The sequence below is a fragment of the Bacillus cereus group sp. BfR-BA-01349 genome (assembly GCF_022663795.1).
Taxonomy (GTDB): domain Bacteria; phylum Bacillota; class Bacilli; order Bacillales; family Bacillaceae_G; genus Bacillus_A; species Bacillus_A cereus.
In genome coordinates, this window is the sequence record NZ_JAKUGE010000052.1 from 1 (window position 1) to 40,384 (window position 40,384).

Here is a 40,384-nt window from a genome sequence, read left to right on the forward strand (position 1 = left end):
GAACAGAGAAGCCAGGTGAAGGAACAGAGAAGCCAGGTGAAGGAACAGAAAAGCCAGGTGAAGGAACAGAAAAGCCAGGTGAAGGAACAGAGAAGCCAGGTGAAGGAACAGAAAAGCCAGGTGAAGGAACAGAGAAGCCGGGTGAAGGAACAGAAAAACCAGGTGAGGGAGTAGAAAAACCTAATTTACCAGAAAAAGGACAAGGTTCTTCTAATAATCAACAACTTCCAGCTACAGGACACAATACGAATTACGTTCCATTCATCGGTTTTATGCTTCTGTTATTAGGAATACGTTTAAGATTCATGGCTAAAAATAGTTAAAAGATGTATAAAAGGCATCAGAGATATATAATCTCTGATGCCTTTTAAGTGAATACAGATAAAATGAAAATATCTATATGGAATGATAAATATGTTAAGCTTCAATTACGCTAAGCATTCTGTTTATAAATGCAGCTGCGTGTGCACGTTGTGATGGTCCTTTTGGTACGAATTGATTAAATTCATTACCTTTTACAATTCCATATCCATACACTCTTTGTACTTCTTCTTTAGCGTAAATTAAGTTTTGGTCTACGAATGGTAGTTCAACTTGTTTTGCAAAAATACCAGCGTGTTTTAGAGAACGATCGATCATAATAACAGCTTCTTCGCGTGTAATTGTAGTATTTGGATCAAATGTATTATCACCACGTCCGCGGATTATGCCTGCGCTTGCTGCACGATTAATACCGTCTCTTAACGATGGGTGTACTTGTTCTAAGTCTGTGAAATTAGCATTTCCACTTGGTAATTGTAAAGCACGAGTAATTAGTGTAGCAAATTCAGCACGCGTTACAAGACGTTCTGGGAAGTACTTGCCGTTCCCTTCTCCTTGCATAATGCCTCTAGCTGCTAATTGACGAATGTCTTGTTCATACCATCCACCTGTAATGTCATCAGTTACGGGATTTTTTTGGTTTTCCTTATAGTATGTTTCAGTTCCTTTTAAGAAAGCATCCCATTGTCCGCGTTGAATCATAAACGCAGGGCAGTTTTTTCCTGACCAAAATTGATGTTTTTGGACCTTATCTAGAGAAATATTTAAGTCGTTCATTAAATAAGCTGCCAATTTACGGGCATTTTCTACCGCTTTTTCATAGTTTCCATCTTGATTAACGGCAATTTCAATTCCGATAGATTCATAGTTTCCAGTTTTATTTCCAGCATGCCATCCAACTTCATTTACTGGAAGATGTTGATAAATTTCTTTATCATCTACTGTGAAATGCCAAGATGCGGCACGATCAGCTGTTCCGCGTGCTTGATTATCTAAGAATTTTGCATGATTTAGAGCATTGGCACCTTTCGCTGTATTAGCCGTTTCGTGAATCGTAATATATTTAGGCACCATCGGGTAGCCAGGGCGAATATCGTCATTTCCTTTTGGGACAATCATTTCTTTAAATGTAACGCCATAAATATTGTTTGTTTGTAGAGCTTCTGGCGATCTCAATAAACTATTTTTAGCAGTACGACTGTTTTTTAATAATGAAGCTTTTGTACCTTCAAATGTAGCAGAAGGTGCATAAATCCATTTTGTTGTTTCATTTATTTGGACTTTAAACCAATTTCCAGCTTGTTCAGTAGGAGTTATGACTTGTGGCTGTAGTTTCCCTTCTTCTTTAAATGATTGGAACGGAAGGGCATGTATGGAAGCTTCTTCTTTTACGATTAATTTTTGATTAGATAGTTTATGAATCTCTTGAACTTCTAAGCTATTATCATTGTTATCTATCCATCCAGCGCCAGTTGGCGTCGTTATGTAATAAGCATTTCCTTTTTTCTTTGTCGCCGTTACGACTTGTTCTGTAATCTCGATATTCGATTTGTTTTTTAAATCATTCGCGTTATATAATGAATGTTTTTTTGAAGTGTATAGTAGGAATTGACCAGTAACCTCGATATCTTCTTCATGAGTACTATGCTCATTAACATGCTCTTTAATACTTTTAAAAACTTGATCTTCCGTATATACTTCAGCGGATTTTTCAGCCCTCTCTGCAAATGAATAAGTAGGTGCAAGAACAGTTTGTAATGCAAGAGAGAGAGTTAAAACACTATAAAATTTCTTTTTCATATTTTTTTTAACACATTAGATTATGGAATCTAGTGTTAACATTCCTCCTTTTTATATTGTATTTTCACTATGTATCGATTTTAGTACTAATAAATTTTAACAAGAGAAAATGATGATGTCTATATACATGAGCGATATTCATAAAAAGAATTATTTGAAAAAATGTAAGAGAAACAGGTAAAACCTTCTGTATTGACCTGTAAACGCCCTTCAAGTAAACTAAAGAGAGTTTGCAAATGAAAAGGTGATAATGTTGTTAATTTCAATTAAAACGTTACAAGATGATCGTTTTTTACGTCCGCTACAAAATATTGGCGGCTTATTTTTTGAAGATAGTACGATTGGATTTGAACAAGAGGAAGCGAATCTTATCGTTGATATACACATTGAGGATAATGTGAAAGCATCCGCTCGATTAACGGATGTTAGCACAGGAAATGTGTATGAAGAAACATTCTCGAAAGATTTATCTGCTTTCACAGATGAAAAAGAGCGTATGAAGCAAGTGAAGCACGTTGTTTCTTATGTATATCTTTCTGTTCTTCAGCAGTTAACTGGTATTGAACAAAGCTGGGGTATTTTAACGGGAGTACGTCCGACGAAACTTCTTCATAAAATGCTTCAAAATGGTATGTCAAAAGAAGAAGCGCATCAAGAGCTTCGTGAAAGTTATTTAATTCATGAAGAGAAAATTGAACTTCTTCAGCGCATTGTTGATTGCCAATTAGCAGTTGTTCCGGATTTATACCGTTTGAAAGAAGAAGTAAGTATTTATATCGGTATTCCGTTCTGCCCAACGAAATGTGCATATTGTACATTCCCGGCTTATGCGATTAATGGACGCCAAGGCTCTGTTGATTCGTTCTTGGGTGGTTTACATTATGAAGTTCGTGAAATTGGTAAGTTTTTAAAAGAAAAAGGTGTAAAAGTTACGACGATTTATTACGGCGGCGGTACACCTACAAGTATTACAGCAGAAGAGATGGATATGCTGTATGAAGAAATGTATGAAGCATTCCCAGATGTGAAAAATGTGCGTGAAGTAACAGTTGAGGCAGGTCGCCCAGATACGATCACGCCAGCAAAGCTAGAAGTGTTAAATAAATGGAATATTGACCGTATTAGTATTAATCCGCAGTCATACCATCAAGAGACACTAAAAGCAATTGGACGTCATCATACTGTAGAAGAAACAATTGAGAAATACCATTTAGCTCGTGAAATGGGAATGAACAATATTAATATGGACTTAATTATTGGTCTTCCTGGTGAAGGGTTAGATATCTTCAAACATACGTTAGATGAAACAGAAAAGTTAATGCCAGAATCATTAACAGTTCATACGTTATCATTTAAACGTGCTTCTGAAATGACGCAAAACAAACGTAAATATAAAGTAGCAGGTCGCGAAGAAATTACAGCGATGATGCACGAAGCAGAAGAGTGGACGCAAAAGCATAATTACGTACCATATTACCTATATCGTCAAAAGAATATTTTAGGTAACTTAGAGAACGTTGGTTATGCAATGCCGACGCAAGAAAGTATTTACAACATTGTCATTATGGAAGAAGTACAATCAATTATCGGACTTGGTTGTGGTGCATCAAGTAAATTTGTTCATCCGAAGACAGGAGCAATTACGCACTTCGCAAATCCGAAAGATCCAAAATCATATAACGATGGCTTCGTAAAATATACAGAAGATAAACTGAAAATTTTAGAAGAGCTATTTGCATAAGAAGAAAGAGGTTGTTCCGAGTTGGAACAACCTCTTTTTATCCTGCAGTAACGGGCGGTCCGATTATATCTTGTCAGTTTTTGTCGGTAAGTCGATATATTCGAAAAATCGCTGATATAATTCGAGTTGCGCTGATATATTTTGAAAAACGCTGATATATTTCAAGTTACGGTCGATATATCTGGAAAAACGCTGATATAATTTCATTTACCGTTTAGTGGCACCGTATGTAAAACTATGTCGATAATAATCAGAAAAATTAGTCAAATCATTAAAGGACAATGTCTACTTATGGACGAAATGATAGATTTATGAAAGAGAAAAGGGGGAAATTGTTGGCATGTACATGACGATAGGGAGAATTTTTGATTTATCAGTTGGTAAGTATCCGAATAAAGAGGCGTTAGTGGAACCTGAAAAGAATATTCGCTGGACGTATAAACAGTGGGATGAACAAATAAATAAAACGGCGCATGCTCTATTAGAAGAAGGGGTAAGAAAGGGAGATACTGTATCTGTTTACTTATATAATTGCCGTGAATTTGTAAACGTTTACTTAGCCTGTGCGAAAATTGGAGCGATCTTTAACCCGATTAATTTCCGCTTAAAAGCAAAAGAAGTATCTTATATTCTTCAGGACGCATCCTCGAAAGTCGTTGTCTTTGAAAAAGCAGTTGAGTCAACTGTTGCTATAATTGAAAGAGATTTTCCAAATACATCTTTTTGGTCTATAGAAAACGATAAACCTTCCTATGCAAGTTCCTACCATGAAAAAGTGAATGAAGCATCTTCTGAGAAAGTAAATATCGAAATTGATGAAATGGATTATTGTTCAATGCTTTATACGAGCGGTACGACAGGTCATCCGAAAGGCGTATTACATCGTCATCGTGAAATGACTGAGCATAGTATGATTTGTACGTATTTCCTTAAATATAATAGAGATAGTGTAGGGCTTGTTGTGGCGCCTTTATATCACTGTGGTGAATTAAATGCCGGAATCATACCACGCATTCAAGTTGGTGGAAAGAATGTTATTTTGCATCATTTTGATACAGAAACAGTATTACATACGATTCAAGAAGAAAAGATTACGACGTTCTTTGCAGCGCCGACGATGTGGAATATGTTGTTGCAAAAAGATTTAGCTCAGTATGATTTAACTTCGATGAAGATTGGTATATACGGCGGAGCAGCAATGGCACCGGCGTTAGTGAAGGAATGTAAAGAACGCCTTTATATTGATCTTGTTCAAATATACGGAATGACAGAAATGGGACCAGTTGTTGCGTTTCTCGTAGAGGAGGATCAAATTACGAAAGCTGGTTCAGCAGGCACGCCATGCTTTAGCCATGAAGTTCGTATTGTGAAACCGAACGAGGATGAACCGGCAGAACCAGAGGATGTATTACCTCCTTATGAAGTGGGAGAAATTATTTTGCGCGGCCCAACTATGATGGCTGGCTATCATAATCGTGAAGAAGCGAATAAAAAATCGATGTATAAAGGATGGTATCATTCTGGTGATCTAGGCTATTTTGATAAAGACGGTTATTTATTCGTTGCTGATCGCGTTGATGATATGGTAATTAGCGGTGGCGTAAATATTTATCCTCGTGAAATTGAAGATTTCCTTCATAGTCATCCTGGTATATTAGATGTGGCGGTACTTGGTGAGCCAGACGAATTATGGGGAGAGCGTGTTGTGGCAGTTATTGTGAAGAAAGATGAAACAATAACAGAAGCTGATTTAGAAACGTATTGCAAAGAAAGTGATGAACTAGCAGATTATAAACGTCCGCGTCATTATTTATTTGTAGATGAACTCCCTCGTAATGCGAGCGGGAAGTTGCAGAAGTTTGTACTGAGGGAGTCGTTGAAAGGTGCGAAAAAATAGAAAATGAAGGATGCCCCATATCTATGGGGTATCCTTCATTTTTCTATATTAAACAGAAGAAACAATATCTTTGTTAATTCTCATTTCTTCTTGGTGAAGGTTAATTAGCGCATTTGAAATAAGGTGGAAAAACAAAGTGGATGTAATACAAAAAGAAAAGGCACCCTAAGGTGCCTCTCTTCGACTTGAACCATTTCATTTCATACGAATCTATCCGTATTACCATTACCCCTTTGTTATGAGTGTAAACACATACTATAAAGCAGAATCGTCTATATACACTAGATTGTTAGTTCACAAAAGACAAGAGATTTGAGATCAATATTGAAGTGACGCCACATCCCCTATAATAATTGATATGTTACGCCTTTTAAAAGAATCTGCTTTATAGAACGTGCCCACAAGTTATATTTTACTACATGTAATATTCATTTAGTGTATTTTTGATGAATATGTATAATTACATAAACTGTATGAAAAAAAGAGAGTATACTCTGATATTGTGTGATAAAGATAAAGCCCGCCTACGGAATAGGGGGCTTTTCTTACTTTTTATAAATATTTATTCCAATTATATTATCAGATGAGTCTAAACGAATATAAACGAATATAAACGTCATCTGATAAAAGGTGTGCATTATATATTCTTTGTTTATATGTTGATATCTCGAAGCGTTTTCCATTTAATTCACATTCTAGAATAATCATATCGCCATGTTCTTTCCAATTTATTAATTTAGCAGTTGTATTCATATAAACCTCCTCTGAATCATTTTATGAAAATTAGTAGAGATAGTGTGAGAAAGGAGTTTATATAACAAAAAAAGACACCTTAAGTGTCTTCTTTGATTACTATAAAAGTCGTTGAATGAAATAGGTTTCTATTTTTATTTGCGTGAAAAGCCTTCTTCATCAAGGTATTCCGCAGCTTCTGGATAAGAGTTGAATGTACCGTCTAAGTTTACACCAGCGTACACGTTCCACATGTCATCCTCTGAAATAAGAGTAAGAATATGACCATCTTCGTTCTGCCATTCTTCTTCTTTCGCAGGTTCTACAGGTGCTACTACCTCTTCTTGTGATAGAAGGTCAATTGATTTCTCAATTACTGAACGTAACTCCTCTGCTGAAAACTCACGGATGTTAACCATACCTTTATCATCTGTTTTATAACCTTTAATACCGCTTGCATATACAAATCCATTTCCATTTGGGTGTAAATGAAATACAACGTTCTTTTTATCTAAACGACTTTCTTCAAAGTGGAAGTTTACACGTTTTAATGATACGTTCTTTCTTTCTAGTTCTGGGAAAGATTCAATAATCGATAATTTTTCTTCAAAAGTTAGCATAGTGCCTCCAAGTATATAGTAAAAGATTTAATTTGTTCATTATAGCATAGTTGCAATTGTTTCCAAAGATAAGGGGAAAACTTTTCGTTGAATACGTTTACGTCACGAGAATGTAAAAAGTGAGCTAACGAATGTATCTTTTTAGGTGTACAATGGAACATGGACTTTATACAAAGGTGGTTTTTTTATGTTTCAAAAAATAGCAAAGGAATGTTTAGCAGGATTTACTGTTGCGATTGTTGCGTTACCACTTGCGATTGCGTTTGGTATTGCTGCGACAGGAACGTCTGAGGGAGCGCTTGTTGGATTGTATGGTGCAATTTTTGCAGGTTTATTCGCAGCGTTATTTGGCGGGACACCTGGGCAAGTAACAGGGCCAACTGGACCGATTACCGTTATTGCAACAGGAGTTATTGCGACGCACGGGTTAGAGGCAAGTTTTATTGCCTTTATGATGGCAGGATTATTTCAAATTTTATTCGGTGTATGTAAGTTTGGTTCTTACGTTCGATATATTCCGTATCCTGTCGTTTCAGGATTTATGAATGGTATTGCATTAATCATTATTTTAGGCGAAATAAAACACGTACAAAATAGTTTTCTACTTGTTGTGTTAACGATTATTGTAATGATTGTTTCTGGCAAATGGATTAAGGCGATTCCGTCTAGTTTAGTAGCGCTAGTCGGTGTGACAGCTTTGCTTCCTTTATTTTCTTCTCTACTCGAAGGACTTACAGTAAAGTTACCGATTATCGGAAATCTTTCACTAAATAAAGTAATTGAAAAGATTGGAACTATTCCAGAAGCGATACCTACGCTTCATATTCCATCTTTAAGTGGAACAGGAATAGCAGCACTTATTTTACCAGCGCTTAGTATTGCTTTGTTAGGGTCGATTGACTCGTTGTTAACATCGGTCGTAATGGATAATGTGACAGGTACACGTCATAAAAGTAATAAAGAGCTCGTTGGACAAGGTATCGGTAATATGATGAGCGGATTGTTTGGCGGATTAGCAGGTGCAGGTGCGACTGTAAGGTCTATCGTGAATATAAGAAGTGGCGGTAAAACGGCACTTTCGGCATGTATGCATAGTGTTATCTTATTTATTTTTATTATGGGTCTTGGTTCGGTCGTACAATATATTCCACTTGCTGTATTATCAGGGATTTTAATTTTAACTGGTATTGGAATGTTCGATTGGGGAAGCATGAAAAAGATGCATGTCGCTCCTAAAGGTGATGTCGTTGTTATGCTCGTAACGATGATTGTAACGGTGAAGTTCGATTTAATGATTGCTGTTGCCTTTGGTATTATTCTTTCGTTCATCATATATATGGTGAAATGTAAAGAACGTAAAACTTCTATCGTAAAAGAAAAAGAAGAAACGTACACAATTCAAGGGCCGCTCTCTTTCCTATCAGTAGATCGTATTTTCTCTACTTTACAAGATGTGAAGTCACCGGTTGTTTTACGTATGAAAGATGTGCGTTATATGGATGTATCAGGAGCTATGGCATTATTAAATTTTGTTGAGCAATCAAATAAAGTAGGAGCAAGTGTAAAGCTTGAGCAAGTACATCCGAGTATTGAAAAAACAATCACAGTAATGGCAAGCGATGAACAGAAAGAGCAATTGAAAATCTTAAGTGTTTAGATAGTAATTAGAATATCTCACAATTTTACATAAATTATAATGTAGAGTTGTGGGATGTTTTTATAATGTTTTTAGTAATATGTATCGCAGTGACAGTGAGGAAGGGCTCTTTTGGCGTAACAGAAACGCTTATAGTGTGTACATATATAATGGAAGGAATTAGAAAAATATTGTGAAGAGACAGGCTTAAATGGGTTCGCTTTTCTATTTTGAAAAAAAAACCAAGTATTCAACCTATAATAAATTTGTTATGATAACCAATGGGATAAAATGAATCCCTATCGCTTAAAACAATATGTTTGAGAGTATATGTATAAAAGAAAAGAGAAAAAATATGAATAAAACATTTGTAAAAGGAGCAGCAATTTTAACCATTACAACTTTTTTGTCAAAATTGCTTGGTAGTTTTTTTCAAATTCCATTACAAAATATTGCAGGAGATGAAGTGCTCGGTATTTTTCGCCTTGTTTTTCCTGTATATATGATTGCTCTTACATTATCGGTAGCCGGAGTTCCACTTGCAATTTCGAAACTAATTGCAGAGTTGAACGAAAAAAATAAGCAAAAGGAAATTGCGAAATTATTTAAATCAGCGTCAATTATTGGGATAGCATTTGGCGTTTTCGGCTGTTTAGTCATTGTATTATTTTCTATTGAAATTGCGAATATGCTCGGTGGACAAGAAACTAGAATGCCGTTGCTTATTACTTCATTAGCATTACTCATTGCGCCATACATGGCGGTGTATAGAGGGTATTTTCAAGGTTTCGGTGATATGAAACCAACAGGGGTATCACAGGTCATTGAGCAATTTGTACGTGTGTTTTTTATGTTAATAATTGCTTACATACTAGTATCATGGGATAAGAGTAATACTGTTATTACTAGTGGTGCGATGGTTGGCTCTTTTCTTGGAGTCATTAGTTCGCTTATATATTTGCGTATAAAATATAATAGAAGTCCATACTACAATAAAAGCAATTCCTATTCGCTCCGAGATTTAAGAGAAAACGGCAAAAAGATATTGCGGGTATCGATCCCAATCGCTATCGGAGCTTTATCAATGCCACTTTTAAATTTAGTAGACTCGCTTACAATACCGCATGTATTACAAGGATCATCAACAGAAATTCAAGAACAATTTGGAATATACAGTCGCGGTTTTGCATTCACGCAAATAATTGTTATTTTTGCAAGTGCAATTGTATTTCCGTTAATACCACTCTTAACTTCCGCATTGGCCAAAAGAGATATAAATTTGGCGAAAATAACAATTCAAAATACAAATCGACTAGCGCATGTTTTGACAGCACCGTTAACAATATGGTTGATGGCATTAACAGTACCGTTAAATGTCGGATTGTTCACAGATGTAAAAGGCAGTAGTATGTTAACAGTTATGATTGGCAGTTCGTATTTTACTGCGGTTATGGTATTATCGATAGGTATTTTACAGGGCATTAACCGTTCTGCACAAGCTGCATGGATTGTTATTGGTGCGAGTTGTGTGAAAGTCATGTTAAACATTATGTTCGTGCAGAAGTTTGGCATAGATGGAGCGGCGTATAGTACACGTAATTACTTACGTATTGATTTGTATTGTAAATCATTTGTATATTCGAAGCTATATTGCCTATTCTATTCATTTAAAAAGCTTTTTCGGTGTGCTAGCAATAGCATGTATTTTGGGACTAGGATTGTATGAATTATGTAATGTGATAGATGTTACAACTTCAAGAATTATGACGTTATTATTCAGTGGTATAGCATTAAGTATTACAACCATTTTGTATGGTGTATGTGCTTTGAAATTAAAATGGATATCAATAAACAAAATACCATTTTTGAAAAGATAAATATAGAAATTTAATTTTTTATTATAATTCATATGAACTGATAAAGAGGAAACTATGTAGGGTATCAAGTGTTTAGGTAAGGAATGGGTACTAGTTTATGTTAGATGAAATAAACGGTTACCTAGTTTTGGAGGAGATTTAGGGTGCGTTTAGTCTTATCAGGATATTATGGTTTTTATAATGTTGGAGACGAGGCGATTCTACAATCAATTATTGAATCGTTAAGTAAAGAGAACCCGGATATAGAACTAGTAGTACTATCAAATGATTCTAAATATACAAAGGAAATGTATGGTGTAGAATCGGTAGATCGCTGGGATATAAAAGCTGTTTATCATGCGATAAAAAACAGTGATGGAGTTATTAGCGGTGGCGGGAGCCTTCTTCAAGATCAGACAAGTACGAAGAGTATTCTATATTATACGGGTATTATGGGACTCGCTCGATTATTAAAAAAGCCGTATTATATTTATTCACAAGGAATAGGTCCAATTACAAAAGGATATAATCGTCTATTAGTAAAATGGAACTTGTCAAAAGCTTCCTATGTATCAGTTCGAGATGAGGATTCGTTTTTATATTTAAAAGAACTTGGCATAAAAAACGATATTGAAATTGTTCCAGACCCTGTTTTAACATGGAAACGGACAAAACAATCGGATTGGTTGCAAAAGCATTCGATACATGGAAAAGTAATTGCGGTTAGTGTGTGTTATTGGAATGCAAAAGAAGATTATATAAAAAAATTAGCTGCGGCACTAAAAAAATTAAAGCAAGAAGGATACCAAATTCTATTTGTTCCAATGCATGAGCCATTTGATCAAAAAGCTTCGCGTGAAGTAGTAGACTTAATGGGAGAAGAGACGTATATGCTTCCGTATAAAATGGATATCGACGAGAAAATATTCATTTTATCACAATGTTCATTACTAATTGGTATGCGTCTTCATGCACTTGTTTTTTCTGCCGTAGCCAAAACTCCAATGGTCGGGATTTCATACGATCCGAAAATTGATTCGTTTTTAAGTCAAGTGAATCAGCCAGTTATAGGGAGTGTGGATGGTGAATGGAGTGCTGAGTATTTATATGAAATTGCGAAAAAGCAATTAATGCAACAAGGAACTGTGCAGCAAGAGTTACAATTGACAATAGATGAGCTTCGGTTGCAAGGCAAACAGGCAACAAAGAAACTCATTGATCATATGGAAAAAGGCACTTTATTAAAAAAGTAAAGTGTCTTTTATTTTTGTTTTGAATTTAATGAAAATTCTAATTACAAAAACGTTTTATTTTAATTCCTATTTATTATGCTAAAATGATTGCGATTATTATATAATCAAATTTGTGATAATAAATTCGTAGATTACGAGGAGGGTAAACTTGAAGACTTTTTCAAAAGGTATAACAGCAGTGGCATTAACGGGATCATTACTTTTAACTCCTATTTCAAGTTATGCGGCAAATGATGATATTACAGGACATATGTTTGAGACGAATATGCGCTCACTTATTACTAAAGGAGTTTTAATGGGGTATGGAGACAATGTATATGCGCCTGATAAATTAGTAACAAGAGCAGAGTTTGCTACATTCATAGCAAGGGCTTTAAATTTACCGAAAGCTGATTCGAATTTCGAGGATGTGCCGAAGACTTACGGTTTATATGATGGTGTAAGTAGAGCATATGGAGCGAAAATTATTAATGGTCGTACGAACGAGACATTCTCACCAAATGATGTGATTACACGTGAAGAAATGTCGATAATGGTAAAGCGAGCGTTAGACTATAAAAATATTAAAGTAGCTGTAAGTCCGCTTACCTTTACTGATAAAGATAGTATTAACTATAAAGAGCATGTACAAGTTATGGTGGCCACTCAAATTATTAAAGGGTATCCAGAAGATAATACATTTAGACCACATTTATCAGCTACAAGAGGGATGGCTTCAGCTATGTTGGATCGTATGCTTCAGACGATTGAAAAAAACGGAAATAGCAATCCTGTAGAAACTAAGAAATATGTTGTGACAAATGTAAGAGAAAACGGAACAGAGCAAGAAGTAGAGCGCTATAATACGTATAAAGAAGCGGTTACGGCTGCTCAAAATAAAGGTATGAATGCGGTAAAATACGAGAACGAATTTTTATGGATTAAAGATGGTTTTGCAAGTGCGAAAAGAATAACTGGGCAAAACATCATTAATATTTATGATGAGAATTTGTCAACAGTATATACGTATATTCAGTATGGAACAGAATTGAAAGTGTTAGAAGTTGGCGAAGATCGTGTGAAAGTTCAACTTTCTGGTTTAACAGGTTATGTGAAGAAGAATGAAATCACTTTAATTCCTACAAATGAAATGAAACAGTCGTCTTATTATGTGAAATCAGATGGATATTTATACCATAAATATTATACATATAATACAAGTTCACCTGGATATACAGAATTTAGATATGGTGTGGCACCTTCTTTCATGAAGCAAGGACAGCAAATGTATAGTGTAGATGGAAAGACATTTGGAGACGAAACTTTCTATCAATATTTCAATTATTTATCATTACGTTCGAAAACAGATTATACAGCTGAACAACTAGATAGTTATGTGAAATCGATTAAGCCAGACTCTCCATTAATTGGTTTAGGAAAGAAATTTAAAGAAGTAGAAAGCAAGTATAATGTAAATGCACTATTCTTATATTCATTAGCAATTCATGAAAGTTATTATGGAACAAGCGCTCTTGCAAAAGACAAAAATAATTTATTTGGTTTAAAAGCAACAGACGATAGTCCGTATGGTAACGGAGAAGCATTCAATTCAAAAGAAGATTGTATTGAACATGCAGCAAAATTATACATGAATGAAGGATATTTAAATCCAGGACATTGGCGTTATACAGCAACATATACAGGTGATAAAGCTGCTGGTTTAAATGCGAAATATGCATCTGATGCGAACTGGGGTAAAAAAGTAGCGGGGCATATGAACCGTTTTGATTCTTATTTAGGTAAAAAAGAATACAACAAGTACAAACTTGCACGTGTGATGAATAACGTGGAAGTGAAAAAGAATCCTAGTATATCAAATGAGCGACTGTATCGTTTAAATACAAATGTAGTTGTCACAGTTACTGGTGAAGAGATAATAAATGGAAAAGCGTGGGTTAAAGTTATTTCAGATAATCCTACTGTAACAGAAGCGTATATTGCAAAAGAAAGTTTAGAATACGTAAAACATTAATTAAATAAAAAAGAAGGTGCTACTAATATTTCGTAGCACCTTCTTTTTATTCAATTTCAAAATCAACAATGATATAAGCGAGTATAACAACGAAGAAAATACTAACGGATGGCGCTGTTAATACGTGGCCAGACATAAAGCCAATGCCAAGTGATAGAACGAGTGTGCTTGCTAATAGCATATACTTTACGCTCATGATTTTCTTAAAGTTTGTGATCATGCGGATAAATAATTTAATACCAAAGTATAGAAGAGGTATTAAGTAAATAAGGAAACCGACAATTCCAAAGGCGAAAAATAGGTCATGGAAGTCCATTTCAATTAATTTAATTTTATCTGTGTAGTTACCAGCGTAACCCATTCCGAATAGTTTTTGTGAAAGCGGTGCGTCTTTATAGTATTGTTTGTATGTTTTTAAGAATTTGTCGCGATCACTGTAAATTAAACTTTTTACTTCAGAATCTGTAAGTTCACCTTTTGCATGTTTTTTTGCATCTTCTGGATCTGCTTTAATTACTTTTCCTTCTTTTCGATCTTTCTCTTCTTGCACTGATTTTTTGTATTCGTATATTTGCATGTGAATGCCCATATTTTTTGCGATAGGAGTATGCGGTGTAAGAGCGATTAAACCTCCTAGTATAACTGCGACAACAACGGTATTTACAATATGTGTGAATCCTTTTCCTTCTTTTTTACGATTTATCATATATTCAATGAATGAGAAGAAAAGTGCTACGCCTAATGTAATAACAATTGCGCCATATCCGACTTTCGTTCCGACCATAATACTTGCATACATCGCAAGTATTGTTGGAATCCAGTAATATATTTTCGAGAAAGAAGTTGTTTTATGAATCGAATATAAGACAATGATTGGGAACATAATGGCGAAAAGAGAACTTAAATCATTTCCAGCGAAGAACCAACCTCTTGAACCGATTTTTGAGTGAGGATAGCTTGGGAAATCCGTTCCAGTTTGCATTGCGACAATCATTGTAATGCTTAAAATTAAAGTTGCATATAAGAAATATGTAATGATTTTATGAAATACATACTCTTTATTTTTTAGCTCTTTAAAGGCGATAATATATCCAAACAGTAGCACAATTGGATATACGCTCTTTAAGATGAATTTAACTTCTTCTCCAAATGAAACTGGAGATTTAACCATCATATTATTTACAAGACCAATTGCGAGTGCGATTCCGAGTAAGCATAAATAGAGGATGTACTTTTTCGCATCTTGTTGTTTGTGATGAAGAAGTAGGTACCCTAATGCAAGAAGCATAAAGGCGAAACGGACTACAACTCCAACTGTTGCGCTCATGTGTAGTATATAGATTGAAAAAGATGTTAATAAATCTAAAATTGGTTGAAACACAATGAATAGCAATAGGAAATGTGGGAAGTAGTTATCCGTTTGTTTCAACTTATTAACCATATGTTCCTCCAGTTCTTCATTCCTTTATTACAACACCCAAAAGATGGGTATAAAGCCTTTTTTACATAGTAAGGCGAATGAATTTCAATATTTGTTTTTTATCAAACTTAAGAATACACCATTTCATTGTAATGGTAAATAGATGAAAAGCATGGATAAACCGACTTTAATTTCTATATTTTTCAACGGAATTGTATGTTTTATACGGTAAATGTACAAATTGCGAGATTATTAGACAGAAAATTGAGAAAAAAGAAGGATTTTTCAGTGGTTTTCTATAATTATATAAGTATAATCTTTATGGAGAAAAGAGGGGTATATATAATGGAAATAACAAGTAAAACAGAATCTGTCGTTGTGAAATATGAAGGCCACGTTGCAACGGTTATGGTCAATCGCCCAGAGGTGTTAAATGCGTTGGATGAGCCGACCTTAAAAGAGTTATTACAAAAGTTGAAAGAAGTAGCGGAAAGTTCTGCGCATATCGTTGTGTTATGCGGGAACGGCCGTGGTTTTTCTGCGGGTGGGGATATTAAATCGATGCTTTCAAGTAATGATGAAAGTAAGTTTGATGGCATTATGAATACCATTTCTGAAGTTGTCGTGACATTATATACGATGCCAAAGCTTGTTATTAGTGCAATTCATGGACCGACTGCAGGTCTTGGGTTAAGTATTGCGTTAACAGCTGATTATGTAATGGCGGATATATCATCTGTTATTGCAATGAACTTTATTGGAATCGCTTTAATTCCAGATGGAGGCGGTCATTTCTTCCTTCAAAAGCGTGTCGGTGAAAATATGACGAAGCAAATTATTTGGGAAGGTAAGAAGTTATCAGCGACAGAAGCGCTTGATATCGGCTTAATTGATGAAGTAATCGGCGAAGATTTCCAAACGGCTGTGAAACAAAAAATTAATGAATGGTCACAAAAACCGATTAAAGCAATGATTCAAACGAAGCAAATTTTATGTGAAGTAAATCGCTCTAATTTAGAGCAAACATTGCAATTAGAAAAGCGTGGTCAATATGCAATGAGACAAACAGCGGATCATAAAGAAGGAGTTGCTGCGTTTTTAGAGAAACGTTTACCAGCATTTAAAGGGGAATAAAGTTTGTCCATTCCTCACTAATTATTAGCTCGTTAATTCGGGATAAAGGGGAGAAAGTGCTAACACATTTTAGTATAATTGTGTTAGCACTTTTTTTTAGGAGTAATACATGAAGAAAATAATTGGTGTTATCACTATTATTCTGCTTACATATTCTGTTTTGCATAGTACACCATCTTTGGCAGTTCGGACTGCGTTATTTTTTGAGGGACATCCAAGTGTTGCATTTTCTGACGGGGTGACGAAAGAAAAAGATGTGAAAAAAGAAGCGATTCCAGATGAGTACCAAACTCTATATGGTAAGGAAGAAAACTTAGAGCACTATTTCTTTCCGCATGTAAGAGCACATGGATCAGGAATTGATATGTTAAGTGCGTGCGTGAAGAAAAAATGGTTTTTCTATAAAGCAGAGCTCGGATGTTATTAAATATAGGAGGATGAATGATGTCAGCATATAACAAGTTAGTAAGAGATCGTGTTCCAGAGAAGATTTTAATGTCTGGAAAAACATATACAGCACAAAAATTAACAGGTCAAGCATACATACAAGCTTTAGCGAAAATTGGAACGGAAGAAATTCGTGAATTTGCTTCTATGAAAGAACGAGAACATGCGCTAGATTCTCTTGCGGATGCGCTAGAAGTTATCATCTCATTAGCACGTGCAGAAGGTGCATCGATTGAAGATGTAGAACGCCTTCGTAAGCAAAAAGAGATAGAGCGCGGTGGATTTGAAAGAGGGATTTATTTATTAGACGTTTCAGAAGAATAGTTTTATAGGAAAAGCATAGCGTTACTGAGTAACGCTATGCTTTCTTGTTGCAATGAAGCTAATAATGAAGAAGATAGCTGTTAATATCCAGCCGATTGTAATAGAAGTAGTAGTATGAATGGCATAAGAGATTTGTAAACAAAATAATGATGCTAAAAACCAAATGAGTGCAATGTGTATATATTTTTTTGATATATTCATATTTCAAGGCTCCTTTTGTATACTAAAAAGAATTTTACTACAATTTAGAAAATTAGGCCATATAAGTAGAGGTTTTCTGGCGAATTTTGTCTACTGAATAGTAGAGAAAATGAGGAGGAAACGACAATGGCACACCATACGAAAGAAACGATGGAACTGATTAAGGAGCTTGTCTCTATTCCAAGTCCATCTGGAAATACAGCAAAAATTATTAATTTCATTGAAAACTATGTCAGTGAGTGGAACGTAGAAACGAAACGTAATAATAAGGGAGCTCTTATTTTAACGGTAAAAGGGAAGAATGATGCGCAGCACCGCTTATTAACGGCACACGTTGATACGTTAGGTGCGATGGTGAAAGAAATTAAGCCTGATGGTCGCCTGAGTCTTTCTATGATTGGTGGATTTCGCTGGAACTCTGTAGAAGGGGAATATTGCGAAATTGAAACATCAAGTGGCAAGACATATACAGGAACGATTTTAATGCATCAAACATCTGTACATGTATATAAAGATGCAGGTGAAGCAAAACGCAATGAGAAAAATATTGAAGTTCGTATTGATGAGCGCGTATTTTCAACTGATGAAGTACGCGAATTAGGAATTGAAGTAGGAGACTTCGTTTCATTTGATCCGCGCGTTCAAATTACAGAGAGTGGATACATAAAATCACGTCATTTAGATGACAAAGTAAGTGTTGCAATTTTATTAAAATTAATTAAAAGATTACAAGATGAAAACGTAACATTACCATATACGACGCATTTCTTAATTTCTAATAATGAAGAGATTGGATACGGTGGTAACTCTAACATTCCAGAAGAAACTGTTGAATACTTAGCAGTTGATATGGGAGCGTTAGGTGATGGACAAGCATCTGATGAATATACAGTATCTATTTGTGCAAAAGACTCTAGCGGCCCGTATCATTATGCACTGCGCAAACATTTAGTAGAGCTTGCGAAAACGAATCATATTGAATATAAAGTAGATATTTATCCGTACTACGGATCTGATGCATCAGCTGCGATTCGCGCGGGATTTGATGTGAAACATGCGTTAATTGGAGCGGGTATTGATTCTTCCCACGCATTTGAACGTACGCATGAAAGTTCTATTGCGCATACAGAAGCATTAGTGTATGCATATGTAATGTCTAATTTAATTGAAGAATAATTTCATAGATAATAGAGAGCTGATTAAAGATATTATTTTTAATCAGCTTTTTATTTGGCAAAGCGATTAGGAGACATGTCCTAATCGCTTTTTTATCCCGCTATTTGCCGGGCAGTAAGACTCCTACCTCAAAATTCAGCGAAAGCAAAAAAGTTAGATGGGGGCGGGCTGCCCGTAAAAGCCCGATTGGTGAGGGCTGATTAAAGTTTTTTATATACATTCATTATAAGTTATATATATGCGATTTTTGTTATACGGCCGGAAACGTATTTACTATAGATATATAATGCTATACACTATGAAAGGAATTAATTAATAGTTAATATTTTTTAGTTAGCTTGATTAAAAAAATGAATGAATATGAAGTTTTGAGAGGAGATTTATTTTTCATGAAGTACAAAGCAATAGCCGCAGGTTTATTAGCAGCAAATTTACTAGCACATCCAATTAGTAGTTTAGCAGAAACGAAGAAATTTCCTGATGTTTCAGATAGTGCGTGGTCAAAAGACGCAATTTATTATTTAGTAGAGAGAAATGTAATTAACGGTATGCCAGATGGTAACTTTATGCCATACGGAAATTTAACACGCGCTCAGGCAGCAAAGATTATCGCAACAGCAATTGGTGCTAAAATAGATCCAAATGCAAAGCCGTCTTATAATGATGCAAAAAATAGTTGGGCAGCTTCATTTATTGCAGCCATGGAAAAAGAGAATATTATTAAAGGGCGAGAACCAGGAGTATTTGATCCTGAAGGAAAAGTAACTCGTGCTGAAATGGCAGCTATGCTTGTAAGAGCATATAATCTGAAAAGCAAAGTAACAGGACCAGTTCCTACAAAATTTGCTGATTTAGAGAATCATTGGGGTAAAGAAGAAGTTAATATTTTAGTAGAATTAAAACTTTCTTTAGGTACAGAGGATGGCTGGAAACCGAATGATTCTATTACGCGTGAACAAGCAGCTCAACTTACTGCGCAAACAGATAAATTTAGCAAGAATAGTGATCGTCCAGTAGAAACAAAGAAAATGTACATAGATAGAAAATTCATTACATATCACGCACCATCATTAAGTTCTGGGATTAGTGCAAATCAGCATAATCCACAAATGGTTGAAATTAAAGAAGAGCGAGATGGATGGATCAAAATTGCAACAAGTAAAGGTGATAAATGGACACCTTTAGTAGAGAAAACAGAAGTTATTAATGAAGGATTCACTACTTATGCAGAAGCTTCTTCTTCTTCAAAAGTAATGGGAACACATAACGCACAGCAAGTAACTGTTATTGAAGAGAACGGCAGCTGGATTCGTATCCGCATGGGCGCTGGTTTCCAATGGGTTAATAAAAATCAATTAAATCCAGTGAAGCAAGGTAACTTCTTAGAGGGCAAAGCGATTATCATTGATCCAGGTCATGGTGGAGTTGATTCAGGTAATCCAGGTTATTATGAGAAAGAAAGTGAAACTGTATTAGATGTATCACTACGATTACAGAAGATATTTGAGAAAAAGACACCATTTACTGTGTTATTCACTCGTACAGATGATACACGTCCAGGAACAAGTGCTTCTGATTCTTTAAAGAAACGTGTAGAATTTGCTCAAAAAAATAATGGGGATATTTTTGTAAGTATCCATGGTAATGGTACGGAAAGTAAAAATGGGCAAGGTACAGAAACGTTTTACTATGAATCAGCGACAGCAAGAGGAACAAATCCTAACGTATCAGAAAGTCGTTTACTAGCAGAAAAAATTCAAGAGCGTCTTGTAGATGCACTGGGAACAAAAGATCGTGGTGTGAAAAAAGGCGATTTATACGTAATTAGAGAAAATACAATGCCAGCTGTATTAGCAGAATTAGCATTTGTAGATAATAAAAGTGATGCAGATAAAATAGCTACACCAGCGCAGAGACAAAGTGCAGCGGAAGCAATTTATCAAGGTATTTTAGATTACTATGAAGAAATGGGTAACAACGTGTCTTCTTTCCGTTAATAAATAATAAGAGATTGCCATTGGCAGTCTCTTTTATTTATTAACGTTTCTCTTTATTTCCGGCATATGATATCATTTAATTTTATATACAAAAGAAAAGTATTTGAGTAATTGTAATCAGAACAATTTTAAACGATAGAGGATGATAATAGATTGAATAATCATAGTAAAACACCTGCCTGTATATATACGTATGCATTTCGTGAGGAGGAGCGTGCTTTATGTTACTTGGAAATGCGCTCGTTCTTTGGAATGGAGTCCCACGTTAATATTTTAAAAAGTGATGTCAAAATTGACCCGAGTAGAAGTGCGTTTATAAAAGAGCGCGTTGAGGTTATGTATGAAGGGGACGACTTAGAAAGTATCTTAAAACAAGTGGAACAAATTGATTTGGCGGGAGCGACATTTAAAGTTATCTTCGTTAAAATCAATGACCTCGTTGGAGAGAATAAAATTGAATATGGAGAAAGACGTCTTATTGAACGAGACCTCGGCATGCATATTGAAGGAGAAGCGGATGTTCGTAATCCAGAGCGTGTATTCGGGATTGTTCCTCTTGGAGGACGCTGGTACTTCGGGCACTATGTAGAAAGCGAACCCGTTTGGTATCATCACATAAAAAAACCGCATAGTTATTCGACATCTCTTAGCACACGTGTTGCGAGATCAGTTGCAAATATCGCTGTGCCAAATCCAGAGGGAGTACGAGCAATTGACCCGTGCTGCGGTATTGGAACAGTAGTAGTAGAAGCACTTTCTATGGGGATTAACATCGTTGGTAGAGATATAAATCCACTTGTAGTTCTTGGAACGAGAAAAAATATCGCGCATTTCGGATTTGAAGGAACAGTAACAAAAGGTCCAATCGAGGAAATTACTGAGAACTACGACGTTGCCATTATCGATATGCCGTACGACCTATTTACGCACGCCACACCAGAAGATCAACTATCAATTCTCTCAAGTGCACGCCGCATCGCGAAAAAAGTAGTCGTTGTCACGATGGAAACAATGGACGACATGATCCATGAAGCAGGATTTGAAATTACAGATCGCTGTATTACAAGAAAAGGGTCATTTACTAGACAGATTCTTGTTTGTGAATAAGAAAGAAAGGTCACCCGTTTGGATGACCTTTTTTGTTTGTATTGATGTGTAATTGGTTGGTGGTTTAGGTAGATGAATTAGCGAAATTTGTCGGTAAGTCGATATTGCATGTCGAATCGCCGATAAATTTAAAAAATCGCTGATATATTGTGTTGAATCGCTGATAAATTTAAAAAATCGCTGATATATTCCGAGAATCGCCGATATCGTTACATTAGAATGTTACTGTTCTTTTAATTTCTCTTGTTGTGCAAGTAGTAAATTGCGCAAGATGTGTCCGCGGTAACTTTCTAGTTTTCGTCCTTCATGATAGCGTACGCCTAATTTTTTTAGTTCAGCTACGTACCAGCCCTTTGTTCCGTAATACATGGGATCACTTCCTTTTTGCTTTTGAACAGTATATGTTGGGGGTGGAAGTAACTTTCCAGTGAAAATAATAAGAATGGTTGTATCAAGGGGCTCCATAACATAGCCTCTGGACAGTGTATAAAAAAATAGACAGTAATGTATACTTTTTTAAACAATGTATACAAATTTATACCCTATGCGTTGGCATGATATTTGCAATGAAAAGAGTATCAACATATAGGGGAGAGATAGAAATGAAGGTTAGTAAAGTGTACACGACAATTGATGCTCACGTAGCTGGGGAACTGCTTCGAATTATTACGGGCGGAGTGCCAGAAATAAAAGGAGAAACGCAGCTGGAAAGACGCGTCTACTGCATGGAACATTTGGACCACCTTCGTGAGGTTCTTATGTATGAACCGAGGGGGCATCACGGGATGTATGGTTGTATTATTACCCCGCCTGCAAGTGCTCACGCTGATTTTGGCGTATTATTTATGCACAATGAAGGCTGGAGTACGATGTGTGGGCACGGTATTATCGCTGTTATTACAGTTGGAATTGAAACGGGTATGTTTGAAGTAAAGGGGGAAAAACAAAAGTTTATTATTGATAGCCCGGCTGGGGAAGTCATTGCGTATGCAAAATATAACGGGAGCGAAGTAGAGTCCGTATCATTTGAAAATGTTCCTTCATTTGTATACAAAAAAGACGTTCCTATTAAAATAGATAACTATGAATTTCAAGTAGATATCGCGTTTGGCGGAGCTTTTTATGCGGTAGTAGACTGTAAAGAATTTGGCTTGAAAGTCGATTTCAAAGACTTATCTGCTATTCAAGCGTGGGGCGGTAAAATTAAGCACTACATCGAGAGCAAAATGGAAGTGAAGCATCCACTTGAAGAAGGATTAAAAGGGATATACGGCGTTATTTTTTCAGATGAACCGAAAGGGGAAGACGCAACTTTACGAAATGTAACAATCTTTGCTGATGGGCAAGTAGACCGTTCTCCTTGCGGTACAGGAACTTCTGCGAGAATCGCAACTCTTTTTGAAAAAGATGCTTTACAAAAGGGAGAAATTTTCGTCCATGAATGCATTACTGACGGGAAATTCGAGGGGGAAGTATTGTCGGTAACCGCAGTAGATACATATGAAGCTGTCGTTCCAAAAGTAACGGGGCATGCCTTTATTACAGGATTTCATCAGTTCGTTGTAGACCCGAGAGATGATTTGAACCGTGGATTTTTGTTAGGATAGAAGGAGGGGGTGGAAAGATATGCTAGTCATAAGTGCGAACGAACAAAGAAACTTAGTAAATATGAATGAAGTTATTGAATACGCGGCGCTTGCTTTAAAAGAATTTTCCGCAGAAAGAACAATCACGCCAATTCGAGGTTCATTACCATTTGCGAACGAGAAAAATACGGCATTAATTATGCCTTCAGTAGCGGAAGGGCTTGAGGCACTTGGCTTAAAAGTAGTAACAGTAGTCCCCGAGAACAAAAAGGTAGGAAAGAAAACGATCAACGGGATTGTGATGCTATCAGACTTTCAAACGGGAGAACCGCTCGCACTTTTAGAAGGATCGTACTTAACGATGATTCGAACAGGCGCCTTATCAGGAGTAGCGACAAAATATTTAGCTCGTCATAACGCAAAAACTTTATGTATCATCGGGACGGGTGAACAGGCGAAGGGAATTGCTGAAGCTGTATTTGCGGTAAGAGCTATCGAAAAAGTCATTTTATACAATCGAACAGAAGAAAAGGCGTATGTATTTGCGGAGTATATACAAGAGAGATTCAACAAACCTGCATATGTTCACACAAATGCAAATGAAGCAATAAGCGAAGCAGACATCATCGTCACAACTACGAACGCATCCACACCAGTCTTCTCAGAAAAACTACAAAAAGGCGTCCACGTAAACGCCGTCGGCTCATTCAAACCGGGCATGCAAGAACTACCCTCACATGCCATAGCTAAAGCAAACAAAGTAGTAGTCGAATCAAAAGAAGCAGCACTAGACGAAACAGGAGACCTTCAAGTTCCAATAAAAGAAGGGCTATTCAAAGCAAACGCCATTCACGCTGAACTTGGTCAAATCATAAGCGGAGAAAAAGCCGGACGCGAAAATGATGAAGAGATTACTGTTTTTAAATCGGTTGGTTTGGCAGTAGTAGATATTATTGTTGCGAAGTATTTGTATGAGAGAGCGGTGGAGCAAGGAGTAGGGAATAAGATTGAGTTTTGAGGGACTGCCTTTTGGTGGTCTTTTTTGTCAGGATGGGTGTGCTAGTATTTATAATTAAATACTTTTAATATTATGTTTAAATATATGAATTCTGCGCGGACATCACATCATTCATTCAATTGGTGTATGAAAAAAGCTGTACCTCTAATAATTAGAGGTACAGCTTTTTACCATTCACGCCATTCTTCTGTTATATCTTCTTCAGATTCTAGACCAGCTATTCGTGCTGCTGTATCGATAAATTCATAGAGATCTTCTCTTTCCATTGTTTCGATAAAATGGTCATGTTCGATATTTAATTCATTTAATTTAATAACTACCTCTTTAACAACTTGCATTACTTCGACTTCGGTTGGATTCTCTCCTAATCGCTGTAAGTTGTTAATGTAAGTGTCAAGAACTGTATTTGTTGCACTTATATTTTCTTCAGTAAAAAATTCCCCATCTTCATCATACTCAACCCATGAGGTTGTTGGTTTATTTTTTTTCAATTCATCAAATGTCATGATAACCTCCTAAATGTGTTTTTTGTCTTTAATCCCATTCTACATTTTCGATCATATAAAACAATCATTTTAGAGGGGTTTTCTGTAAGTTGATAGTTTTTTAACTCATTTTATGAGGCTACTTATTCGTGGTCTTTTTATTTTCTCCTCCGCATAAATATAGTTTATCCCGCATTAACGGGCAGTAAGACTCCCACCTCAAAACTCGGCGAATGCGGAGGAGTTAGGTGGGAGTCGGGCTGCCCGTAAAAGCCCGATTGGTTCAACTAATAATCAGTGGGGGATGGACAAACCCCCCACTGATTAAAGTTTCACTTTATCGCAAGAATGCATGAATAGATTAAAAACTTTCTATCTTTGGGAAAAAGTTTGACAATACATACGGGTAGTGGTAATTTAAAACCTATAAGAAAACTCGGTATTAATTCCAAGTTTTCTTATAGGTGTAAATAGTCGAGAGGGGTCGAAATATGAAGAAGAGGTTGTTTGTATTACCATTTGTCCTACTATTATTTATTGCATTAGCTGCTTGTTCAGGGGAAAAAGATTCGAAGCAAGCGAGCACTAGTAAATCAGGGACTCCGAAAGACGGAGGGGCGTTAACGATTGGTGTTAGCGATAATCCAGATACGATGAATCCGCTTTATGCGAATGATCGTGTGTCATTAACTGTGCAGCAGGCTTTATATGCGCCGCTATATCATATGGAAGACGGTAAGAAAAAGTTTGTTCTTGCTGAGAGCTTTACGCCTTCAGAAGATCAATTAACGTGGACACTGAAGTTAAAAGATAATTTGAAATGGCATGATGGTAAGAAAATTACATCAGACGATATAGCATTTACATTCCAATCTATTTTAGATGAGAAGCAAAATAGCTCAAGTCGTGAAAACTTTATTTTTAAAGGAAAGCCGCTTGAGGTGAAAAAGGTAGATGAGTTAACAACTCAATTCGTTTTACCACAAGTAAGCGCATCTTTCGAAGGTGTGATGAATGATTTCTTCCCGATTCCGAAACATGTATTTGAAGGGGAAGCAGATTTAGCGAAGAGTAAGAAAAACTTACAACCTGTAGGGTCAGGTCCGTTTAAGTTTAAAGAATATAAATCAGATGAGTACGTTGCATTAGATCGATTCGATGGTTATGTAGGTGGGAAAGCTAAATTAGACTCTATCGTATACCGAGTTGTAAAAGACCGTAATACAGCAAATGTTTCACTGCAAAATGGTCAAATCAACATGAAGATGATTGAGCCGCAAGACTTTAAGAAATTAGATAGCACTGGGAACTTCTCAATGGTGACATTCCCTGAAGGTAGATTATTCTACTTATCTTATAACATGAATACTGATCTTATGAAGAAAAAAGAAGTGCGTCAAGCAATTGCGCATGTGTTAGATAAAAAAGAAATGATTAACTCAGCATTCGTTTCAGGTGAATTTGCAGAACCAGCAAATTCAATCTTAACGCCAGACGCTATGTATTATGCGAAAGATATTAAAGACTATAAGTATGATAAAAAAGAAGCGAAAGATTTATTAGCAAAAGCTGGCGTGAAAGATAAAGAAAAAGTACGTGTGATGTATGTAACGAATAATAAAATCATGGAAAGCTTAGCGCTTTATACACAACAAAAATTAAAAGAAGTTGGCTTAGAAGTTGAACTAAATGCATTAGATGCTAGTGCGGCAAGTGAAAAAGGCTTAGATAAAGAGAATAAAGAATATGACATTACATTTGGTGGTTACATAATGGGACCTGAGCCAGATTCATATAAGAGCTTATTCTTAAGCAATGCTGAATACAACTATGCACGTTATAAAAACGCTGATTTCGATAAGTTATGGGAAGAAGCTGCAGTTGAAACAGATAAAACAAAACGTGCAGAGCTATACCATAAAATTCAAGAAACAGCTAGAGAAGATGTACCTTATCTACCAATCGCATATCCGAAAGCAGTTATTGCAGTAGATAAAAAGTTTGATGGATTAAAAGAAGCAAAAGCAATTCCTGTCACAATGTTTGAAGATCTATCTAAGATTTATGAAGTGAAATAAGAAACAATAAAGAAGCTGGTGGAAATCAGCTTCTTTAGCTTGAGGGGGGAAGTTTGTGTATAAAGTAATTGCGAAGAGGCTTTTAAATGCAATTCCGCTTTTATTTGTTATTTCTATTATTTCTTTTCTATTAATAAAGCTAGCGCCGGGGGATCCTGTTCGAAACTTTGTAACGCCAAATATGAGTCCAATTGATGTGGAGCGTATTCGCAAAAGTTTAGGACTAGATCAACCAATTTACGTGCAGTATTTTTTATGGTTAAAAAACATTTTAACAGGGAACTTTGGTTACTCACTTCAAAATCATCGTCCTGTTTTAGATCTTATCGCAGAAAGATTACCCGCAACAATTGGGTTAATGGGATCATCTTTACTCGTCTCATTCGTAATCGCAATACCACTTGGACTATTTACAGGTGTGAAAAAGAATTCATTCTTTGACCGCATTGTAAACTTTATTTCATACGTTGGTATTTCTATGCCGGTTTTCTGGTTTGCACTACTATTAGTCTACTTATTCTCTTTAAAATTGAACCTACTTCCGAGTATGGGTATGCGCACCGTAGGTAAAGATTCTGTTTGGGATATTGTGCAACACGGCATTTTACCTTGTATGGTGCTAGCGTTCCAAAACGTATCTGTTTATATGAGATATATTCGTTCAAGTACGATTCAGCAATTAGAAGAAGAATATGTACAAATTCAATATGCGTACGGTGCTTCAAAGAAAACGGTTTTATTTAATCACGTACTTCGAAATGTATTAATACCAATCATTACAATTTTCGGATTATCGATTCCAAGTTTAGTAGGCGGAGCATTTATTACGGAAACAGTATTTTCATGGCCGGGTCTTGGTTCACTTGGGGTAAATGCTATTTTTAGATTTGATTATCCGATTATCATGGCAATTACATTACTATCATCATTCATGTTAATTCTCGGTAACTTAATTGCTGATATTTTATATGGCGTAGTAGATCCGCGCATTCGAATGAGGGGGTGATTTGGAATGAATAATAGGAGATTTCAAACGATAAAACATAGCTTTACGAAAAATAAGTTTGTTGCAATGGGAGTTATTATACTTGCGATTTTAACGGTCGCATCAATTTTCGCATTCGTATCGCCGTACGATCCTAGTAAAATGTCGATTCCAGATCGTTTACAAGAACCGAGTATGAGTCATCCTTTCGGCACGGATGATTACGGAAGGGATTACTTAACGAGGGCATTATATGGCGGAAGAGTTTCACTTGCGGTCGGTTTCCTTGCGATGGTTGTTTCTATTACAATCGGAACCGCAGTTGGAACAATTAGCGGATATTTTGGCGGAAAGTTAGACAACTTCTTAATGAGGGTTGTTGAAGTACTTATGTCAATTCCATCATTCTTTTTAATGCTACTATTAAATGCGTATTTAAAACCAGGAATTACGACGTTAGTTCTTATTATCGGATTACTAACATGGATGGACACCGCCCGTATTGTAAGGGCAGAAACGTTATCTGTAAAAGAGCGTGAGTACGTTTTATACGCAAAAGTATCAGGACAAAAATCACTTATGAGTATTGTAAGACATATCATTCCTAACATTTTATCAACCATTATTATCGCTGCGACATTAACAATTGCGACATCGATTTTAATGGAATCATCACTTAGTTTTTTAGGTTTAGGTATTAGAGAACCAGATTCTTCTTGGGGCAGCATGCTAAACAATGCGCAAGGATATATTGGTGAAGCTTGGTATTTAACACTCTTCCCAGGATTCCTTATCCTTTTAACGGTACTTAGTTTTAACGTAATTGGTGAAGCATTGAAGAAAGCTTTCGCACCAAAAGGAGCCGGACATGAAAACTAAAGTGTTAAGTGAAGGGAGTGAGAAGCGTGTCTGAAAAACTACTAGAAGTGAAAAATTTAAAGACCTCTTTTTTCATAGAAAGTGGCGAAGTTGAAGCGGTTCGCGGCGTTACATTTCGCTTAAATAAAGGAGAAGTAGTCGGTATCGTTGGGGAATCTGGAAGCGGAAAGAGTGTAATGGCGAAGTCCGTTATGTCTCTCGTTACGTCACCAGGAAAAGTGAAAGAAGGGGAAATCCTTTTTCATAATGAAAACATACTTTCTAAATCTGAAAAAGAATTGCGTTCTATTAGAGGAAATCAAATTTCGCTTATCTCTCAAGACCCAATGTCAGCGCTAAATCCGGTCGTGAAAATTGGGAAACAAATGATGGAAGTAATTATACGTCATCAAAAAGTGAAAAAGAAAGAAGCAGAGCAAATCGCGGTCAACTTGTTAAAACAAGTCGGTCTTTCTTCACCAGAAGAAAGGGTGAAACAATATCCGCATGAACTAAGCGGAGGTATGAAGCAGCGAGTTATGATCGCAATGGCGATGTCTTGTAACCCTGACCTTCTCATTGCGGACGAACCGACGACAGCACTTGATGTAACGATACAAGCACAAATACTAGATTTAATGACAAACTTAAAAAACGAAACGAACATGGCGTTACTTCTTATTACGCATGACTTAGGAATAGTCGCACAAAACTGTACACGCGTTATCGTTATGTATGGCGGACTTATTATGGAAGAAGGACCTGTACTTGATATTTTCCAATCGCCGAATCATCCATATACGAAAGGGTTATTAAACTCTCTGCCAAAAATCGCAAACGGCGTAAAAGAAAGACTTGCTCCCATTCAAGGTGTAACGCCAAACTTATTAAACCCGCCACAAGGTTGCCCATTCGCAGAGCGTTGCCCGCATGCGATGGACATTTGTGAAAAAGAACGTCCGCCATATTTTGAAATTGGAAACGAACGACGTTCCATGTGCTGGCTAAACGATAGGGTGGTAGGTGATTTTCATGCATGAAGAAAACTTAATTGAAGTTCGGAACTTAAAAAAGTATTTTCCTATTAAAAAAGGACTATTCGGCAGAAAAACAGAGCAATTAAAAGCAGTCGATGATTTAAGCTTCACTATTAAAAAGGGTGAAACATTCGGGTTAGTAGGAGAATCTGGATGCGGAAAATCAACGACAGGAAGAAGTATCATTCGCTTACACGATGTCACTTCAGGTAACGTTTTATTCGACGGAAAAGACATCGCAAGTTTAAAGGAAAGTGAACTAAAAGAATATAGAAAACGAATGCAAATCATTTTCCAAGATCCATACGCATCATTAAACCCGGCAATGAACGTATTCCAAATTATTAGCGAGCCAATGAACATTCACGGCTCTTACGAAAAAGAAGAACAAAAAGAAATCATTTTAGACCTTCTGAAAAAGGTAGGATTAAAAGAAGAACACTTATATCGCTACCCGCACGAATTTAGCGGGGGCCAGCGCCAGCGCATTAGCATCGCGCGTGCATTATCTGTAAAACCAGATTTTATCTTATGTGACGAACCAATCTCAGCACTAGATGTTTCCGTCCAAGCACAAGTCGTAAACATGCTGCAAGACATCCAAGAAGAAACAGGCGTCACATACTTATTCATCGCACATGACCTATCCATGGTAAGACACATATCAGATCGAATCGGAGTCATGTACTTAGGAAACATAGTTGAAATTGCCGACAGCGAAGACCTATACACAAAACCGGCACATCCATACACACAAGCACTACTCTCATCCATGCCAGAACCAGATCCAACAAACATAGGCAAAGAACGGATCATTTTGCAAGGAGAAGTACCAAGCCCACTCAACTCACCATCCGGCTGCAAATTCAGAACGCGCTGCAAATTCGCCACTGAAAAATGCGCACAGGAAGTACCGAAGATGGTGGAGATTGCGAAGGGGCATCATGTGGCTTGTCATTTGTTTTAGAGTGGGGGAAGCATCGGGGGGACCTGGTGCTTTTTTTCTTTGTAGGTGGACGTGGTGTGGGATTGGTTGTTGGTTTAGGGGATAGCGCACTCGAAATTTGTCGGTAAATCGATATGTTGTGTCGAAACGTTGATATCTTCGGAGTTACGATCGATATAATTGAATAATCGTTGATATATTTTTGTAAAGAGTGGGATTGGTTGTAGATTAATGTAGAAATTTAATGTTTTCAAAAAAAAGAATTGACTTCTATATTGGTTGTAACTAAAATGGTTACATAAAGATGTAATTAATTTAGTTACAACTAATATCTGCTAAAAATATGATTTATATATTTAATTAAGGATGGTGGTCCATACGTTGCCACCCGGTGTAGAAAGTTACTAACACATTCATATCAATGCATATTCTAAGCTATAGTATTTTCTGTTACGGGGCAATAAGGTGCAACGTTATCTTTTGTTAAAAACCTTGGTGGATCTTTCTTTGGAAATATTAGTTTTGGGGAAATATAGTAAGGTATCTAAAAAAGAATAAGGTATAAAAAGATGTACTTATATAAACCAAAAATTTAGTTGAGCTGGATAATAAAAAAAAGGTAGGAGATTTAAATGGAGACGAAACAAGATAACCTTATTTACGTATGGGATGCATATTGTGGATGGTGCTATGGTTTTTCAGAAAGTATTAAAGGATTTTACAAAAACCACACTGAAGTGCCATTAACGGTTTTATGTGGAGGGTTATTTTTGGATAATTTACCAATGAAACACTTCTCATATATAGAAGAAGGAAATAAAAGAATTAATCAACTTACAGGTGCTGAATTTGGTCCTTCCTATCAAAAATGGGTGGAGGAAGGGACTTTTAAAATGAATTCGAAAGATGCTGCAATTGGTTTTTCAGCTTTACGCTCATTAGCGCCAGACCGTTTATTAGAATTCACTTCGGCTATGCAAAAAGCGTTTTATTATGAGGGCCAAAGTCTGAGTGATCCTGAAACATATCGCAAGATTGCAATCGAGCATGGTTTGGACCCTGAACAAGTATTAGAACGTTTAAACGCTCAAGAAACAATAATAGATGTCCAAAATGATTTCAATAAAGTTCGACAGCTTGATGTTAATAGCTATCCTTCATTACTTTTACAAAAGGATAATCAAATTATTCCTATTGGTGGTGGCGTAATGACACCGGATAAAATTGAAGCGCGTTTTAAAAATTTATATTAAGAAAATTTAGGATATAGTAGCAAACATGTTATCTTAGACCACCTGACATTCATCTCCGGAATATTCGCCAGTACTATTACACTTTCAGATAAATGGGAGTGGGAGATTTTATCCCGCTTTAACGGGCAGTAAGACCCCCACCTCAAAATTCAGTGGAAGCAAAGAAGTTAGGTGGGGGATCAACTGTCCATAAAAGTCCGATTGGTTCAACTAATAATCAGTGGGGGATGAACAAAACCCCCACTGATTAAAGTTTCACTTTATCGGAACAAGATAAAAATATGATAATTAGTTAATAACTTTAACAAAAGGAGAATAACATACTATGTTTAAAACAATCGATACAAATCAAAAAGATGTGAAATTAACGGTGTTTAGTTCGGACGAAAAAAGCTTTATGGTCACAGCAACATTAGTTGAGAAAGCAGGACATGCATTTTTAATAAACTCAAAATTTACGCAATCTGATTCGAAAGAAATTGTTGAGTATCTGAAAAAAAACAACTTATCTCTAGATAAAATCTTTATTATTCATGGGGATCCAGACTACTACTTTGGATTAGAGAGCATTAAAGCCGTTTACCCAGAAGCTATAGCGTATGCAACAGAGTCTACTGTTGAACATATCGTTCATTCTGTCTTAGGGAAATTAAAAGTTTGGAAAGACGCCCTTGGAGAAAATGCACCAAGTAACGTGGTATTACCTCAAGTGTTTAAAGAAAAAGCGATTGATTTTCAGGGGTTAACATTTGAACTAGTAGGCTTAGATCATTACAGAACTAGCCTATTTAATAAAGAACTAAAAGTATTAATTGGTGGTATTGATGTATTTAACGAAATACATGTATTCTTAGCGGATACTAACTCAAAAGCGGCTATGGAGGCATGGATTGAGAACTTGAAAGTATTACAAGCATTACATGCTGACATAATTGTGCCTAGCCATGGATCAATCGAAAAATCCCTAAATAATCAAGCACTTACTGCGACAATGGATTATCTAAGAACGGCGGTTCAAGCTTCTGAGGAAAGTGGAACTTCAAAAGATTTTGTGGCAAAACTTGAAGCAGCATATCCAGGCTATGCAAATAAAGGTGTATTAGAATTAAGTGCAAAAGTTGTAACAAAAGAAATGCCTTGGGGTTAATGATATGAATAAATATCAAAAACTATTACATGAAACGTATGTGTTAACTGGCGAAGGGAAATTGGATGCGTTCAAAACGTATTTAAGTGAAAATGTATCTTGGACAGAAGCTGCTGGGTTTCCATATGCAGGTACTTATATAGGTCCAGATGAAGTAGTGAAAAACGTACATGAACGTCTTGGCACAGAATGGGATGACTATAGCGCTAAAGATGAAATTTATGCTTTTAATAACAATACTGTTATCGTTTATGGAAAATATAGTGGAACATATAAAGCTACAGGGAAGTCATTTGTAGCAGATTTTTGTCACCTTTATAAGTTTGATGAGAACGATAAGGTTAAAAAGTTTATTCAAATTGTGGACAGTGCAACTGTTAATGAGGTATTAAGTTAGAATTAATCGTTTCTAATATGCCTTGTATAGGGGGAGGTTAGGATAAATGAAATTCCTAACATTACCCCTGACATTACATTTTGGGGAAGGTTTCTCCTTCTTCAAGCTTTTTATAGAAGAAAACTTATTTAAGTAGAAGAGGTAGGTATATATGAAATTAGAGAAAAGTTTAATCATAACAATTATTTCTGTATTTATTTTAGGAGTAGTTTCGACTTTGGTATATCAAGCTTCCAACGGTAATAACAAAGGGAACTCAATAAAGAGTGAAAATGTCGCTTCTGTATCAAAAGAAGTAAAAGAAAATGAAAAGAATAAAAAGATGGTAGTTGATTTCTATAATGAAGTTTTTAACAAACATAATATCGATATTATCCCTAAATATGTTAGTGAAGATTATAAGCAACATAATCCTTTTGTTGCTGATGGAAGAAAAGCCTTCATGGATTTCTTTAAGGAGGATTTTGTTAAAAATCCTAATTCCTCTGCAGAGATTAAACGTGTAGTAGCTGAAGGGGATACAGTTGCTCTTCATGTACATTCTCGTACTAATTCTCAAGATAAGGGAGTTGCTATAGTGGATATATTTCGTATCAAGGATGGAAAGATTGTCGAACACTGGGATGTAATTCAAGAGATTCCAAGTGAAGCAGCTAATGATAATACGATGTTTTAGTTAGAAGATATATTTAATAATTGTTTAAATGATAGTGCTGTATAGAGTTTAGAAATTTAGATAAGTAAAGGAGATGTCCTAGTACCATGCCTGGGACATCTCCTTTTTGTTTTAACGATATTTAATTTATTGTTATTTGTATTTTTTTATGTACTACTATTCAAGTACATATCATTTCAGGCGGTTTTCTTTTATCCCGCATTAACGGGCGGTAAGATCCCCATTTCAAAATTCAGCGGAAGCAAAGAAATTAGGTGGGGGGGCGGGCTGCCCGTAAAAGCCCAATTGGTGAGGGCTGATTAAAGTTTCACTTTATGCTTCTATATCTTTTCCCTCTTCTACACCAGCAGAAGCAAATCAGATAAAAATGTAGGGCTTAAGTAACTAAAATAAAGAAAAAGCCATACAAGTAGTATGACTTTCTTTGCAGAACAATTAAGCTTGTGGTGCAGGCGGTCTTCCATTGAAGTTAGAACGTTTTGGAATTCCTTAAATTAAGAACAGAGTGGGATTAATCCTAGCCCAATTACTAGCGCTGTTTTCTACATACCTTACTTTTTTACGAACAGATTTCAACTGATTTAATAATTCATCACTATTAAATCGTTATAAGCTTCTTTTATACAATATTTCATACAACAATATCAGCTTCTCGATTTTTTGCAACAGGACCCATTTTAATGACTTTAATAAGGATACGTATAGTAACGAAGAGACGATTCTATAAATACATAAGAATCGTCCTTTCGTTTTGCAAATGATGCATTAATATCAGTCTCATACTATTTTAATGGTAGGGGTAAAAATAGTTTCTTTTTAACCTACGCTAAATTGTTATAATTTTTTTTGCTCTAGAGGCCAATTCCATATCATGTGTAACAAATATTATCGTTTTTCCATCTTCATTAAGGTCTTTTAATATATTAAACACTAAATCTCGATTATTGTTATCTAAATTACCAGTTGGCTCATCAGCTAAAATGTAGTCGCATTTTTTAATAAGTATTCTTGCTAAAGCGATTCTTTGTTGTTCTCCACCACTAAGCTCAAAAATTTTTTTCTTCTCATAATTAGGCAAATTCACTTTTTGTAAAGCTTCTTTTATTATTTTTCTTTTATCGATATTTTTTTGATATTCTAGGGCTATTAATAAATTTTTCTCTACCGTTTCGTTTTCCATTAAAGCGTAATTTTGAAATAGATAAGCTAATTTTTCACGTTGCAATAGTAAGGTTTGCTTTTTGTTTGGATTCATTTGTTCTTCTATAATTATATCTCCAGAGTCGCTTTGTTCTAATAAACCAATAATATTTAATAACGTCGTTTTTCCTTTTCCACTTTCCCCAACGATTGCGATGAAGTCTGTATCTTCAATCTTCAATGAGAAGTCTTTTAATACAACTTTATTACCAAATTTCTTATTTATATTCACTAATTCAATCATTACTAATGTTCTCCTTTTATGATAGCATTGAATGTTTGATTGCTTAATTTCTTATCAAAGAAATAGCTTATTAAAATTTCTAAGATTAGGATCAAAATACCTATAGAAATCACATAAGTATCAATAACATATATAGATACAGATATAATAGGTATAATATTTACTAATAACAATAAAGTAATCATAATTTTATTGCGCTTTATAGCGCTAAATCCAAATAATTGTTTAATATACAAATTGAACTTGTTTTTTTCATAGTAACTAGAAATAGTGTTATAAGTTATTAGAAAATTCGAGACGATTAATATGATCATTGCGATCAATAAATTTTCTTTTTCTGTTTTTAGGTTTTGAATTTCAAACGCTAAACGATCATATACTGAGGTGATATTTTGTATAGTTGATTGAGCCTCATTTTTAGTAATAGTAGCCCTTATACTATCGTATGGTTGCTCACTATTAGTTTTAAAATAAAATTCAGATGCAACATATGACAAATAAAAGGATTGATTGAAGATACCTGTATCAATAATTGCAATAGGATCTCTAATGAGATTTTTATCTTCCGCTTTTATAGTTGAATCATAAGTAAAATAATCTTGATTATTTTTTACATATATAATATTTATATTTAACTCTTGTTCTTTAGTATTATTTTTCTCTCTTCCTAGTTCCTCATTATAAATGTTATCAACTTCAACTTTTTGGAAATAAAAATGTTTTCTATAATTCTTATATATTTCCTTCTCATATTCCTTTAATTTTTCAGGCACTAATATATTCATAGTATTCGAATCATGAATAATTTGCTCTTTGATTGTTTTTTTAACTGATTTAATAGGATTATAAGATAAATAGTTTGAATTTATAGTAACACTATTTCCGGAAGGTTCTAACTTCGGATCCCCATTTTCATTATTTAAATCATAGATATACTTTCCATCTATTTTGTCATAATTTGACGTACTAATTAGAAAGCCACCATGTTGTTTTTCCATATCCAAGTAAAGGTCTTTCATTTTTTTGCTAATTTTTTCTTCCGCACCTAAATCGTCGCCCTTAGCGAAAGTAACTTGAGTTTTATAAATATGTTTAGTTTTTGACCAATTAGATAAATTATCTATCTTTTGATTGAGTTCATTCGATAGGATTTTCCAATGATACGTGGACAATAACATTACGACTATAAATAGAAATTTTAAAGTGAAATTTAATGTGCTAACTAATATATATGGCTTGTTACCTTTTATTTTTGAAACATTTATATTTCTAGTAAAGGCTACTATCGTAATTATTGTGATAGGTATAATTAAAATAAAACTCAATGTAATTGCTATAATCCAAAAAATACATGATAATTCAAAATAAAAATCTGTACTATCTGTAAATATACAATACATAATAAATAATACATAAATCATAAGACTTGATAGTATCATGATTTTCCCTAAATTAAAGATAAAGAAGCTAACTATTTTTTTTCTTGTATAGCCCAATGTTTGCATGATAGCTATATCTTTCAATCTACGAATGATATAGTGAATAATCGCAACAAAGATGCATAATACAATCAAAAATATACAAAATATTTGAAACCCATTGCTCTCAAGTAAATATATAAAATTGGCTTTATTTTCGCCAAAAATTTCTGTTTTAGCTACATTTTCATTTAGTTCTTTTAACATGGCATTTATTTTTTCTTTATCTTGAGTCGAGATATAGTACATACCACTTCCATCAAAATTTTCATCTGCACTTAAAGGTTGGATAGTTATTTTAGTTTTCGAATCTATTCTTTTTATAATACCAATTTGATCTGTGCTCTCAATTTCAGAAGTACTTATAAATTTGTTTGAATTTACTTCTGGAAACTTCCCTGATTTTAACTTGATATGGTTATTTAAACCAGTATCAGTTGTAAAAATATGTAAATCATTTTCTCCCGGGTATATGTATTTTGAAATATTCACATTATATTTCTTTGCTAAACTTTGTAAAAATTCAATGTAATTCTTAGTGTAACTTTTCTCTTCTTCAAAATTTAAAGTAATACTAGTTGTATTTTTATAGAATAACTGTTGTGTTTTATATTCTTTAAAAATATTTAAAGATAAAAATGCAGTTAATGCCAGCGTTGCTGCCATTAAAATAAAAATGATTTTTTTCATGCAAACACCTCTTAGAAAAATCTAATATCACTAATTATCTATATTCAAAAACAAGAGAAGTTTTTAAACTTCTCTTGTTTTTGAATATTATTTATTATCGTAATTCGCTTTATTTGTACCACTAGATGTCCATGTAGCTTTTGCTTTGCTAAATACATCTTTCTTCTGCCATTTTCCATCATTGTAGACGCCTTTTCCATTTGTAACTGTTGCTCTACCTTGTTTTGTATAATGTTTATATTCGGAAATAACGTTTCCATCTCTTTTTCCTCTAATCCAATACCCACCGTCTGCTTTACCAGACGTTACACCTGCGTATAACTGAGGTTTATTGCCAGAATTGTTTTCATCTGCTACAAATCCTTCAGTTATTGTGCTATCCGCTGTCACAATTTCGGACTTTCCAACTGTTTTTTCTGCGGCAAATACATTCATTGAAGCTGGAACTACTAAAACACCTGCAGCAATTGCACCGATAATAGCTTTTTTCATACTAATTCCCCATTTCTATCAGTTTATATTTCGTTAAGGTTTTACACTAATGGAAAATCTTACAATTTAAATTTACCATATCCTCATTTTTTTGTAAATAAAAAGTAAATTTTCAGTTTATAATAATTGTTTTTAATTCATTGTTCATATATTCATCTTTATTATTTTTGCGGGATCAAGAAAGGGTATTTTAAGATTTAAATGTTAGTTGAAATAATAACGCCTTTCAAATAAGTTAAGAGGTTTTATTATTATTTTATGAGAGAACAACAGCGAAAAAAGCAGTGAAATAGAAGTTTCTAGTAACAAATATTACTGTGGAAAATTTAATAATTATTGGTAATATTGGGATATACTTATATGTTAACATAATATAGGATTGTATTGTTATTAAAAATTAAAATATTCAAAATTAAAAAAGATCAACTCTATTAAAGAGTTGATCTTTGTAGTGGAAGTAGTTTTTAATTGGACAAATTACCCTATGAAAAGAAAACAGTTCTGGTGCAAAAATAAAATACAATAACTTAACATGGCACAATAATATTTGGGACAGAATCCAATACATATTATTAAAATTAAGATAGTTCAAGTCGGCAGAAGGCACCTTTAGGTGTCTTTTTTTATGAATTTCAAGCCCACCTATTTCCGTAGGTGAACTACTTGTGATTTTACACAATTAAGTTATAGCAAAAGCATTTATATCGAAAGTAATTAAAATTAACTTTGTAACCCTAATAATCTCCATTGTTTTATTATCTTTTATTTTAAAATGAAGTCTTTTCCCTATACGTTCACTAATTACAATATTTCCAAAGGCTAATTTACGCAAATGTTGTACAATCAAATCCTCTGTAATTCTTGTTTGCTTACTTAAATCAAAAATTGACAACGATCTATATGTAATCAATTTACAAACAATTGATAAGCGAGTAGAATTCCCTAATAACCCTAAAACTTTTATATTTTCTGTATAGAAGCTAAAATCCATATGAAAAGCATGTAACAGATCTTCCAACCTCCTAAAATAAGATGAATATCAACCAAAATATCTTAACATAAAAATAGTGAAAAACCTAAAATATTCCAATTGTTCATTGGGAAAAATAATACTTGAATGGGAGTCCAATACATATTCTTAGAATTAAAGTGATTCAAATCGGAGGAAGGAACCTTTGGGGTGCCTTTTTATTTATGGAGTTTATTAGAAAATATTTGAAATATAATACAGTAGATTATATTATTATGTGTGTATGATTTCTGGTTTTAAAAATTACAAAAATTAATAGGGGGGAAACAATAATGAAGTTAGGAAAATTAGCATTAATTGGGGCATTAACTTTTAGCGGTTTTACTGCAATAGAAATGAGTAAACCTACCTCACAAGCAGCTGCAGCTTACTCAGATCCACTTAATGATGATTGGGGATTTAAAACCATTGTGGATTTACAAAATTCAGAGGAAAGTACATATCAACCAGATTGGAAGATTGGGAATTTAATAACTGGTGATACATTTTACTTAACACAGCACTTTGGTAGAGAACATTTTGGTGCGCAAATGAAAATTTTTAAAATCCACACAAATGGTACCCTAGAACGATTCCAAACAATAGAACCAGAATTTATTCCTGGAACAGAAATTTGGCAAACCCCTATCACAGATAGCTATACAAGCGGTACTTATGTCGCTGCAATTAAATATCGTGGTGAATTCACGTATTCAAATCAATTTACAATCAATTAGGGATATAACGTGATCATTTATTTTTTACGAAACCCACCCTTTTGCTTCCGACGGCGACGAGGAAGCAAAAGGGTGGGTTTTTTGTTATCTTTTTCTAAAATTTGTTTCCTAAAAACATACGCAGACACTTCACCTACAATGGCTTTCACAAATTCTTTTAGAAGCTCAAACAAAAACTCCATAGGTATATTACCCCTTTCCTTCCAAATGGAAAGAAGGGATAACCAATCAAACTCACAATAAACAGTTAATCCTATTTTATTATACTAGTACAATCTCACCAATATAAAAAAGACCACCATTACTGAACTGAACCCAAAAAATTAGACAAATATATTAAGCAGCTACTAAGGATTGAACTCTGTATTGCACAGGGGACAATCCTTTTAGTTTTG

General features: G+C 34.9%; 35 protein-coding genes and 2 pseudogenes. 25 read left to right on the plus strand and 12 right to left on the minus strand.

Features of this window, described 5'->3' with window-relative positions; translation table 11 throughout:
- Nucleotides 1-323 (plus strand): LPXTG cell wall anchor domain-containing protein (locus tag MR169_RS22750; RefSeq protein ID WP_242320078.1); only part of this gene is annotated, 323 nt, incomplete at its 5' end.
- A 94-nt stretch (nt 324-417) separates the two neighbouring features.
- Here the strand turns inward: MR169_RS22750 and MR169_RS22755 are convergent.
- Nucleotides 418-2,121, minus strand: a complete 1,704-nt coding sequence (locus MR169_RS22755) for an S-layer homology domain-containing protein (protein ID WP_242320079.1) — start codon at nt 2,119-2,121, stop codon at nt 418-420.
- Between the two features lie 250 nt (nt 2,122-2,371).
- On the opposite strand from MR169_RS22755, the gene MR169_RS22760 reads away from it, so the two are divergent.
- Together MR169_RS22760 and MR169_RS22765 are read left to right on the plus strand one after the other, a co-directional pair.
- The gene (locus MR169_RS22760; protein WP_001999181.1) at nt 2,372-3,862 is read left to right on the plus strand and encodes a coproporphyrinogen III oxidase; all 1,491 of its coding nucleotides are present in this window, start codon (nt 2,372-2,374) and stop codon (nt 3,860-3,862) included.
- Nucleotides 3,863-4,202: 340 nt separating this feature from the next.
- Entirely contained in the window at nt 4,203-5,759 is a 1,557-nt protein-coding gene (locus MR169_RS22765; RefSeq protein ID WP_000282002.1) for a fatty acid--CoA ligase, read from the plus strand.
- Nucleotides 5,760-6,304: 545 nt separating this feature from the next.
- Here MR169_RS22765 and MR169_RS22770 read toward each other — a convergent pair.
- A pseudogene (locus MR169_RS22770) lies at nt 6,305-6,512 on the minus strand (hypothetical protein).
- Nucleotides 6,513-6,646: 134 nt separating this feature from the next.
- Nucleotides 6,647-7,111, minus strand: coding sequence for a hypothetical protein (locus MR169_RS22775; RefSeq protein WP_000954998.1), 465 nt, complete (start codon nt 7,109-7,111; stop codon nt 6,647-6,649).
- Nucleotides 7,112-7,298: 187 nt separating this feature from the next.
- Between MR169_RS22775 and MR169_RS22780 the strand changes: the two genes are divergently transcribed.
- The 4 genes and pseudogenes from MR169_RS22780 to MR169_RS22795 all read left to right on the plus strand — a co-directional run bounded on the left by MR169_RS22780 (nt 7,299) and on the right by MR169_RS22795 (nt 13,867).
- Entirely contained in the window at nt 7,299-8,768 is a 1,470-nt protein-coding gene (locus MR169_RS22780) for a SulP family inorganic anion transporter (RefSeq protein ID WP_242320080.1), read from the plus strand.
- Nucleotides 8,769-9,102: 334 nt separating this feature from the next.
- A pseudogene (locus MR169_RS22785) lies at nt 9,103-10,624 on the plus strand (putative polysaccharide biosynthesis protein).
- Nucleotides 10,625-10,767: 143 nt separating this feature from the next.
- Entirely contained in the window at nt 10,768-11,856 is a 1,089-nt protein-coding gene (gene csaB, locus MR169_RS22790) for a polysaccharide pyruvyl transferase CsaB (protein ID WP_242320081.1), read from the plus strand.
- A 148-nt stretch (nt 11,857-12,004) separates the two neighbouring features.
- Entirely contained in the window at nt 12,005-13,867 is a 1,863-nt protein-coding gene (locus MR169_RS22795; protein WP_000847506.1) for an S-layer homology domain-containing protein, read from the plus strand.
- Between the two features lie 46 nt (nt 13,868-13,913).
- Here the strand turns inward: MR169_RS22795 and MR169_RS22800 are convergent, their stop codons facing one another.
- A complete protein-coding gene (locus MR169_RS22800) occupies nt 13,914-15,308 on the minus strand; it encodes an O-antigen ligase family protein (protein ID WP_000247536.1) in 1,395 nt (464 codons plus the stop codon).
- A 300-nt stretch (nt 15,309-15,608) separates the two neighbouring features.
- Here MR169_RS22800 and MR169_RS22805 point away from each other — a divergent pair, with 300 nt between their 5' ends.
- The 3 genes from MR169_RS22805 (at nt 15,609) to MR169_RS22815 (ending at nt 17,192) form a co-directional block, all read left to right on the plus strand.
- Nucleotides 15,609-16,421 carry an enoyl-CoA hydratase gene (locus MR169_RS22805; RefSeq protein ID WP_242320082.1) on the plus strand — a complete coding sequence of 271 codons (813 nt, stop codon included), beginning with the start codon at nt 15,609-15,611 and terminating at the stop codon, nt 16,419-16,421.
- Between the two features lie 109 nt (nt 16,422-16,530).
- Nucleotides 16,531-16,848, plus strand: a complete 318-nt coding sequence (locus MR169_RS22810; RefSeq protein WP_086424015.1) for a hypothetical protein — start codon at nt 16,531-16,533, stop codon at nt 16,846-16,848.
- Between the two features lie 17 nt (nt 16,849-16,865).
- Nucleotides 16,866-17,192 carry a nucleoside triphosphate pyrophosphohydrolase gene (locus MR169_RS22815; protein WP_001277350.1) on the plus strand — a complete coding sequence of 109 codons (327 nt, stop codon included), beginning with the start codon at nt 16,866-16,868 and terminating at the stop codon, nt 17,190-17,192.
- 21 nt (nt 17,193-17,213) lie between these two features.
- Here MR169_RS22815 and MR169_RS22820 read toward each other — a convergent pair whose 3' ends face one another.
- A complete protein-coding gene (locus tag MR169_RS22820; protein ID WP_001027085.1) occupies nt 17,214-17,393 on the minus strand; it encodes a hypothetical protein in 180 nt (59 codons plus the stop codon).
- A gap of 126 nt (nt 17,394-17,519) precedes the next feature.
- On the opposite strand from MR169_RS22820, the gene MR169_RS22825 reads away from it, so the two are divergent.
- The 3 genes from MR169_RS22825 (at nt 17,520) to MR169_RS22835 (ending at nt 21,673) form a co-directional block, all read left to right on the plus strand.
- Nucleotides 17,520-18,569, plus strand: coding sequence for a M42 family metallopeptidase (locus MR169_RS22825; protein ID WP_242320083.1), 1,050 nt, complete (start codon nt 17,520-17,522; stop codon nt 18,567-18,569).
- A gap of 389 nt (nt 18,570-18,958) precedes the next feature.
- Nucleotides 18,959-20,566: an N-acetylmuramoyl-L-alanine amidase gene (locus MR169_RS22830; RefSeq protein WP_000875324.1), complete on the plus strand. Its 1,608-nt coding sequence runs from the start codon at nt 18,959-18,961 to the stop codon at nt 20,564-20,566.
- A 153-nt stretch (nt 20,567-20,719) separates the two neighbouring features.
- On the plus strand, nt 20,720-21,673 hold the full coding sequence (locus MR169_RS22835; protein ID WP_001059316.1) for a TRM11 family SAM-dependent methyltransferase: 954 nt from the start codon (nt 20,720-20,722) through the stop codon (nt 21,671-21,673).
- Between the two features lie 222 nt (nt 21,674-21,895).
- On the opposite strand, the gene MR169_RS22840 is transcribed toward MR169_RS22835, so the two are convergent.
- Nucleotides 21,896-22,138 (minus strand): YflJ family protein, encoded by a 243-nt coding sequence (locus MR169_RS22840; protein WP_103572747.1) that lies wholly within the window; start codon nt 22,136-22,138, stop codon nt 21,896-21,898.
- A gap of 137 nt (nt 22,139-22,275) precedes the next feature.
- Between MR169_RS22840 and MR169_RS22845 the strand changes: the two genes are divergently transcribed.
- Together MR169_RS22845 and MR169_RS22850 are read left to right on the plus strand one after the other, a co-directional pair.
- Nucleotides 22,276-23,280 (plus strand): proline racemase family protein, encoded by a 1,005-nt coding sequence (locus tag MR169_RS22845; protein WP_242320084.1) that lies wholly within the window; start codon nt 22,276-22,278, stop codon nt 23,278-23,280.
- Between the two features lie 19 nt (nt 23,281-23,299).
- Nucleotides 23,300-24,277, plus strand: a complete 978-nt coding sequence (locus MR169_RS22850) for an ornithine cyclodeaminase family protein (RefSeq protein ID WP_086424018.1) — start codon at nt 23,300-23,302, stop codon at nt 24,275-24,277.
- A 167-nt stretch (nt 24,278-24,444) separates the two neighbouring features.
- Here the strand turns inward: MR169_RS22850 and MR169_RS22855 are convergent, their stop codons facing one another.
- A complete protein-coding gene (locus MR169_RS22855; RefSeq protein ID WP_000141782.1) occupies nt 24,445-24,783 on the minus strand; it encodes a hypothetical protein in 339 nt (112 codons plus the stop codon).
- Nucleotides 24,784-25,253: 470 nt separating this feature from the next.
- On the opposite strand from MR169_RS22855, the gene MR169_RS22860 reads away from it, so the two are divergent.
- From MR169_RS22860 to MR169_RS22900, 9 genes are all read left to right on the plus strand, one after another.
- Nucleotides 25,254-26,840, plus strand: coding sequence for an ABC transporter substrate-binding protein (locus MR169_RS22860; protein WP_242320085.1), 1,587 nt, complete (start codon nt 25,254-25,256; stop codon nt 26,838-26,840).
- Between the two features lie 55 nt (nt 26,841-26,895).
- Nucleotides 26,896-27,846 carry an ABC transporter permease gene (locus MR169_RS22865; RefSeq protein WP_000278771.1) on the plus strand — a complete coding sequence of 317 codons (951 nt, stop codon included), beginning with the start codon at nt 26,896-26,898 and terminating at the stop codon, nt 27,844-27,846.
- A 6-nt stretch (nt 27,847-27,852) separates the two neighbouring features.
- Nucleotides 27,853-28,704 carry an ABC transporter permease gene (locus tag MR169_RS22870; RefSeq protein WP_242320086.1) on the plus strand — a complete coding sequence of 284 codons (852 nt, stop codon included), beginning with the start codon at nt 27,853-27,855 and terminating at the stop codon, nt 28,702-28,704.
- A 26-nt stretch (nt 28,705-28,730) separates the two neighbouring features.
- Nucleotides 28,731-29,723, plus strand: a complete 993-nt coding sequence (locus MR169_RS22875) for an ABC transporter ATP-binding protein (protein WP_242320087.1) — start codon at nt 28,731-28,733, stop codon at nt 29,721-29,723.
- Entirely contained in the window at nt 29,716-30,687 is a 972-nt protein-coding gene (locus MR169_RS22880; protein ID WP_136986199.1) for an ABC transporter ATP-binding protein, read from the plus strand. The genes MR169_RS22875 and MR169_RS22880 overlap by 8 nt, the downstream gene beginning before the upstream one ends.
- 611 nt (nt 30,688-31,298) lie before the next feature.
- Nucleotides 31,299-31,919 (plus strand): DsbA family protein, encoded by a 621-nt coding sequence (locus MR169_RS22885; protein ID WP_242320088.1) that lies wholly within the window; start codon nt 31,299-31,301, stop codon nt 31,917-31,919.
- 325 nt (nt 31,920-32,244) lie between these two features.
- Complete coding sequence (locus MR169_RS22890; protein WP_000477271.1) at nt 32,245-33,066, plus strand: MBL fold metallo-hydrolase; 822 nt, start codon at nt 32,245-32,247, stop codon at nt 33,064-33,066.
- 4 nt (nt 33,067-33,070) lie between these two features.
- Complete coding sequence (locus MR169_RS22895; RefSeq protein ID WP_001046361.1) at nt 33,071-33,463, plus strand: nuclear transport factor 2 family protein; 393 nt, start codon at nt 33,071-33,073, stop codon at nt 33,461-33,463.
- A 151-nt stretch (nt 33,464-33,614) separates the two neighbouring features.
- Entirely contained in the window at nt 33,615-34,139 is a 525-nt protein-coding gene (locus tag MR169_RS22900) for a nuclear transport factor 2 family protein (RefSeq protein WP_000764207.1), read from the plus strand.
- A gap of 826 nt (nt 34,140-34,965) precedes the next feature.
- Here MR169_RS22900 and MR169_RS22905 read toward each other — a convergent pair.
- The 4 genes from MR169_RS22905 to MR169_RS22920 all read right to left on the minus strand — a co-directional run bounded on the left by MR169_RS22905 (nt 34,966) and on the right by MR169_RS22920 (nt 39,234).
- Nucleotides 34,966-35,583, minus strand: coding sequence for a putative bacteriocin export ABC transporter (locus tag MR169_RS22905; RefSeq protein ID WP_000571715.1), 618 nt, complete (start codon nt 35,581-35,583; stop codon nt 34,966-34,968).
- Nucleotides 35,584-35,585: 2 nt separating this feature from the next.
- Nucleotides 35,586-37,751: a DUF1430 domain-containing protein gene (locus tag MR169_RS22910; protein WP_000720041.1), complete on the minus strand. Its 2,166-nt coding sequence runs from the start codon at nt 37,749-37,751 to the stop codon at nt 35,586-35,588.
- Between the two features lie 87 nt (nt 37,752-37,838).
- Nucleotides 37,839-38,243, minus strand: coding sequence for a lactococcin 972 family bacteriocin (locus tag MR169_RS22915; RefSeq protein WP_000709112.1), 405 nt, complete (start codon nt 38,241-38,243; stop codon nt 37,839-37,841).
- A gap of 679 nt (nt 38,244-38,922) precedes the next feature.
- On the minus strand, nt 38,923-39,234 hold the full coding sequence (locus tag MR169_RS22920) for an ArsR family transcriptional regulator (protein ID WP_242320090.1): 312 nt from the start codon (nt 39,232-39,234) through the stop codon (nt 38,923-38,925).
- A gap of 311 nt (nt 39,235-39,545) precedes the next feature.
- On the opposite strand from MR169_RS22920, the gene MR169_RS22925 reads away from it, so the two are divergent.
- The gene (locus MR169_RS22925; RefSeq protein WP_000765890.1) at nt 39,546-39,989 is read left to right on the plus strand and encodes a DUF5065 family protein; all 444 of its coding nucleotides are present in this window, start codon (nt 39,546-39,548) and stop codon (nt 39,987-39,989) included.
- A 17-nt stretch (nt 39,990-40,006) separates the two neighbouring features.
- On the opposite strand, the gene MR169_RS22930 is transcribed toward MR169_RS22925, so the two are convergent.
- On the minus strand, nt 40,007-40,171 hold the full coding sequence (locus MR169_RS22930) for a hypothetical protein (protein ID WP_242320089.1): 165 nt from the start codon (nt 40,169-40,171) through the stop codon (nt 40,007-40,009).
- Nucleotides 40,172-40,384 lie beyond the last annotated feature (213 nt).

Coding starts and splice junctions, on each gene's coding strand:
- MR169_RS22805 (WP_242320082.1), top strand. CDS start 15,609: ATGGAGAAAAGAGGGGTATATATAATGGAAATAACAAGTAAAACAGAA.
- MR169_RS22885 (WP_242320088.1), top strand. CDS start 31,299: ATGGAGACGAAACAAGATAACCTTATTTACGTATGGGATGCATATTGT.
- MR169_RS22900 (WP_000764207.1), top strand. CDS start 33,615: ATGAAATTAGAGAAAAGTTTAATCATAACAATTATTTCTGTATTTATT.
- MR169_RS22815 (WP_001277350.1), top strand. CDS start 16,866: ATGTCAGCATATAACAAGTTAGTAAGAGATCGTGTTCCAGAGAAGATT.
- MR169_RS22910 (WP_000720041.1), bottom strand. CDS start 37,751: ATGAAAAAAATCATTTTTATTTTAATGGCAGCAACGCTGGCATTAACT.
- MR169_RS22780 (WP_242320080.1), top strand. CDS start 7,299: ATGTTTCAAAAAATAGCAAAGGAATGTTTAGCAGGATTTACTGTTGCG.
- MR169_RS22855 (WP_000141782.1), bottom strand. CDS start 24,783: ATGACATTTGATGAATTGAAAAAAAATAAACCAACAACCTCATGGGTT.
- MR169_RS22895 (WP_001046361.1), top strand. CDS start 33,071: ATGAATAAATATCAAAAACTATTACATGAAACGTATGTGTTAACTGGC.
- MR169_RS22760 (WP_001999181.1), top strand. CDS start 2,372: ATGTTGTTAATTTCAATTAAAACGTTACAAGATGATCGTTTTTTACGT.
- MR169_RS22860 (WP_242320085.1), top strand. CDS start 25,254: ATGAAGAAGAGGTTGTTTGTATTACCATTTGTCCTACTATTATTTATT.
- MR169_RS22850 (WP_086424018.1), top strand. CDS start 23,300: ATGCTAGTCATAAGTGCGAACGAACAAAGAAACTTAGTAAATATGAAT.
- MR169_RS22775 (WP_000954998.1), bottom strand. CDS start 7,111: ATGCTAACTTTTGAAGAAAAATTATCGATTATTGAATCTTTCCCAGAA.
- MR169_RS22920 (WP_242320090.1), bottom strand. CDS start 39,234: ATGGATTTTAGCTTCTATACAGAAAATATAAAAGTTTTAGGGTTATTA.
- MR169_RS22810 (WP_086424015.1), top strand. CDS start 16,531: ATGAAGAAAATAATTGGTGTTATCACTATTATTCTGCTTACATATTCT.
- MR169_RS22930 (WP_242320089.1), bottom strand. CDS start 40,171: ATGGAGTTTTTGTTTGAGCTTCTAAAAGAATTTGTGAAAGCCATTGTA.
- MR169_RS22840 (WP_103572747.1), bottom strand. CDS start 22,138: ATGGAGCCCCTTGATACAACCATTCTTATTATTTTCACTGGAAAGTTA.
- MR169_RS22825 (WP_242320083.1), top strand. CDS start 17,520: ATGGCACACCATACGAAAGAAACGATGGAACTGATTAAGGAGCTTGTC.
- MR169_RS22870 (WP_242320086.1), top strand. CDS start 27,853: ATGAATAATAGGAGATTTCAAACGATAAAACATAGCTTTACGAAAAAT.
- MR169_RS22755 (WP_242320079.1), bottom strand. CDS start 2,121: ATGAAAAAGAAATTTTATAGTGTTTTAACTCTCTCTCTTGCATTACAA.
- MR169_RS22915 (WP_000709112.1), bottom strand. CDS start 38,243: ATGAAAAAAGCTATTATCGGTGCAATTGCTGCAGGTGTTTTAGTAGTT.
- MR169_RS22890 (WP_000477271.1), top strand. CDS start 32,245: ATGTTTAAAACAATCGATACAAATCAAAAAGATGTGAAATTAACGGTG.
- MR169_RS22830 (WP_000875324.1), top strand. CDS start 18,959: ATGAAGTACAAAGCAATAGCCGCAGGTTTATTAGCAGCAAATTTACTA.
- MR169_RS22925 (WP_000765890.1), top strand. CDS start 39,546: ATGAAGTTAGGAAAATTAGCATTAATTGGGGCATTAACTTTTAGCGGT.
- MR169_RS22820 (WP_001027085.1), bottom strand. CDS start 17,393: ATGAATATATCAAAAAAATATATACACATTGCACTCATTTGGTTTTTA.
- MR169_RS22905 (WP_000571715.1), bottom strand. CDS start 35,583: ATGATTGAATTAGTGAATATAAATAAGAAATTTGGTAATAAAGTTGTA.
- MR169_RS22765 (WP_000282002.1), top strand. CDS start 4,203: ATGTACATGACGATAGGGAGAATTTTTGATTTATCAGTTGGTAAGTAT.
- MR169_RS22845 (WP_242320084.1), top strand. CDS start 22,276: ATGAAGGTTAGTAAAGTGTACACGACAATTGATGCTCACGTAGCTGGG.
- MR169_RS22880 (WP_136986199.1), top strand. CDS start 29,716: ATGCATGAAGAAAACTTAATTGAAGTTCGGAACTTAAAAAAGTATTTT.
- MR169_RS22800 (WP_000247536.1), bottom strand. CDS start 15,308: ATGGTTAATAAGTTGAAACAAACGGATAACTACTTCCCACATTTCCTA.